This is a genomic window from Colwellia sp. Bg11-12 (genome assembly GCF_014076955.1).
Taxonomy (GTDB): Bacteria; Pseudomonadota; Gammaproteobacteria; order Enterobacterales; family Alteromonadaceae; genus Colwellia_A.
Genome location: NZ_JACGUZ010000051.1, coordinates 1 through 49,825, shown reverse-complemented (window position 1 = coordinate 49,825; position 49,825 = coordinate 1). Strand labels below are relative to the sequence as shown.

Sequence of the window (49,825 nt, the reverse complement as noted above, 5' to 3'; positions counted from 1 at the left end):
CCATTCCGAACTCAGAAGTGAAACGCAGTAGCGCCGATGGTAGTGTGGGAGTTCCCATGTGAGAGTAGGACATTGCTAGGCGCCTATTAAGAGAAGCCCGATTCGTAAGAGTCGGGCTTTTTGCTGTCTGTAATTTCTGTAAATTTCTTTATTTTAAACTTGTCAGTAATAAAGATAGCAGGGGGATAGCTTGTAATATCACATTTATTTTCAATGTAACGTGTGTATCAATCAGTAACTTGCTAAAATCTACACATTAATAAATTACTTAGTGTTGTTATGGCTATTAATTGGTTCCCTGGGCATATGCATAAAGCCCAAAAAGAAATAAAAGAAATTCTTCCACAAATAGATGTTGTGATAGAAGTGTGTGATGCACGATTACCCTTTAGTAGTGAGAATCCGATGATCACTGAGATCAGAGGTGACATTCCACTCATTAAGATACTCAATAAATCTGATCTTGCTGATCCAGCTAAAACAAAACTTTGGTTGGAATATTTAGAGTCTCAGAAAAACGTAAAAGCAATCGCGTTAACAACAGATAATCCCTCAGTGGCTAAAACACTCCCTAGTCTTATTCGTAAACTTGTTCCAAGTAAAAATGAAACAGGTAAGCAAATAAATGTTGTGATTATGGGGATCCCTAATGTAGGTAAGTCTACTTTGTTAAACACCCTTGTCGGTAAAGCAAAAGCTAAAGTAGGTAATGAACCGGCAGTAACTAAAGGTCAACAACGCATTCGTCTGGATGAAGGGCTTTATTTATATGACACTCCAGGTATGTTGTGGCCCAAAATTATCAACGAAAATAGTGGCTATCGCCTTGCTATAACGAGTGCAGTTAAAGACACTGCCTTTGATCATGAAGATATTGCTGCTTTTGCCGGTGAATACTTATTAGCAAATTACCCTGAGCGATTACAGGAACGCTACCAACTTAAAGAGGTCCCTGAAACAGAAGTTGAGTTGCTTGAAGAAATAGGTCGACGACGCGGATGTGTTAGATCTGGCGGACGTATTGATTTGCATAAAGCGGCAGCAATCCTAATTAATGAAATAAGGGATAAAACCCTCGGGGAAATTACTTTTGAAACCCCCGATATGATAGAAGTTGAAACACTTTATTTTATCGAGCTTGAAGCTAAAAAAGTGGCAGCGAGAGAAGCAAAGAAAACGGCCCGCGGTCGTGGTCGTAAAAATAAACGTTAGGGAGCCTACATGTCTGATAAATTTCAACTTCACGCGCTATTAAAGAGAGACGCGATTGAATTACTCGAGCTGCCACTGTCGACACTATTACTGATGAATGATAGTAATTACCCGTGGTTCGTCCTAGTGCCTAGAGTCGATAATATTCAAGATATCTATCAACTTGATTGGCAGCAGCAGCAGCAGCTTTTAAATGAATCGAGTTTGTTAAGTGAAATCTTAATGCAGTTATTTAAAGGTACAAAGATGAACGTTGCTGCATTAGGTAATGTTTGTCCACAACTGCATGTCCATCATATTGTTCGTTTTGCTGAAGATATAACTTGGCCAAAACCAGTATGGGGGGCGTTTCCTATGAAAGCTTATAGTGACGAGGAATTAAGCTTGTTGAAAGGGAAGGTACTTCCTGCGCTAGAAAAGATATTAACGCAGGAATAAAGCTTTACGGGTTGACAATATAGCCGCTGAGTTAAGCAACTTGCTCTTGGCGGTTTTCTATTTGATCTAAAGATTGTTTTAAATCTTCAAGTAAATCACTTACGTGTTCTAGACCAACAGAGATACGAATTAAACTATCACTGATACCTGCAGCTACTCTTTCTTCTGGTGTATAAGGAGAATGGGTCATTGAAGCTGGGTGCTGAATAAGGGATTCTGCATCACCTAGACTTACTGCGATTGAAAATAAACTCATCCGATTAATGAAGTCTTCACCACCTTTTAGATCTGCATTTAATTCAAAAGCGATAACACCACCGGCAGCTTTCATTTGTGTGCCAATAAATTTATAGCCATCATGAGATTTTAGTCCAGGGTAATACACTTTAGCTATCATTGGATGACTCTCCAAAAACTCAGCTATTAATTGTGCATTTGAACAGTGGCGTTCCATACGCAATGGTAAAGTTTTTAATCCTCTCATAATTAACCAGGCATCATGAGGGCTCATTGTTGCGCCAATATCTTTAAGTGCCGTTAATTTGATGTGTTCTATCATTTCGGCATTACTGCATATAATACCGGCTACGACATCACCGTGACCATTTAGATATTTTGTCGCGCTATGAACAACTATGTCTGCACCAAATTTACCGGGTTGCTGTAAAACAGGGGTAAGAAAAGTATTGTCCACAATTGAGAGAATATTATGATGTTTTGATATCGCTAAAATGCTCGCTAAATCTAGAACAACTAAGTTGGGATTTATAGGTGTTTCTAAGAATATAACCTTTGTATTAGGTTTTATCGCTTTTTCTACATTTTCAGGCTCTTGCATATCAACAAATGAAACTTCAATACCAAATTTTGTTAACATATGGCTAATTAGCGCATATGAGCAACCATATAACGCACTAGATGAAATAATATGATCACCACACTGCAAATTAGCTAATAAAGCGCCAGATACTGCAGCCATTCCGGTTGCTGTTGCTGCGGCATCTTCCATTTCTTCCATTGCAGCAACACGCATCTCTAATTGCCTTACAGTGGGGTTGCCTAATCTACCGTAGATATAACCTTCAGCCTCTCCGGCAAACCGATCGGCTCCTTGTTTAGCGTTTTCAAAAATAAAGGTAGAAGTTTGGTATAGAGGAGTCGCCAAAGAGCCAAACTGTTCATCGTTAATGCGGCCTGAATGGATCGCTTGTGTTTCAATATGTTTACTATTTTTCATAATATGGCTCTACTTTTAAGTTGTTGCGATGAGACAAATTAAAGACGCATTTGTTATTAATTGTAGGTGCGCCGTTAATCAGTCTTCTACTGATCATATATAGTCTTGTAGTAGATATAGCAAAATTAGCGCCATTATATTTTATTGTAATATTTTCAGTTGCTTATGGTTTTTTATAAGTGTTTATTTAATCACTTGTAATTTAAATATTACAAAAGCTCTGCTTATCAGCTATTCTGTAATATAATTAAGACATTGTAATGTTAATATTACACATCTTGCCAAAACATTGAGATTAGCCAGTGAGAATTGAAATAAAAGTAAAAGATCGTATTGGTATAAGCCAAGAAGTTCTGGCCATCTTTGCCGAAAATCGTTGGAATATATGTTCTTTGGAAGTCGTGAGTCATTTTATCTACGTGGACTTTATGTCGAATAATATAGCATTATCTGAAGTCCAATATTCCCTCTCGCATCGGGATGATATTGTGCATTGTTTATCTGTTGACTTGCTACCGACACAAAGGCGAGAAGCCCATTTAAAAACCTTATTAGATACTATTCCTGACCCAATACTCGATATAGATCAAAATGGCATTATTGTTATCATTAATACTGCGGCTCAGTCGCTAATAAAAGAATTAGATTTGAAAATTGAAGGCCAGCATATTGATCAATATATTGATCAATCTTTTCAGGAAATGCTCAGTTCATCATTGAGTAATTTTTCACTCGCTTTTCTTGAACATTCCTATTTAGCTGATATTACGCCTATATTTTCAGAACATAGTGTATCAGGTGTTATTCTAACATTACGCTCGATGAACCGTGTTGGTCAGCATATCGCGTTAATACAGAGTAAAGAACAAGCCGAGTTTGATAATATTATTGGTGAAAATGCAGCTATTTGTTTGTTGAAATCTCAAACACTTCGTTTCTCAGAACTAGAGTTACCAGTGCTTATTAGCGGCGAAACAGGTACAGGAAAAGAGCTTTTAGCTCGAGCCTTACATAATGCGAGCCGAAGAGCTGATGCACCTTTCTTAGCACTAAACTGTGCGGCATTACCAGAAAACCTACTGGAAAGTGAATTGTTTGGCTATGCACCGGGTGCTTTTACAGGCGCTCAAAAAGGAGGCAAGCCAGGCTTGTTTGAATTAGCAGAAACAGGCACTATCTTCCTAGATGAAATAGCAGAAATGTCTGTTTATCTGCAAGCTAAGTTATTAAGATTTTTACAAGACTATAAGTATAGACGACTCGGTGGAACAAAAGAGTTAACCGCTAATGTCCGCATTATTAGCGCCAGCCATCAAAACCTACCTCAACAAATTGAAAGACAATTATTTAGAGAAGACTTGTTCTATCGTCTAAATGTCTTGAGTTTGTCGATACCACCACTACGTGATCGCCCTGATGATATTATATTATTGGCTTCACACTTTATTGAAATGGCAGCGCTACAAGTGGCACGAAAGGTTCCTACTTTAACGGAACAAGCGTTAGTTGCGCTAAAAAACTGTCAATGGCCGGGTAATATTCGCCAGTTACAAAATATTCTTTTTAGGGCGGTAGCACTTAATGATACGGGAATTATTGAAAAATCAGATATTGATGGTGCTTTATCTCAGTTTACCGTTACTGACTTACCGATAAGTCAGGAGACTGAGTTGTCAGTAAAGGAGGCTAAAAGTTTAGCAGATCCGTATAAATGCTCCGATTGGCGTAGTGCTCAAGAAGCCTTTGAACATAATTTGCTTAAAGCGCTATATCCACTATACCCAACAACAAGGAAACTGGCAGAGCGTTTAAACGTATCACACAATAAAATAGCAATTAAATTGCGGAAGTACGATATAAATTAGCAAGCTATAGGTTTAGTTATTACCCGCCAATAAACTTTACTTTATAACCATTGCTTTCAAGTACTTGTTTTATTTGCTCTCTTTTATCTCCTTGTACTTCGATGACGTCACCAACAACGCTCCCACCGGAGCCACAGGTTTTTTTTAATTTTTTAGCGAGCTCTTTAAGCGCTTTAGCATCTATGCCTAAACCGGTAATGGTAACAACGCCTTTACCTTTTCTGCCTTTAGTTTCACGTCTAACTTTAGCATAACCATCACTGGCTGTTATTGCTTGAGTGGCACTTTCTTGTTTAATACGACCACTGTCTGTTGAGTAAACTAATGAAGTGTCGGAAGGTTGTTGCTTTGCTGAATTATCAGGTGTAGTTGCCTCTCTACCAAACGCACTGGCAAGATCGCTGAGGCTAGAAAGTTTATTTTTCATTATATTTATTCATTATATTGATACCCAAGTTTAATTAAAGCACTTGCTAAATTTTAGACAAAAATAAAGCCACTATTGAAGTGGCTTTATTATACCTAGAATGCTCTAGAAAATAAGTCTGATAACGTATAGTTTACAGTTTACCTTCAAGCTCAGGTAATACATCAAATAAATCACCAACAATACCGTAATCAGCAACTTGGAAAATAGGTGCTTCGGCATCTTTGTTGATAGCAACAATGATTTTTGAGTCTTTCATACCCGCTAGATGTTGAATGGCACCACTAATACCTACAGCAATATATAAATCAGGGGCAACAATTTTACCTGTTTGGCCTACTTGCATATCGTTAGGTACAAAGCCAGCATCAACAGCAGCACGTGAAGCACCGATAGCAGCGCCAAGTTTGTCTGCAATACCTTCAAGTAATTTGAAGTTATCGCCATTTTGCATACCACGACCACCTGAAATTACGATACTCGCTGCGCCTAAATCTGGACGTTCTGATACTGATAACTGGTCACTTACATGCGATGAAATTCCGGCATCAGTTACTGAGTCTATGGCAACAACTTCAGCGCTACCGTCTGTAGCTACTGGGTCAAAACCCGTAGGACGAACCGTAATCACTTTTTTGCTATCTAAGCTTTGCACTGTTGCTATAGCATTACCTGCGTAAATAGGACGAACAAAAGTGTCGCTACTTTCTACAGCAATAATATCTGAAATTTGTGCAACATCTAATAAAGCGGCAACGCGAGGCATGAAGTTCTTACCTGTCGTTAATGCTGTCGCTAAGATATGTTCGTAGTCAGCTGCAAGTTCTGTTACCAACAAGCTAATATTCTCAGCTAGTTGATGCTCATAAGCTGGGCTATCTGCAACAATTACCTTACTTACACCGTTAACTTTTGCCGCTTCTTGAGCAACACTTTGACAATCGCTACCAGCAACCAATATATGAATGTCGCCACCAATTGCTTGCGCTGCAGCAACTGTTTTAAGGGTGTCTGCTTTTAATGTACTGTTATCATGTTCAGCAAATACTAAAATACTCATGAAATCACCTTCGCTTCATTTTTCAATTTCTCAATTAATGTATCAACACTATCAACAATAATGCCGGCTTTACGTGTCGCAGGAGGCGTTACTTTTATTAATTTTGAACGTGGGCTTAAATCAATACCAAAATCAGCGGCAGGCATAACAACTAAAGGCTTGCGCTTTGCTTTCATAATATTAGGTAATGAAGCATAACGTGGTTCATTTAAGCGTAAATCAGTGGTAACAATCGCGGGTAAGTTAAGTGCGATAGTTTGTAAGCCACTATCAACTTCACGCGTTACATTAACTTTATCACCTTCAACTTTTACTTCTGATGCGAATGTACCCTGCGCCATACCCGTTAATGCTGCAAGCATTTGCCCTGTTTGATTATTATCGCTGTCGATAGACTGCTTGCCTAAGATAACTAATTGAGGCTTCTCTTCGTCAACAATTTTTTGTAAAAGCTTAGCAATATTTAGTGCGTCTAATTTCTCATCAGTTTCGATTTGAATGGCGCGATCTGCACCTAAAGCTAACGCTGTTCTTAGTTGCTCTTGGCAAGACTTATCGCCAACAGATACCGCAATAACTTCAGTGGCGATACCCGCTTCTTTTAAACGAACCGCTTCTTCTACAGCAATTTCACAAAAAGGGTTAATTGCCATTTTTACATTAGCAAGATCAACATTTGAATTGTCTGCTTTTACGCGAACTTTGACGTTATAGTCAATAACACGTTTGATAGGTACTAATACTTTCATCGTTGCCTCTGATTGCGTTTGTTGTGTTTATATTTATAGTGTAAAGCTAACGTTTGTTTTATTAAACTAACATTAACAAGTATTTCTAATTATTGCTCGACAGACTAATACTAGACTACGTGAACGTCAACGTAATACCGCAGTTGTCTCGATAAATTGAGCTTAAATAGCTTTTGTCGTAATATCTTTCAATAGAAGATAGTATTTATCAACAAAATATCTATAATAAGTGATATTATCAAACAGGTGTTTGAAAATCAAACGAGTGTTTGATTTTATTTGAATGAATATTTTTTGGGGAAATTTATGGAACGCGAATCGATGGATTTTGACGTTGTTATAGTGGGTGCTGGACCGTCTGGCTTAGCTACAGCTTGTCGTTTGATGCAGTTAGCAAAAGAAAAAGATCAAGAACTTCTGGTCTGCGTTGTTGAAAAAGGCTCAGAAGTTGGAGCACATATTCTATCTGGAGCGGTTTTTGAGCCTAGAGCGCTCAATGAATTATTCCCAGATTGGCAAGATAAAGGCGCACCACTAAAGACAAAAGTGACCGGTGATGACATTTATTTGCTCAATAGTGAAAGTAACGCTATAAAATTACCTAACTTCTCTGTACCGAAAACGATGCACAATGAAGGGAATTACATTGCTAGTATGGGCAATGTTTGTCGTTGGTTAGCTGAGCAAGCTGAAGAGTTAGGTGTTGAAATTTTCCCTGGCTTCCCTGCACATGAAGTACTTTATAACGATGACGGTAGTGTTGCGGGTATTCTTACCGGAGACATGGGCTTAGACGTTAATGGTAAGGAAAAAGATTCGTTCGTACCAGGTATGGAGCTTCGTGCTAAATACACGGTATTTGCTGAAGGCTGTCGTGGCCATTTAGGAAAAGAGTTAATCAGTAAATTTAGCCTAGATGAAGGTAAGTCTCCACAACACTATGGTTTAGGCTTTAAAGAAATTTGGGACATTGACCCAGCTAAGCACCAAGAAGGTCTTGTTGTTCATACGGCAGGTTGGCCATTAGACCAAGGCGCGACAGGTGGCGGTTATCTCTACCATGCAGAAAATAATCAAGTATTTGTAGGGCTAATTGTTGACTTAAATTATAGCAATCCGCACTTAAGTCCGTTTGATGAATTTCAACGCTATAAACATCACCCAAAAATTAGTCAGTACCTTGAAGGTGGAAAACGTGTTTCTTATGGAGCACGAGCGATGGCAAAAGGTGGTTTCAATTCATTACCTAAAATGACAATGCCCGGTGGTATTATCGTCGGTTGTGATGCAGGAACGATTAACTTTGCCAAAATCAAAGGTAATCACACCGCAATGAAATCTGGTATGTTAGCGGCTGAAAGTATTTTTCATGCAATAGCATCAGGTGATGAGGGCGGTAAAGACCTAGCTGATTATACAGAAAGGTTTAAAGACTCTTGGTTATACGAAGAATTATACAGTTCTCGTAACTTTGGTCCTGCTATGCATAAGTTTGGTATGACATTAGGCGGAGCCTATAACACCTTAGATCAGAACTTCTTTAATGGTAAGTTACCGTTCAACTTTAAAGACGATACGCTCGATCACGACCAACTTGAATTGGCATCAGAAGTAGCGGTTATTAATTATCCAAAACCTGATAATAAGTTAAGTTTTGATAAGTTAACTTCAGTGTTTTTGTCTAATACTAATCATGAAGAAGAGCAACCTTGTCACTTGAAACTTGCAGATGTAGTTATTCCCATTTCGGTTAACTTAGCTAAATACGCTGAACCCGCTCAGCGTTATTGTCCCGCAGGTGTTTACGAAATAGAATCGACAGAGCAAGGTGATAAATTAGTGATTAATGCGCAAAACTGTATTCATTGCAAAACCTGTGATATTAAAGACCCAAGTCAGAATATTACTTGGGTGACACCTGAAGGTACGGGTGGACCGAATTACCCTAATATGTAATTCACGCTTTGTTTGATTATAAAAAAACCTGCTGATGCAGGTTTTTTATGTTCAGGATGAAGGGTACAGTGATTATTTTGTTTGAATTAAATCAAATTCACCCAGTGCTGTAATACTTTGCTGTAACTTAGACTCAAGTTGGTCTAACTTCTTTAAGCTTTTACAAAACTGGGCCGCTTTTAATTGCACTTCTTGGGCACGAGGTTCAATTTCAAGCTGTAGATCTTTTTCCATACCTTTTATACGCTGGTCAAATGCTTCTACCCGTTGTTCACTACTACTTTCCTCATTGGTTGCCATTGCTTCACCAACAGCCATCAAAATAGTACCAATTGATTCAGTAACAATACTTTCAATTTCTTGTTCGAAGGCACCAGCAAAAATTTCATCAAAATCAGCAAAATCTTGTGACGCAATATAATAGTTAGTATCGCTGTGGTTAAAACGCTCTCTTAAACGATATTGCATTTCATCAAAGCGCTCTTGTATCTTTTGATGTGAAGCGCTATTTTCGCCTGTTAAGCCAGCGATAACTTTATTTACCGCTTTTAAATCTATATCAACCCCTTCAATTGCTATGGCAACTATTTCAGGGATCTGTTTACGAATACCTTGGCTGTATTGCGTTAATAATTGCCTTTGCTCTTCATTGAGGTTGATTTCTCGTCCGCGAATAAATAACTGTTGGTCGTTATTGATTTGTACATAGGTTTGACTTTCTTTTAAAATACGTACATGAGAAGGGTTGATCACTACGCCGTGGTTAAAATTAATATCGCATTGCTGAGCTGAAACACTGCTAATAAGCATGCTCATAGCAAGTAAAGGAAGAGTAAAAGAGTTCATCGCTTATCCAAGGTAACGAAAAGGGTGTTTAGTGATAGTGAATTACAAAGTAATTCACTAGGTATTAACGATAGGGTTAAAATGAATTTTTCTTTCTTTATAATTCACTTTAGTCGGGCCATATTCACGGCGCGTTTTGTCCTGGAAATCGCCAACAATTACTTGCACACCATGATATAGTTTTTCTGTTGCTTCAACAAAAACACTTGTCATATATGCTTGAAGCTTCTCTTCAAACACCTCTTTCTCATTTAGAATTTCACCCATACGATTAGTGTGATACTTATAAGTAGATATCAGTTTGCTAAGCATTTCAGGATTTACTTTATCGGTTGGTAATTTTTTCAATTTATTAACAGCTACTTGTAATTCAGTAGACTTATCAGAATCAATTTTTAATCTTGCTTCAATATCTTCCAAGTGTTCTTTAATTAAATTAACTTTTTTAGAAAAGTTAATTATTGTTGTACTTCCTGCGGTAGCGCCTACTATTCCAGCATGAACAGATTTCCCTGCTTTTATGTAACCTGCAATAAGTTTACCGTTGGCTTTTTCATCTGAGCCCAGCCAGAGTATTTCTTCAACATCAATAATACTGTGCATCATTTGATTTTCAATACGTAAAGAATGACAAGTAATTTCAGCATATTGACAGTATTTTGCGAATACTTTACCTTCAGCACGAATACAAACACTCATTTTTATGTCATCAATAGAGAGTTCTTCAGTATCTTGTTTTCTGCCAATAATACCACTACCAATGGTTATGTCTCCACCCGCTTCTAAGGTTGCAGACTCGACAAAACCGCCAATTGTTATATCACCTGTAGCTGTTACTTTCATGCCTTCACAAATATCCCCATCAATAATCACACTGCCTTCAAATTTAATGTGGCCGGTACTAATATCAACATTTTTTATGCGATAGACACCGTCGACTTCCATGCCGTTATCAATGATCCTTGGCAAGCCTACTAGTGTTGAAATTAATATTTGATCATTTTTAGGGCTGAGAGTTGTGCCTTCACCTGCTTGCAGCGTAATGTCTTCTCCAGGAACAGGTTCTAAAGGAGATCCTGTTACTGTAAAGCCTTTAGTACCTTCGGTTAGCATAATTTTTTTTGCGAGTGGGTCGCCGATTTTCACACAAATTATATCGCCTAAATCACGCATGTCGACACTACCATCTTCGCGTGCTTTAGGACGTAAAATTCTGTCTTGAGCGCTCTGTACTAACCATTTTATTTTTGAATCTTTACCATTGATGGCATCTTTACCGTGAGCAATTTCACCATTGACAATAGAGCCAGCAGGTTCTTTAGCCGCTTGATGAGCGAGTTTCAATAACTGCTCTTTGGTAAAACCTTTAGTAACACCCGATTGTTGGGCCGAATTTAAAATAGCTTTAGCGGTTAAATGTTTACCACCAAGTGCCGTTGAAATCTCTGCACTTGCAGACATTTCATCTTTATCAATAGAAATTGAAATAGTCGCGTCTCGACGCTCAAGTATTTGATAACTTATTTCTCGGCCAGATTTATTGGCCTGAAGGGGTTTGAGAACACTGTTGAGTTCGGCAATAGCATTTTTGATATTGCCGTTATCAACATATAAGTCTTTATATTCAGAATTCTCTATAATTTCATGAATACTCGCTTCTGTAATTTGTGAGTCATCTTTAACCGGTTGCAAAACAAGGTCAATATTGTTTTTTTTATTTGCTACTAAACTTGCTTGAGTCACGCGAGATTTACTCCACTATTACCACTTAAAATAAAAGATTAAATATAGTTTTCTTGATGAATTTTAATGAAAGAACCGGTGTTTATTTTTGAGTAATCTATTTTATATTCTTTATTATCAAGTGCCTGTACAAATATTAGCGTTTTAGATTCACCAAATACATCGGTAGCACTTACATCAACTACATCTTGATATGCCTTTTTAGCATCAGCCTTTTTATTGGGCACTTCACCTTTATAAATACCTATGCCACGGTTACTAACAATAACAACAGGGTGACCGCCATTTACAATCAATAAATCAAATTTTCTCATCTTATGAATAATGGTATTGCGACCACTCGTGATGAAGTTTTTTTCTATCAAAATATGCTCCTATATTTTACTAATATGTACGGTGATATTAATCACATTAATAACTAATACACTACAATACTATTATTCTAGTTTATTATCCCTGTAAATATATAAAGTTTTGATTTATGGCGCAATAAAAATGACGTTTCTTTTAATATAATTGAAATTAATACGTCACGTTAACATGCATACAACATTTTAAAGCTATATATCAGAAATAAAGTGGTGTTTGAGTACTTTCAATTAATAAACGTCGGATCATATCGAGCGACCGAGCTGCGACCATTTGCTGAAAGTAGACCCTATTTGCTTTTATACAAAAATATTTACTGTTTATTTTGTCTTTATTCCCCCAAGCAACCCAAACTGATCCCACCGGTTTATCTTCTGTGCCACCATCAGGGCCAGCGATGCCTGAAACAGCAATAACTAAATCTGCACCTGCGATAGCTAATGCTCCTTTGGCCATCGCTCTCACCGTTTCCTCACTCACTGCGCCGTGTTGCTTTATTATATTTTCATCAACATTAAGTAATTTACTTTTCATGCGATTTGAATAAGTTACAAAGCCTGCTTCAAATGAAGCCGATGATCCTGATACTTTTGTTAACTCACTCGCGATTAAACCCCCAGTACAAGATTCTGCTGTGGTTATCTTAATATTTTTTTGTTGGCATAATTGCAAGACTAATTCTGCTAAGGTATGAGGATTTTCTTGAATCTCCTCAATAATGTGATCATTTAATAACGTTTTTATTTTCTCAATAAGATTAATTTTTACGGGTAAATATTCGCTTTTTTCAACGGTTAATTTTAATTCTATTAATGGAGAACTCGCGCGAAAACCTAATTCAACTTCTTTAGGCCAATAAGGGAACTCTTTAATTAGCATTGATTGTAATGTTGACTCGCCAATACCAAATAATTGTAAACGGGTAATGTCCATTTCTGCGGTGAATTTTGATTGTAACGCTAGTACTGGAATAATCTCTTCATTAAGCATTATTTTTAGTTCACTGGGGACACCCGGAGTGCAGAAAACTTGGCAGTCATTTAATATCATTGAAAACCCAACAGCGCTGCCCACTCGGTTGATAATAATATCGCAATCTTTTGGCAATATCGCTTGTTTTAAATTTGCGGCGCCTAAGTGCGCATTACGTTGTTCACACCATGCTTGTAAATGTGCCAACGCAATAGGGTGTTGCTCTAAAGGAAGGTTACTCGCACTTGCTAATGCTTGTGCGGTTAAATCATCGGTTGTTGGGCCTAGCCCCCCATTGATAATTAATACGTCTGCGTCTTTTGTTAACGTTATTATTTCCTTAGAAAGTAACTTTAGGTCGTCAGCTAAAGTGACTTTACGGCTAATCTTTATGCCAATGGCTTTGCATTGTTGGGCGATCATTGCTGAGTTACTGTCAACAATATCTCCGGTCATTAACTCATTACCGGTAAGGAGAAGGTGTACTTTAGCGATAGTCATTTTTGCAGCTCAAAAACCAAATAAAATAATAGCGTTAGATTACTTTATAAGTTGAATTATTGTTAGTAACTATCAGTAAATAAAAATTTGTTATACCAATTAAAATAAATTTAAACCTTTTTTATAAGATGGGTGACTAATGATTATTAAAACAAAAAACTCTTAATGAAATTTAAAGGAACGTTCATGAAAAATGCATTGAAAAAACAACTTACGTTAGCCACTATTTTATCACTTTCAACGATCACATCGGTATACGCTGAGGTTAAAGAGACTATTGAAAAATCATTTTCTGTTAGTTCATCAGCAACTTTACGTTTAGCTAATGTTAATGGTGGCGTTGAGATTAAAGGCTGGGATAAAAGTGAAATAAAAATAACGGCAATTATCACTGCAGATAATCAAGAAGATAGAGAGCGTATTAATATTGAGTTTTCTGAACGCTCAAGTGACGTGAGTGTTGAAACACAGTACACCAAAAAATCATCTTGGGGGCGCAATAGCAACTCAGGAAAAGTTGACTATACCGTAATGGTACCCTTTGGCGCTGCGTTAACGAATATTGAGTTAGTTAACGGTTCTTTGGTTATTGAGCAAGTAAAAGGTGAAATAAAAGCTAACACAGTAAATGGGTCTATTAATGTGCAAGACTCAGCTGATGATCTTGAGCTAAATTCTGTCAATGGCAGTATTAAAGCGTCATACCAACGCATAGATAAAAACATAGATAATATCGAATTAACAACAGTAAATGGTAGCATTAAACTTTATATGCCAAGTGATTTGAGTGCTGTAATTAATGCTGAAACCATGCATGGCAGTATTGCTACTGAGTTTGGACTTTCAAGTGATAAAAAAATGTTTAGCGGTCGTCATTTATCAGGAACTGTTGGCAGCGGTGATATTAATATTAATTTAGAAAGTGTTAATGGCAGCATCACTGTGATGAAAAATTAATTTGTAACAATGGTTTACAAAAATATACTTTACCACAACATTTCTGTTGTGGTTTTTTTATTTGGTTGTTGGTAAAAATAAGGCACAATAGCGCACATATTTGACAGAGTTATTAAGGCGTATTTTAAGTGAGTGAGCAATATAACCGAGCATTATTAGCGGGGCGTTGGTATCGTATGGAAATGAATGACACAGGTCACCAACTTGTTGAGTATGCTGAGCTTTGCCTTGATGGTAGCTTTGAGTTTTCTTTTGTCGAACAAACCTCTCAAGGCGAAATTATTAGCCAAAATGTTGAGCTAGGCGATTGGGGATTAGTGGGTGATATACACTTTACTATTACGCAAGAAGAAGTTGTAGACAATGAGCATTATTGTGCAGATTTACATGATGAAAATAACTATCAGGCCTACAAAATTTTAGCATTAGACAGCCAAGTTTTTAAATACCAGCATATTGTGAGTAATGAAGTGTTTATCCTGCGCCGAGTTGTTGATAAAATCGGACACTGTTAAATTAAGTTATTCTTCACAAATAATAAAATTCCCCATTTACTTAATAAGTAGTAGAGAAAAAATGAAAAATATAAATGCAGCAAGTTTAATTACTGCGATAAAAACCCCTTATAACGCACAGGGTGAAATTGACCTTGTTACTTATGACCAACTTGTTGCAAAGCAAATTGCTGCTGGCGTTGACGGTATTGTTGTCGGTGGAACTACCGGTGAAGGACACTTATTAAGTTGGGAAGAGCACTTAATGTTAATCGCCCATACCGTTCATCAATATAGCGACAAACTGATTATTGTTGGTAATACCGGTAGTAATAATACCCGTGAAGCGATTAAAGCGACACAAAATGGTTTTGCTATGGGAATGGATGCAGCATTGCAAATTAATCCTTATTACGGTCGAACGTCAATGGCGGGTGTTGCGGCACATTTTAATAAAGTATTAGATATTGGACCTGCGTTTATTTATAACGTGCCGGGTCGAACGGGTCAGGATCTTACCCCTGATTTGATCGAGCCGTTGTCAAAGCATAAAAACTTTATTGGTGTGAAAGAATGTGGTGGTAACGAGCGTATCGCGTATTATGAAAAACAAGGGATTGCTTGTTGGTCAGGCAACGACGATGAAAGTTATGTCGGTCGCCATCAATTTGGCTCTCATGGTGTTATTTCAGTAACATCAAATGTTATTCCAGGCTTAATGAGAACCTTAATGGATACTCAAGACAGCGAGCTAAATGAACGCTTACAAGGCCTCATGAAATGGTTGTTTTGTGAACCAAATCCTATTGCAGTAAATACGACCTTGATGATGACAGGTGCAGTTGAAGCTAACTTTAGATTGCCTTATCTAGCATTAACACTAGAGCAACGTCAGGTCGGTTTTGACCTTTTAGCGAAAATTGAAACGGCAGAACTTGTTGGTGACAAATTAGCACTTCTTAAAGATAGCGACTTTAATTACTGCTCATAAATGCGTTCACGCCAGAGCATTTAATGATGGCATTAAATGCTCTGGTAGTTTAAATGATCTTTGCTCGTCGCTAAGCGGGCAAATAAAATTAAGTGCAACGGCGCAAAGTTGTAAGTTAATACTTTCTTCATTACTACCCTCAACAACTTTCCCGTGTAACCTATCGCCAACCACTGGCATATTAATACTTGCTGCATGGCTTCTTATTTGATGTTTTCTACCGGTATCTATTTTTACTTGTACTAAGGATGTATTATTTTTTTCATCGTACGCAAGATGAGTAAAATGACTACTCGCTTTTTTACCGTCAACATCATTTGTTAAGGTGTCAGGTTGCGGGCGCAAACGATGATCACCATGAATGATAATATGATATGTTTTTTCTAAATTATGCTTTTCAAACATAGCACTTAATGCTTGAACTGCTTTTTTACTATGCGCAATTAAAATTAACCCCGTTGCAGCTCTATCTAAGCGATGAACGATGAATGCTGCGCGCTCAGGTTTTAGGTGTGTTTGTGCCCAACGAGCGATAGTACAATGATCACTCCACTTCGAACCTTGAGATAACATGCCATAAGGCTTATACCAAACACTGTAATCAACACAGTCAGCAACTAACAAGGCTTCATTAGGCTGCTGGTTTAATACTTGTTCGTCATAATAAAAGTGCAAGGTATCGGTTATTTTTAATGGTTTTTTAATCCGTCGCAAGCGTTGTGTGCTTTTACCGCGCGTTAACCATAACGCTCCTTGCTGAATAGCTTGTTTTAATTGCGCATTACTTAATGCGCACTGCTTGTTAAGCTCAGTGATAATGGTGCTGTTTTCTGTATTGATATCAAGGTGAAGCTCAAATTTATTCAAGGCTATACTCAAGGTTAAAGACCGTTGTTGTCATTAATTACGTTAGTTTACCAAAAATAATGCCGAACAAAATTGGTATTCTGTTTTTCATCAGATAAAATAGCGAAATAATTTAGTTAACAATAAGATGAATAATAATGAACCGTGATTTAGCCCTATTTCCAGAAGATAATGTTGGCAACGCCTTGTGGCAAATGATGATTGATGGCGATGATTTAAGTCAAGCCCGTGAAATTGAGTTTTCAGTTATTTTTCCTAACGAAGAAGCTGCTTTGAAGTTTGGTCAGTTACTTTTAGAAAACAACCAAAAATTATCATTTTGTCCCTATGAAGGTAATGATGACTTTCCTTGGGAAATTACGGCTTATCCCTTTGTTGGTGCCAGTTATGAAAACATTAGTTCGTATCAAAATTTATTGATTTCAAGCGCAGAGCCACTAGGTGGACAGTATGATGGGTTTTATTGCGCTGCAGTTTAAGTATATTCTAATACTTATAAAGGGGTTAGGTTCATCTATAATGTAAATAACATATGATGGCTAACCTTTACTATTATTCTTATGCTGAAGTATTTCAGCATCATTAAGAGAGTTTTATGCTTGATATAAGCCAATTTGACCAGTTAAAAAAAACCAGTGCCAAGTCATTTAATGATCAAAAAGCCTTGATTAAAAAAGTAATGGCTGGTCGTCAAATAAAATGTGAAACTTGTGGCACTATTCTGCGCTTAGTTGTACCAGAAGACAAAAGCACCCCCGGTGTTTATTGCGGTAAAGGCTGTACCGATATTTGTTTAGATTTTACGTAAACATCAACAGTGATTTAACTGACACGGACTGAGCGACAAACTTCTTTTACCGCGCTAATAATTAATGAATTCTCTTTATTACGGTTAAATGCCAATCCAATGTCTTTTATTAACCTATTATCTTCGACTGGCATTAATGCTAACGCTTCAGCCTCTAGAATTTCTTGCCAATCAGGCAGTAAAGCCGCGCCAATCCCTGCGCAGACTAATTGCCAAGCATATTCGATGGTTTTAATATTAGCGCGGGGTTGAAACCTAATAGAAGCATCAGCCATGACCACTTTTAAGGTGTCGAGGGCGTCACAAGGTGCTCTATTGATAAAAGGCATATCTTGCAATTGAATAATGTTAATAGATGACTGTTGAGCAATAGGCCAGCTTTTTGGCACCGCTATTTGATAGTTGTCTTGCCAAATAGGAATAAAGCTTTCGTTATAGGCAACAGAGTTAGCAGACACAACGCGCGCATCGCAAGGTTCTTGAGGGTCAACTAACGTTAATTCTAAATGATCAATTTTTTCTGTTATTTTCTTCAATAAATGACTCATTCGTTGCGCCCCCAATGAGCGCATAATACCTAGCCTGAGTAATACGGGTTTTGGGTTTTCAGAAAAAAGATGACTGATAGACTTTGCATTGTCAGCCATTTCTTTTGCTTTAGGGTAGAGTTTATCTGCCGCATCTGTGGGCAATACACCGCGTGCATGACGAAAAAACAAAGTGATATTTAAATCTGATTCTAGCTGCTGAATCGCCGTGGTGATTGAAGGCTGAGAAACAAAGCAAACGCGAGCAGCGCCACTAATACTGCCTTGCTCATAGACAGATTGAAAATACTTTAGTGATCGAAGTTCCATCGTTATTTCCAATCGTTGTTGATAAAATGAAGTTTGTTCCCATTACTATAACCTTTATTAATGATTAGCAGAATTAATTATAGTTTTTATCTATACCTTTGATAAAAAATGATATTTTTCAAGTTTATAGGCACCCGTAAGGTTGGTTGTTCTTTAAATAATGAACAAGCACTTGAAATCGTCATGCTGAATTTTTCTAGATGAATATAGGTATAGAGCTTTGTTATGAGCCAAAAACTGTGTTTTAGTCTCATAACATGCACCGAAAAATTATCGCCAAGTGTATGCTAACGAAAATGGAACAGAAGGTATTACTGAGACATTTATTTGAACAAGGGCTGATGATGATCAATATTTGTTCGGTAATGTTATCATCGGTGATAACAGAAAAAAATTATGATTTTAGTAACGCATTTAACTCAGGCTTTGAAACAGTTATTGAGTAATATCCCTGACTAAAACGAAGTTAACGCTAAGTTCAAACAAACTCAAAAGAGAATATATGCATGAGTGCTTTTTCAACTAAAACTGAAAGTACCGGACAAAATAGAAGTCTTGAACAAAATGAAGTTTTCATTTGTGATGCTATTAGAACACCTATTGGCCGTTATGCTGGCTCGCTAGCGACCATTCGTGCTGATGACCTAGCCGCATTACCCTTAGCAGCACTAATGGCACGAAACCCAACACTCGATTTTAGCCAAGTAGACGATGTTATTTTAGGTTGTGCTAACCAAGCAGGAGAAGATAACCGTAATATTGCTCGTGTAGCCACGTTATTAGCGGGCTTACCTTACCAAGTCCCCGCAACAACCTTGAACCGTTTATGTGGCTCTGGCTTAAATGCTGTCGGTATTGCTATGCAGGCGATTAAGTCAGGTGAAGCTGAAATGATTATTGCTGGCGGTGTTGAAAGCATGACTCGCGCACCTTTTGTGATGGGCAAAGCAGAAAGTAATTTTTCGCGTACTCAAGAAATTTTCGATACAACGACAGGCTGGCGTTTTATTAACAAAGCACTCGATAGTGCGTACGGCACTGAAAGCATGCCACAAACAGCAGAAAATCTTGCACAAGAGTTTAACATTAGCCGGGCAGACCAAGACAAGTTTGCTTTTGCTAGCCAGCAAAAAGCAGCTAAAGCCCAACAAGCAGGATTTTTTGCAGAAGAAATACTACCCGTTAGTATTTCACAAGGTAAAAACGACCCTATTATTTTCTCTCAAGATGAGCATATTCGTCTAACAAGTTTAGATAAAATGACGGCACTCAAGCCTTTTGTTCATGCCAAAGGTACTCTTACCGCCGGTAATGCATCGGGAATTAATGATGGCGCTGCGGCAATATTATTGGCGTCAAGTCAATCGGTGCAAAAAAACAACTTAGCACCTATTGCTAAGGTACTAGGTATGGCAGTTGCTGGTGTACCACCACGTATTATGGGGATTGGTCCGGTTCCAGCAACAAAAAAATTGCTAAAACGTTTGAATTTATCACTTGAAGATATCGACATTATTGAACTGAACGAAGCTTTTGCTGCACAAGCTTTAGCTTGTATTCGCGAGTTAGGTTTGCAAGATGACGATCCTCGTATTAACCCGCAAGGTGGCGCTATCGCATTAGGACATCCTTTGGGAATGAGTGGTGCGCGCTTAATAACGTCAGCAGCTCGCCAATTGCAACGTACCAACAAGCGTTATGCGTTGTGTACTATGTGCATTGGTGTTGGGCAGGGAATAGCTTTAATTATTGAAAGAGTTTAAGGCATTTTAAAACCGGATAAGTAAGAGAGTGAGTGATGTGTTACTCCCTTTCTTATGCTTAATGGTAAATAGCGAATACTCAATTGACTCTGTATATTGTAAACCTATAGGGTGACTTTTAACTTGTTATTCAGTAGATTAGTATCTTGTGCTAAGGCTTACAGCAAAGAGATGACAGCAATGACCCGATCCCATTTACTTTTATTTTTACTCTGTGTTTGTGGCTTTATGGTCAGTCTTTTTTTTAAGCCCTATCCGCTGAGCTGGGCAATAAAAATTTTACCAATATTCGTTTTACTGCATTTTTCTTGGCAAAGAAGCTTTGAAACTAAAGAACGCGCGCATAAGTTATTTATGTTCGGCTTAGTTTTCTCAGCTTTTGGCGATTTCTTTTTAGATTATGACAGGGTTAATTGGTTTGTATTCGGTTTAGGGGCTTTCTTAGTCGCTCATCTATTTTACATTTTTAGTCTAAAACCACTCGTACCCAAAAAAATCGTGAGCAAACGTTTACCGATTATTACGCTCTATTTTGGCTATGGCGTTGGCATATTTTCGTTAATATATGCCGGCTTAGGCGAGTTATTTATACCTGTATTGGTTTATATGACAATATTACTGTTAATGGGGATAACTACCTTACTTTCACAAAAAGCGAATGCTTGGTTAATTATTGGCGGGCTCAGCTTTATTCTTTCAGACTCATTAATAGGGCTTAATCAGTTTTATCATCAAATACCTTATGACAGTGTTTGGATCATGAGTAGCTATTATTTCGCTCAACTGGCATTAGTGAAAGGTATGTTTACCCAAGACAATAAGCTGGCGTAGTGGTCAACCTTCATCTAACTATCACCTAGCTTATCGACAATAAAGTCGATAAAGCACTTTACCTTCGCCGGCATGTTTTTTCGGCTAGGATAAACCAGGTAAACACCAATACTTATTGGTATAAAATCTTCAAACAGTGGCACTAATTTCCCCGTAGTCACTTCATCCCGCAAATTAAATAACGGCATACGTATAATACCTTGTCCTGCTAAACATAACGAAACCATCATTTCTGAGTTATTGCATGATACTCGACTGATAACATGTGTTTGAGTTTTTTGCCCATTTTTAGCGGTGTAATACCAAGTTTCAGGGGTTTTTAGATTACGGTAACTGATCATCTGATGATCAATCAATTCATCGGGATGTTTAGGTATACCATACTCTTGTAAGTATTGGGGAGACGCGAGCGTTAAACTGGTCGAGTTCATAAAACGTCGGCTAATTAGGCTTGAGTCTTCAAGCTGAGCCGCTGCTCTGATGACAATATCAAAGCCATCGGAAATTAAATCTACTTTATGATCGTTTAATTCGATGTCTAAAGTGATTTTCGGATACTTAGCCATAAATTCAGCGAGGATCGGCCTAATACGAGAAACACCTATACCAATAGGACAGCTTAACTTTAAACGACCTTGTGGTATTTGCTGGCGTCCCAAAAGGCTATTTTCAACGTGTAAAGCATCTTCAATGATCTGTTGGCATTGTTGATAATAGACTTCGCCTTCGGATGTTAAGTGTAAGGTTCGGGTCGTTCGATGCAATAAGCGGACCCCTAAACGAGTTTCTAGCTTACTGACTTCTTTGCTGATATAAGAGGTAGAGTGCTTCATTTTTTCAGCAGCATTGACAAAACTTTTACTTTGCACCACTTGTACAAAAACAGCGATACCATCAAGTAAGTTACTTTTACTTTGTGAAGAAGAAAATAGTGTATTAGCTTTCATATGGAAATAATGTATCTGTAATTAGGTTATTAATCTTATATAGGAAATAAATTACACTATTTTCATTGCAATACCTATTGTTACCTCATACTTATCGTTATAACTTTGGAGTTTATATGAAAATTATCGCTTTTGCCGCCAGTAGTAGTCGTCAATCAATTAATAAACAGTTAGTGAGCTATGCCGCTAGCCTTGTTGAAAACGCTCAAGTTGAAGTACTTGATATTAACGATTATGAAATGCCCTTATATAGTGCTGATAGAGAAGCAGAGCTGGGTAAACCACAATTAGCACAAGACTTTCTCGATAAAATAGCCGGTGCAGACGCTTTGGTTATTGGTTTTGCTGAGCACAATGGCTCTTATACGGCTGCTTATAAAAACTTATTTGATTGGAGTTCTCGTGCTTTACAAAAAGTGTATCAGCATAAGCCGCTTGTTTTACTGGCAACATCACCAGGCCCAGGTGGAGCAGCAACCGTACTTGCCGCAGCTGTAGGCTCGGCACCTTTTTTTGATGGCGAGGTAAAAGCTCATTTATCAATTCCAAGCTTTTATGATAATTTTGATGTCGAAAAAGGACAGTTAACTAATGCCGAGTTAGCTGAAAAGCTCGCTTTAGCTATGGCAATGCTCAGCCAGTAACCTTTCTAATCTTTGGTATTGTGCTTGATCAGGTATACCAAAACGTAAAGCATTATTTTCGTCGCACAAACGCACGTAGAGCCCTTGGTGACAGAGTTTTTGATAAAGTTCTGTTGCTTGAGGATAAACGATTGTTTTAAATAAACCACACCCCTTAATCGTTATGCTTGGGCCATCGCTTTTAGTAGGGTGATGTAAAAACGTTTTTGTTAATAGTTGTTCGAGTTTTATTGATAAGTCGGTTAATTTTTGTCGCTGTGCCAATTGCCAAGCATGATCGTTTAACGCCTGCTCAGCAATAAATTGGGCTGGGCCATTAACTTCCCATGGTGAAGATAACTGGTTAAGTTTATTTATCCAAAATGGATGAGCACTTAAAAAACCTATTCTAATACCCGCTAAGCCAAAAAATTTACCGACTGAACGCAATACAAAAAGATGTTTATTTAGCGTTAAGTGAATAAGCGATTGACTCGGTGCAATAACATCCATAAAAGCCTCGTCAATAATTAACCAACCCGAGAGTGATTCAAGGGTTGTTAATAGTGCTGTTAATTTTTGCTGTTGCTGTAATTCACCTGTTGGATTATTAGGGTTAATTACCACAACAATCGCGTTTAATGTTAGGTCTTCATACGTTGGTAAATGCTGATAATGTTTAACAGTAAAACCTGCATCATGCCAAGCTCTTTCGTGCTCTTTATAACCAACTTCAGGTAACCACACCTCTATATGGCTTGATGGCTTTTTTATATGATTGAGATATAGCGCGGGTAAACGTGCAATAACTGCCTGGCTACCACTGGTTACACTTATACTTTGCGTACCATAATAATGCTTAGCTGCAGCGAGTAACCCTTCACTTTTTTGCGGTAATTGCTGCCAAATATATTGAGGAATAGCAGGAATAGGGTAACTGTTCGGGCTGATGCCCGTTGATAAGTCTAGCCACTGTTCTAAAGGGATTTTGTAGCGCTCAACCATTTTGTTGAGCTGCCCACCGTGAACGAGTGCTGTCGTGTTTTTATTATCATGCTGACTCATCATAAGTTCCCCTTCTATAAATAATGAAAAAATTCATAGAAAAAACAAGTAAAGATAAAAATAACCACCGAGTTGTTCACAAGGTTTATGCTACGAATAATATCACTTTGGGTGACAAGCTTACCGCAACCTAATTTAACAGAAGTCACAGCTTTACCATGATATATCGCCGAACCGCCCAGGGTGAAATTAAGTACACTGGCACCTGTCGCCATTACCCAGCCACCATTCAAGCTTTTGTAATGCTGACTTTGCTGATAACCATTTTTTAGGGCATTAATCGTTTTTGAGAAAGAGAGCTTCGTTTGGCAAGCATAAAGCAGGGCGGTAATCTTGGCACTAGGCCAGCCAAGTAAATCGTCCATACGTGCAGCACACCATCCAAAATTAATGAATTGTGGATTTTTATAGCCCCACATTGCATCCAATGTATTGGCAAGTCGGTGCAATATAACAAGTGGAATACCGCCGACTATAAACCAAAAGAAGCTGGCGACTGCGGCGTCATGACCATTTTCAAGTACAGATTCTACAGTGGCACGTGAAATCTCTTGCGCTGATAAATGGTCAGTATTACGACTAACTAAATAACCACAGAAATGTCGAGCAGTTGCTAAGTCATCTTTCTCTAGAGGTTTACGTATTTGTAAAGCATGCAATTTTAGGCTTTTTAAACCGATAGCAAAATAAAGTACTATGGTATCTAAACACCAGAACCACACATTGCTCTGATGAAAATAATAATAAATAACAGGTAAGGGTAAACAGAGTATTAACCAAGAGAATATGCCCAGTATTCGAGGTAACCATTGTTTTACTTTTTTATCATTGTTTTGATAAGAATTAACCTTTTTTTCTATTGTTGAGGTTAACCAGCCAAAGCCAACTAATGGATGAAAGCGCTTAACTTCACCGAGCCAATAATCAAGCAAGTAAGCGGTTATCATGATGAGTGAAGTCATCATGTAGTGGATATCGCTACGGCGGGGAGTTGAGTAATATCGAGTGTAGAAACAAGTGTAAAAACTTGCTTTTTACTCTGGTAAGTTATCTGAAAAATACAACCATTATCAAACGCTTTTTTATGTGTGTTTATCGCGTGTTCATCAGAAAAATTATCAACCATTAAGGATAAAAAACAACGTAATATATCACCATGGCTAACGATTAAAATATTATCAATAGCTGTGCTAGCTAGGTTTTTTATTCCAATTTTTTGAAAATCATTGTCAGCTTGAACCGTATTTGAAATATCAATTAAAGCTTGCTGAAATCGTACCGCGCAGTCGATACCTGATTCACCATTAGGGGGCGCAACAGTGTTTACTTGATGAAAGATAGCTTGGAAATTTTTGTCTGGTTTTACTTCGCTAATATGCTTGCCTTGCCAATCACCAAAGTTACGCTCTATTAATGCGGATGTTCGCGTAAGTGATGTGTTCAGTATGGCTTGACAAATTTCAGCGGTTTTCTCTGCTCTTGGCAATGTAGAGCTGACAATATGTCCTACATTATGAGTATTGAGTTGTGCAGCTATAGCACGCGCTTGCCGATAGCCTTTTTCTGTTAATGGGCTATCAAATTGTCCTTGAAACTTACCTACTTTATTCCACTGTGTTTCGCCGTGGCGCGTAAGAAAAAAATTTATGACCGTCATTTATACTAAAATTACTTATACCCGTTCCACTCGATGATCCTCGTTTAAGGGAAATTGAGCGAATCATAATCAAGACTCACTTTTTTGTTAAGGGTTATTCCCTTAACAAAATGTAACGACGAGTATGTTTTGTTCAGTTCCCCCCAAGGGGCTGGTTTACAAACGCTTTATACCACGTTATTGATTTCGACAATAGAATAACTATTATCTTCAAGTTGAATGGGTATATACATCGATAATAATATTGAATGTTTTAGTATCGCTTGATGACAGAATAAGAGACTTTAGTTAATGATTAAAAGAAGCAAGCTCTAAAGTAACTTGGTCTATTCCGCTCTTCTGGATTCGTTGACTAATTTCAGCTTCCTTACTACTTAGCAGCGAAATACCTTCGATGATCATGTCATATGCTTTCCATTGGCTGGTGTTCCTATCTTGGCGCATTTGGAAAGTAATGTTAATTTCAGGCGCATTAGTATCGCTAATAATTGAATTAACGCCGACAATTCTCGCACCATTTGTTGGTTTATGTGACTCGAAAGAAACTTCCTGATCTTTATATTGTTTCAACGCTATAGCATAAGTTCTTACTAAATAACTGCGCATAGAAACGACAAATTTTTCACGCTGATCACTTGTCATCTTTCTTAAATTTTTTCCTAAAACTTTAAAGGCTGCGTATTTGTAGTCTATTGATGGCATTAATTCTTCTTCAACAATATTACGCATGAGTTCAGGGAATTTTTTAAGCGACTCTTGATCTTTCTCAATACGTGAAAATAATCGTTGTCCTGTTTCAGCAATGACGGTGTATGGGGAGTTTTCAATACTGTATGCATTGCTAGAAAAGCTCATTAGCGAAGTAGTAAATAATATAGTGATAAATACAAATATGTGTTTCATTTTTCTGTCCGTTTAAGAGAGTGTTTAGTAATTGCTGAGGTCATTCTTTATTTATGTTGGTATTATACATACCGACCATGCGGTATGTAAATAATCAATTGATATTTTTTATTACTATTTGCTATATCTATAGAAAGTAGTCATAAAAAAATGAAATAAGTAACTTAGTGTTTGCGAAGGTTTTTGATATAGCTGCAGAGTTCTTTTATCACTTTCTCAAAGAGATCTTTATTTTTGGAACTTTTACTTAAGCTAGAAGAACCATGAAAAGTTGAAACAATGAAATAAGCGACTTGGCTAAAATCAATATCGTCACGAAGCTGGCTAGCGACACGCTGTAAGTTAATCGCAATAAGCTGATTAAGCTGTTGCTGCATATTTAAAATACGTAAACGAAACCCTTCATCTACAGCAGACATTTCTTGGCAAAGGTTATTTAAAGGGCACCCACAAACGATTTCGTCGCAGCTTGACTCTTTATACATCGCGGTAAAAAAGTCGCATAACCCTTCAATAGGGTCATCTACTTCTACGGATGGTTGCCATAACTCTAAAAACATTGGGGTATAAATTTCTTCAAAAACAGCGTAACCCAACTCCATTTTATTTTTAAAATGATGGTATAAAGCACCTTTTGAAACCTCACAGCGTACTAAAATACAAGACAAGCTGGTTGCGATGAAACCTTTCTTATGAATTTCATCTGCACTTATCTCAAGTATTTTCTGACGAGTTAGTTCGGCGTCTCTCATATTAATGCTTTTAATTAATTATTAGGTGTTACATATTCTAACCGACCGATGGGTAGGTTGTAAACTAAGCTTTTTAGGGGGAGGTTATTACTGATTATTCCCAGGCAATATGACATCGCTTTGAATGAAGTTGAAGCGTTCTTACTCAGGCCGTTAAGATGAACGCTGAGGGTATTTCTTATTTAACTGTGATCGCTTAATTTTGGGGGAGGTATTGAATATGTTCCAACGACATGGGCAACAGCTTTGTCATCGCCTTCAGAATATAAAGAAACTTCACCAACAACGAGTGACTTCCCTATTTTTAGCAAAGTGCACTTACCAATAATGTCTTTAGTTGATGAAGGCTTCCTCATAAAATTTATCGTCAGACTTGTTGTTACTGCCAATGAAACTATGCCTATTTCACCTAGAATTGCGACATATAAAGCACAGTCAGCAACGGTCATTAAAACGGGGCCAGATACTGTTCCACCAGGTCTTAATTCATCAAACCCTATTGTATGTCTTACTATTGCTGTTTGTTTTCCAACGGCTTCGACAATACACTTAGCCTGTGGGAATTCACTTCTCATGAAATTTTCAATTTCGTTCTTCGTTGCCAAAATAGTTCTCCAAAAAAGCAAAGGTATTATTGGGTTTTCTCTGTAATGACAGTGCAATAATACTTAATCTAGTTGAGATTAAGTATTACATAATTTAATCGATTAGAAACGATAGAAGGTGAATTACTCTGTACTTCATCATTCAATACTTTATTTTTTAGGTACTTTGGCATTTGTGTCTATAATTAATGAAAATAGGGACATCAAATATAATTTTAGGACTTGTATGCATAGCAAGATAAAGCCAACTCTGTTGTTATTTTTGGTATTCAACTTACTTATTTTAAATTCATCACAAGCAAAAGAAATAACGAACGATGAACCCATCATTATCGTTTTAAACGATTGGACAAGCCAGTTAGTTTTATCTCATATAACCGCTGAGATATTTAAAAATATTGGGTATTCTGTTGTGTTCACTGATAAAAGCACGGGTGATCAATGGGGCGCGCTTCAACGTGGTTTAGGACATGTGCAAATGGAAGTCTGGCAAGGCACAATGGAGAAAATGTATAATCGAATGATTCATGAAGGTGGCATTATTGATGCTGGGACTCATGATGCCATAACGCGTGAAGAATGGTGGTTCCCTGATTATGTGTTAGACCTTTGCCCTGGTTTACCTGATTGGCGGGCACTTAATGATTGTGCTCATTTATTTGAAACAAAAGAAACGTCACCAAGAGGACGTTACCTTGGAGGGCCTTGGGAAAAACCCGACGGGGCAAAAATCAGAGCATTAAAACTTAATTTTAAAGTGGTTTCCGCTAAAAGTAGCGATGTCTTATGGCAAGAACTCGATAAAGCCATACTTAATAAACAAGCGATAGTTTTGTTTAATTGGACACCTAATTGGGTTGAGGCAAAGTATAAAGGTCAATTTGTAGACTTTCCAGATTATCACCCTGACTGTGAAACAAAACCAGAGTGGGGGGAAAACAAGAGATTTTTACACGACTGTGGTAACGCTAAAAAAGGCTGGTTAAAAAAAATAGCTTGGCATCAAATGCCAGTGAAATGGCCATGCGCCTTTAAAACGCTTACTAAAATTAACTTTAGTAATACAATGCTAGCTAACTTAGCGTATGACGTAGATATAAATAAATTGAGCTACCAACAAGCAGCAAAAAAATGGCTGGCAGACAATGAGCAGAAATGGAAATCTTGGATTTCACCATCGTGCCAAATTAAAATAATGAAATAGGTTAAACACAGTGATAAATAATAAAATTTCAACTAAGCATTCTATTGGTTTTACTTTACTACGTGGTGTTTTTGTATTTATATTATTGTTACTTTGGCGCACATGGTAACGGAATACTTTAATGTATAGCAGGGCTGTCTTGTCTGTTAATTTAAGGCTATTTAAGAGATAGACCATAAAAACTATAATAGGAGAGTTAACGAGGTTCAACTATTGGTGATGTCGTTAGCTAAAGGCTGATGCGTAAGTAATATAAACGGTACTATAAGGTCTTTATGATCATCCATGCAGCTAAGGAATATACATGGATGATACTATTTTTCTATATCGGTAATGCTTATTTACTGAGTAGCTCATTCAAAGAGAACACTTGTCGTTCTTAAGCACTTTTTAACGTTTCTAATAAAGCATGAATTTCATCTTTTAGTTCTTTATCTGCTATTTTATTACAGCTGATTTTAGCTTTCTCTAAATGTTCAATAGCATTTTCTTCTTCACCTAATTCGACTTGCAGTGATGCTACTGAAAAACCGATAGAGGAACGAAAGTCCTTTGAATTAATCTCTTCAGCTTTAGCTAATGCTTTTTCGTAAATAGAAATGGCTAAGGTGTAATCGTCCGTAAAGTCAGCGAGAGTTTCCCATTGCACGGGATGGTCTTTATCGGTATTTTCATTATCATCACAAACTTGCTTTAATTCACTATATAAATTATCGAAGCGAGTTTGATCTTTTCGCTGAGCGGCATGCATTAAATCTCCAGCCAATATAAGTACGCGTTTGTATATTTTTGTATTCATGGGTTAGTACTCTTTAGTTGTCTGGAATTTATATGTTAGCGTTTGATTTACAGTTTTTGTTGTTGAATTGTGCTTTTTGATGTCAATGCCTTTATTTGTCGCGGTTCAAAGCTGAACTTGCTATTCGGCATTTTAACACCAGTTATGACTTTAGACTAGTTTAGGAGCGAAAATTGAAAATTTTTATGGAATGATGAACAAACAGCTATTAATTGTAATTTTACACTTACTAATACCAAGGTTTTTCTTTAATATATTGTTTAAGTAACGCTAAAGTTTTTGTTGTTCTCAATGATCGTGAACGTTAGTTTGATCCTCATAAGTCGACAATATTAGCTATAGTCATTTACGGTTATAAAAGGTGCATTGAGTTTAACAACTACCTCCATTTTCTATATGGAAAGGAATTAATACAGAATCAGTTGCTCTATTTATAAAAAGTTCTGCTGCTTTGATACCCTTTTTTTCACTATTTTGATGCACAGTTGTTAATGGCGGGGTAGAACGTAAAGCCTCATCGATACCGTCGAAACCAACCACTCTTATATCTGCAGGTATATTAAGTCCCATAGCGTTAATTTCCTTTATTGCAGCTAAAGCAATAAGGTCACTCATACAAAGTAAAACATTTGGACGAGGCGTTGATGTTAACGCTTCTCTAGCAGCAATTAAGGCAGAATGATGCTTACTTTCAGGTATATTCCACACTCTATCAGCTCTGAGATTAACATCTAACTCTTTGATTGCTCTTTGATAACCACTTAAGCGTTGATGAGCAATTGAACATGTAAAGTCTGAACTTGGTAAGTCGTATACACGACAAGTTACATTAGAATCGAGTAATCTCAAGCCAAGAATAGCAATAGCATCATCTTTTGATTTTATTGCAAGCTTCGCTATTTCATAAGCGGCTTGTTCATTGTCAATACCTACAGATGCTTTACGGTCGATGTCAAAATCTGCAGTGACAACTTTTTTTGCTGTCGTTCTTAATTGATCAATCAACTGAGTATTACGTGGACTACCATAGCAAATAAAGCCGTCAACAAAATCAGACACCGCGTTGATGTTCTCAGATGTGCCGGAAAATAATAATAAGTTGACTTTACTTTTTTCTAAAACCGATGATACACCCTTGACAAAATTACTCGCGACCGGGTCTGTTATCATGTATTCGACACTGTCGGGCAGCACCAAAGCAACGATGTTAAAGCGACCATTTCTTAAAGATTGAGCCGCTTTGTTAGGTCCAGAATAACCCATTTTTTCACATGACTCGAGAATATCATCTCTACGCTTTTTAGAAAGTTGATCAGGCCTGTTAAATGCATTAGAGACTGTTGCATTTGAAACACCGAGCTCTTTTGCAACACTTTTAAGCGTCCAAACTTTTTTATCTGTCATGTTTACCTTTATTTTATTTACTCTAAAAATGTCAGCAATTTATAGCCATGCCTTAATATGCGTTGTGCTATATAAGCTTTTTGTTAATTAACGAAATTTTAGTCTGTATTTAACAGTAAATTCAGGCTGATAACACGCGTATTATTCTTTTCTGTTATTTCAATTTGTGCATGTTTATCAATTAAATCAACTGTTAGCGTTATACTGTCATCATTTTTTTGCCACTTCATTTCTAACACTGAAATATTACTACTAACGGTAAATTCACCATTAAAAGCTTCAGTGTTATTACGTAATTGAATGAGACGAATTATAGCTTTGGTAAATGGTTTTTTAATTGCATTTTCAATGCGTTTACTATCAAGATAGGGACGATTTATGTCCCGACCAACATTAGTTTCTGATAGCAATGCTATGTCATTTGTTTCAGCCAGTAAACCCGCATAATAAACTTGTGGTATGCCCGGAGAGAAAAATTGAATTGCTCTAGCAACCAAATAATCAAAGTCATTTTGCCCAAGTGCATCATAGTACGTACAATTTACTTGATATAAATCTACATTACTTGCCGCAGCTCCGGTTGCTTTTTTACTTTCGCCCGCACTATTGAGATGAATTTTTTCAACCAGATTATCGATTTCAATATCATTCAATAAACCAGCCTTACCATTCATTGGACCAACATCAATAATACCAATGCCATCATGAGTATCCAACACCGTAATACAATTTCCGGGTGATATGTGTAGCCACTTTGCTAATGCGGTAAAATTTTGACTAAAAATACTGTGTAAAACCAGAGGAGGTAATGCAAAATCATAAACTCGGTCAACGCGTTTAGCTATTTCTATTTGAGTTTGATAATAAGAATGAATTTCTACCAGTGTTTCAATACCCAGTTTATTGGCAATTCTACTCAGTTCATCAATAAATTCAAAGGTTTCGTCAAGCATGAAACAACTTGTACCCGCTTTTTTAAGTGCATAACCTGCGGCATCTAAACGGATCATTTTAATATTATTTTCAGCAAAAGTTGTTAAAATACGTGCTAAATAGGCTTTGCCTAGTTCAGATGCCACATCTATATCGATTTGATTGTCTGTAAAGGTAGTCCAAAAATCTGCGCTTTCATTATTAGGTAATGAAAAATGAGTAAAACAACTACCAGGTCTAGGACGATATATTTTTTCTTGTTGTGCAGTGCTTAAACCGTTCGGGAAAACTTTTTCTTTGGTTAAAAATAGCTCCCAAAAGGGGGATTTTCTACCGTTTTTTAATACATCTTTAAACTCTTCTGATTGGGCAGACATATGGTTTACGATAAGATCAGCCATCAACTCATGCTTTTTACCCAGCTCTTTTATATCATTCCAATCGCCAAGCCTGCTATCGACTTGGGTATGATCTATAGGGTCGAAACCAGCATCACTACCATCTATGGGATAATAAAAAGGTAACAAATGAACACCGGAAAACAAATCTGAAAGTTGCTCATTTAACAAGTTGGTTAATGACTGGGTATCTGCCCCAGTGAGTCTATCAATATAGGTGATTAGCTGAACATTATTTTTCATAAGTTTACCATTTAATTTTAAGTTGCATCTTAATCGATTAAGTTCTATCTTTATATACAATATAGTATTAATCAAGAATAATTTAATTTTTCTTTAAGATGCTAAGACAAAATAATTAAATAGCGATAAATTTTTTAGCTATCATTAACATAAAAAGTTTTATTAACTGGGGAAGAATAATGAACAAAACGAGTAACTTAACACTAAGCCCACCACTATCTGAAGATGCGTCGGTAAATAGAATTAAACTTTTGACATATATGATGTTTTTTGTCTTTGCTATGACCTCTGATGCCGTTGGGGTCATCATCCCGCAATTAATAGAAACTTATCAATTAAACTTAACACAAGCGAGTGCATTTCATTATGTTCCTATGATTTTTATTGCATTGAGTGGTTTGTTTTTAGGGTACTTAGCTGATAAATGGGGTAGGAAATCAACAATTTTTATTGGATTATTAATTTTTTCTCTCGCATGCTTTTTATTTTCCTTCGGTAGTTCTTTCCTGTATTTTTTATCACTACTCGCTTTAATTGGCATTGCTATTGGTTTATTTAAAACAGGTGCGTTAGCGCTTATTGGTGATATCTCTTCGTCAAATAAAGAGCATACGTCGACGATGAACAAGGTAGAAGGATTTTTTGGTATAGGTGCTATGGTAGGTCCAGCGATTGTAAGTTACTTACTTGTTACTGGTATATCTTGGAAGTACTTATACATAAGTGCTGGTGTGTTATGCGCATTACTATGCTTGGCCGCAATGAAAACTAAATACCCGGTTAGTAAACCAAGTACGGAAGGGAAAATAAATTTAAAAAGCTCACTTAAAGTAATGAAAGACCCTTATGCTATGGGATTTTCATTGGCAATAGCGTTATATGTTGCCACAGAAGTTGCCATCTACGTTTGGATGCCAACACTTTTGGCTGATTATACCGGCTCTCTTGTTTGGCTGGCTACATACTCACTTACTATCTTCTTTGCTTTAAGAGCGGGAGGTCGATTTTTAGGAGTATGGATGCTAAAACATTTTAACTGGCAAACAGTGATGTGTTGGTTCTCGTTAGCCGTATTTCTGTGTTATTTAGGCACAGCAATAATAGGCGTTGAAGCTGCAGTTGTACTATTGCCACTTTCAGGTTTATTTATGTCCATGATATATCCGACCCTTAATTCTAAAGGGATCAGTTGTTTCCATCCATCAAAACATGGTGCTGTTGCTGGAGTTATTCTGTTTTTTACCGCTGTTTCTGCAGCAGTATCTCCGCTTCTTATGGGCATTATCAGTGATCTATTTGGTCACGTCTCTTATGGGTTTTACTTAGCAACATTCTTTTCAGCTATTCTAGCGTTAGCGGCCATTTATAACCTGATAGCTGATCCGATTCAGCATAATCATCAAAACTAAATCTTATTATTTATCAGTAGATTAATAAAAAAATAAAATTGAATATAAAAAACAACTTGCAAAATGACTACATTTTACTCAATAATCATCTTAATCGATTAAGTTTGTCGTTTGAACGGAAGTTTTTACATTATAAAATATACTATAAAGAAACTTGGGGAAGTAAATGAAACATACAACGTATAAAAAATTAATATTAAGTACATTAGCCATGGCTATATGCTCGAGCTTAAATGCAGCGGAAACAACCAAAACGAAAGTAGAAAATAAAAAAGGCATCGACTTTGAGCGAATCGTAGTAACAGGTGCTACGGGTAAAGGCACAACAGTGATGGCATCAAGTGTTTCAGTAAGTACTATCTCTGCTGATCAAATAGAAGTAGCAGCACCAAGAAGTAGTGCAGAGGCATTTAGGAATATCCCCGGTGTTCGTGCTGAAGCATCAGGTGGCGACGGTAACGCTAACCTTGCGGTTCGTGGTCTTCCTGTAGCAGCAGGTGGCGCTAAATTCATGCAAATTCAAGAAGATGGTTTACCTATTCTACAATTTGGTGATATCGCTTTTGGTAATACAGATATTTTCTTACGCATAGATTCTACAATGGCATCTATTGATGCTATTCGTGGTGGCTCTGCATCTACACTTGCTACAAATGCTCCTGGCGGCATAATCAACATTGTCAGCAAAAATGGTAAAAGTGAAGGAGGTAGTGTAGCTACAACAATCGGTTTAGATTACGACTCTACTCGCACAGATTTTGAATTTGGTGGCGACATTAACGACTCTACTTATTTCCACTTTGGTGGGTTCTACCGTCAAGGTGAAGGTGTACGTGATACTGGTTATACGGGGAATAAAGGCGGCCAAATTAAAGCTAATATAACTAAAGAGTTCAATGCTGGTTACGTTAGACTTTATTTCAAACACTTGGATGATACAACTACCGCTTATTTACCTATGCCTGTTTATGCTGATGGTTCTTCAGTTGAAGGGTTTGATGCTTCAACTGGAACTCCTCATACTCCATATCACACCTCTATGATTACAACGGATGGTGCTGGAAATGGACGTCTTGCTGATATGCGTAATGGCATGAGCCCTAAAGTTGATTCGCTTGGTTTTGAAGCTGCATTTGATTTAGGTAATGACTGGTCTGTTGAAAACAGAATGAGAATTTCTCGCACTAAAGGTAGCTTTACGGGTCCATTTCCTGAAAGTATTCAAGGAAGCCAAGGCTTAGCTGACAGTATAGCGGGTGCTGGTGCAACATTAACTTACGCAAATGGTCCACAAGCAGGGAATGCTTATACGGCTGATAACCTCATGCGTATTCACTCGTTTGATGTTGAAATGACTAACCTTGATTTTATGGTTAATGATTTTAAATTAACAAAGACGATGAATGATACGAGTTTTATCTTTGGTTTATATAATTCGTCTCAAACCATTCAACAGTCGTGGTTATGGAATGCTTACTTATATGAAGTGAAAGGCCAAGATGCAGCGCTTGTTGATGTAACTGCCGCTGACGGTACTGAATTTTCTGACAATGGTGTTATTGCGTACGGTGTTCCTGCATGGGGTAACTGTTGTACGCGTAATTACGATCTACAATATGAAGTTTCTGCTCCATACGCAGCGTTTAGCACAAGTTTTGATAACATCAATGTAGACGGTAGTGTTCGATTTGACAGTGGAACAGCAACGGGGACTTTCGCAGGTGCTGCTCAATCGTCAGTTGACATGAACGGTGACGGCAGTATTCATCAAATCGAAACGAGTATTTCAAATGTAAACAACGCCGATGCTAACAATGTAAATTATGATTGGAGCTATGTGTCTTACTCTTTAGGCGCTAATATTCAAATTAATGACGATTTAGCTGCATTTGGTCGTATCAGCAAGGGGGCTACCGCTAACGCAGACCGCTTGGCTTTTGGTAAAATAGATGCTGCTGGTGTTGCAAAAGATGAAGATATTTATGATGAAGTAGAACAATTGGAATTGGGTGTTAAATTCCGTCAAGATAATTTATCTGTCTTTGCGACAGCGTTCTTTGCACAAACGCAAGAGCAAAACTTTGAAGCAACTAGTCAACGATTTTTTGACCGTGAATATGAATCAAAGGGTATCGAAATAGAGTCGACTTACTATGTTGGTAATTTTGATGTACGTGCTAACTTAACGTGGACTGATTCTGAAATAACTAAAGATGTTGTTAACCCAAGCGTTGTTGGTAATACGCCAAGAAGACAAGCCGATGTTGTTTACTCTATAACAGGTCGTTATAACTTCAATGAAGGTTCAGCGGGTGTTAACGTTATCGGTACTACAGATTCATTTGCTCAAGATAACTTTGACCAAACTGATCCTAACGCACTTATTTTAGACGGTTATGTTCAAGTTAATGCCTTTGCTCAATACCGTCTTTCTGACGCGTTTAGTGTTTCTTTAAATATTAACAACGTTTTTGAAACTGTGGGCATTACCGAAGCAGAAGATGCTACAGCTGCTTCGGCCAAAACTATTATCCGTGCAAGATCAATACAAGGTCGTTCAACGACTCTTTCGCTTAAATACGACTTTTAATCCTAAATTATAATAATACAAGTATTAACTAGCCCATTTAATATGGGCTTTTTTTTCAAGGTGAATCTATGTTTTCTTTACTCAGTTATGGCGAAGTGTTGGTCGATTTTCTGCCAACGTCAGTCAATAACCCAAGTTACATTCCCTTAGCTGGAGGTGCGCCAGCCAATGTCGCAGTAGCCTATGCTAAGTTAGGTGGACCAGGATACTTTGCTGGAGGTGTTAGTGAAGACAGTTTTGGTAACATGCTCATGCAAGCGCTAGAAAATGAGGGCGTTAATACCGATTTCGTTAAACGAATAGCAGGCGCAAATACCGCATTAGTATTAGTTAGCTTAGACTCTTGTGGTGAGAGAACATTTAATTTCTATCGACATAATACTGCCGACATGCAATATGGTATCTCTCAAGTTGATAAAATTAACTGGAAAAATATGGGGTTTTTTCACTTTTGCTCAAACACCTTAACTAGCCAGCCAATGTATAGCAACACGCTTTACGCGATAAAAAATGCGAAAAAAAATAACGTATTAATTAGCTTTGATGTAAATTTACGCCAACAACTTTGGCAAGATTTATCCCTATTGATATCCCGAGTTGAAGCCTGTATCGAAGAAAGCGATATAGTCAAATTGAGTAAAGACGAAGCCGAATACTTAGCAAAAATAAAGCAGGTTGATGTCGATATTTATGTACAATATTTACTATTACTTGGCGCTAAACTTATTGTCATCACTGATGGTCCAAACCCTGTTCAAGTAACTTGCGCTAGTTTTTCAATAATACTTAAAGTACCTAAAGTATCTCCCGTTGATACTACTGGCGCCGGTGATAGCTTTATTTCAGGTTTTCTATTTTCACTCGCCAAATCTGTGGAAGATGATGAAAGTATAGATACATTATTTGAAATTATTGAGCAACGTGAACACGTTTCTGCTGCGGTGCTATTTGGCGCTAATTGTGGTGCTTTTACCTGTCAGAAAAAAGGGGCCTTCACGGCATTACCACACTTAACTGATATTTAATACTCGACATAACTTACTCTTACTTACCTAGGATCGACATGCAATCTAGAGAAAATCTTAATAGTTGGCAGCAATTAACAAAACATGCACAACTAATGAAAAATCAACATATGAAGGACTTATTCGCAAAAGATAGTCAGCGATTTAGTAAATTTTCAATAAAACTGCCTTCTATACTGTTAGATTATTCTAAAAATGCGATCACAGAAGAAACTATTACGCTATTAACCGACCTAGCCAAAGAGTGTGAAGTAGAAAAATGGCGTGAAAAAATGTTCAGCGGAGAACGTATTAATAAAACTGAAGATCGTGCTGTTTTGCATACAGCATTAAGGGATCGTTCTAAAAAACCACTTTGGGTCGATGGAAAAAACATTTCAGAAGACATTGAAAATACACTAGAACAAGTTAAAAAATTTAGTGATGATATTCGTCAAGGTTTATGGCGAGGATATTCGGGCGAGCGTATCACTGATATAGTAAATATTGGCGTTGGTGGTTCTAATTTGGGACCTCAAATGGTGACTGAGGCATTAAAAAGGTTTAGTGATAACTGCGTTAACGTCCATTATGTGTCGAATGTTGATGGTACTCAAATAGCTGAAGTACTACGGCCATTAAACCCAGAAAAAGTGTTATTTATTGTGTCGAGTAAAACATTTACCACGACAGAAACCATGTTAAACGCTAAAACAGCGATAAAGTGGCTAACGGCGTCTTCATTTGATCATTCCGTGATTGAAAAACATTTTATCGCCGTTACTGCCAATAAAGAAAACGCCATGAAATATGGCATCTCAGCAGCAAACATCTTTAATATGTGGGATTGGGTTGGTGGACGATTTTCGTTATGGTCTGCTATCGGGCTTCCTATCGCTATTAATCTTGGTTTTGATTGTTTTAGGGAGTTACTTGATGGTGCTTATGAAATGGATTGCCACTTTTGTGATACACCAATAGAACATAATATTCCGGTAATATTAGCATTATTAAGTATATGGAATTGCACTTTTTTAGGCGCGCAATCTCAAGCCATTTTACCTTATGATCAATCCTTACATATGTTGTCGGCTTATCTGCAACAAGCAGAGATGGAAAGTAATGGTAAATCGGTGAACTGGGATGGTGAAACGATCACTTATCCAACCGTTCCGTCAATATGGGGAGAATTAGGCATTAATGGGCAACATGCTTTTTATCAATATTTACATCAAAGTAATAATATTGTTCCGGCCGACTTTATTGGTTCTGTAGAAAGTGTCACGCCTATTGAAGGGCACCATGAAGCCCTCATGTCTAATTTTTTCGCGCAAACTCAAGCTTTAATGCAAGGTGTTAATGAACAACAAGTTAGGGACGATTTAATAGCTAAAGGACGTACATCTAGCTACATCGATAAAGTCGCACCCCATAAAGTTCACAAGGGTAACCGGCCAACCAATACTTTATTAATGAATAAGATTTCGCCCTTTACGCTCGGTAGTTTAATTGCGATTTACGAACATAAAATATTTGTTCAAGGCATTATTTTGCAAATATGCTCTTTTGACCAATGGGGAGTTGAGCTAGGTAAAGGTTTAGCCAGTAGAATAGAAAGTGAGCTCCACAATAACTTGATTGATCTCGCTCATGATAGCTCTACCTGGAATCTTATGATGCATTACGAGGAAGTAAAGAATCGCAGTAAATAGAATTATAGCTGACGATACAGAAAATAATTATTATGAATAAACATCCTTACTATTCGATAGACATAGAAAATGGTGCGCGAATTATTTTAACACCATGCCCTGGAACTCAGGGAGTTGAACTCGAAGTATCAATAAAAAACTTAAAGCAAGCTGGTGCAATGGTCTTATTGACTCTGATGTTTGATGAAGAGATGACAAGAAACCATATAGAGTTACTGCCAGATTTATGCAAACAATATGATATTACTTGGATACAATTACCTATAGTCGATGATGAGGTGCCAAATAAAGCATTTGAAGATAAATGGAAGCAATATCAAGCACTCATATTAGCCACCATTGATAATGGTGGCTGTGTAACAATTCACTGTAAAGGTGGTAAGGGAAGGACCGGATTAGTCGCGGCAATGATGTTAACTTGCCACGGCTGGCCAATTGAAAAGGTCATTAGCGCTATTCAAAAGGTTCGGCCTGAGGCCTTAAAAATCAAAGAACAATTAGCTTATTTAACTACTTTCGAACACAACAACAGCCGGTTGTGCCTTTTTCTATAACTCTTTTGCTTTTGACAGCTAATGGCTTTACTGCTAACTAATTCACTATGTTTGTTATTTTGGCAAACTTGAATCATATTATTCGTTAAATCAATTTCAAAGATAGTAGATTTCAACATAATATGTTCTCCTTAATCGTTACTGTAATTCTAGGCCAGTTGCTAGAGTTGTGGAGCCCATTCATCGCCTACAAGTAAAAGAGCATGTCAGCTTTAATATCTGAAAGTTTACGCTTATATGTTATCTTTAGAAGCAGATGAATTTATTATAATATAATAAATTCATCTGCATTGGGCATTGTTCATACTTACCTTGACTCGCCCTTCATTTTGCCATTCATTGTTAAGAGGTTTGCCTTTGAAAAATTTATTTTGTTTGACTCGTCATTACCTGATTTGTCTTATACTCCTGTTCCCCCTATCGGCGCAAGCTTTTCAAATATCATTCTGGAACGGCAATAAAACGCCCTCAAGACAACTTTACGAACAACAAGTACTACAAGCTGCCCTAAGCGCTGCAGGGGTGAATACAAGTATTGATATAGATGAACGTAATCTGTCAATTAGTGAAGAAGCAAGCGTTTTTAGTAAGCAATTATTTGATGTTTTTGCAACGGTACAAGGCAACCCTAAACTCAATGCAGAAAACAAGATTTTAATAGCTAACCCCATAATGCAGGGCTTGCTTGGTCAGCGATTATTGATCATACGCAAAACAGATTTAGCACGTTTTAGTGCAATAAAGCAGACCGATGAGATGAAAAAAATACGTTCAGGTATTCCTACTGGCTGGGCAGATGTTGCTTTATTTAAAGCAAATCAATATAACACTATTGAGATCGGTAATTTTGAAACTATTTTTCAATATTTAGTGAATAATGACTTTGACTATTTAGCTCTAGGAGCTAATGAAATTCAACAAGTATATCAACAAGCTAATTTGGAAGAATTGGATTTAACTATAGCGCCGACATTAATGCTTCGTTATCATTTTCCTGTGGTTTTTTATGTTAATCCCAACAATCCTGAACTCGCGAAACACCTAAATTCAGGACTAGAACTGATCATTAAAAATGGCACCTTAAAGGTCATGTTTGACCAACACTTCGGTCATTTATATAGCCGTCTACATCTATCTGACAGAACAAGTTTTGAACTCATAAATCCACTGATTAAAAGTAAAATTAATTAGATACTGGTTTGGTGTTAGGCATGTTTAAGGGGCATTGAATTTATCAATGATTATGACCTTATCTTTCCATTTTCTACAAAACATGAAATCAATACTGTTGTCAGTTTTAGAGATCACTTTGATATGAAAGCGGAGAATTTAAACTGCCCGTTACGAAACGTAATTATCTAACTTGTATCATCAGCTATCTTGATTTATGAACGGTAACTGTTGACCGTTCAGTGTCATAATATCTTTAGCTAAAAAAACTCTTTTAAATTTAATTGATAACCTCTAATTTTTCAGCCGCCACTTTCAGTGCAAAGTGACGTAATGCTGTTAATTGTGGGCTTTCTGTTTGCCAGTAGTGCCAATACAACGGCGTATCAATATGATAACCCGGAACTAAATTAACTAATTCAGAAGACCTTAACGAAGTGCCTAATTGCAATGTGGGCAGGAGTCCGTAACCTAAGCCTGCGATCATTGCCTGTTTAAATCCTTCTGGCGAAGGTAAAACATGAGTATATTTCGGTACTGAACTATTAAATTCAGCAAGAAATTGATGTTGTAATTTGTCATGCTCATCAAAGACCAAGCAAGGTAACTCTGCTAATTGACTAGGTGAAGTCACTTTGTAGCGCTTAACAAAAGTAGGGCTGGCAATAACTTGATAGCGAAGCGCCCCTAATGAACTCACTAATCCTCCATTTACTGGCTCAGCGGTTGAGCAAATACAAACCATTACTTCACCCCTTTTCATTCGTTTAAGACCTATAGACTGATCTTCTGTAATGATTTCAAACCTAAAATTACAACCTGACTCTGTTTTTGAAATCGATAAAGCCTCAGGTAACCATGTGGCCAGTGAATCAGCGTTGGCCGCCAGCTTAACCGTTAATGGTATATCGCGAAGTATACTTTCATCTGACGAGCTGACACTTAACGCGACTTCTAATTGTAAAACTTGTTGTAAATGATTTAACAATCGCTCACCAAGAGCCGTTGGTTTTGGCGGCTTTGTCCTAACTAAAACTGGCTGGCCAAGGGTTGATTCTAATTGGTGTATTCGTCTACTTACCGCAGATTGGGTAATAAACAGTTTTTTTGCCGCTTTTTCAAAACCACCTTCGGCAACAACAAACGAAAGTGCGTGGAGTAATTGATAGTCAATCATGAGTTTTATGCATGTACCAATAAATATATTCATTAGATTTATATCTAAGCAGAGTTTAAGCTTCAAGTCATTAAATATAACTTGCTTAATCAACATTTGGCAAAATAACAAATAGGGCTAGTAACTATGTCTTTTTTATCCGGTATTATGCTTGGTATAAGTTTAATTATTGCTATTGGTGCACAAAATATTTGGGTGCTAAGTCAAAGCATGGCAGGTGCAAATCGGCTGGTTATAGCACTGGTGTGTATACTATGTGATTCAGCATTGATCATTATAGGCGTTTACTCAGCTAGCGAATTAAAGCAATGGTTGCCTGAACTATTACCTTGGCTTACTTGGGGAGGAATTTTAATGTTGCTTTATTTGGCATCCGGCTCAATAGTACGAGCAATAAAAGGAACCTCAGGTCTTAAATTGACTGAAACGGTAAAAGTCAATTGGTGGCATACCGCTATTACCGCGTTAGCAATTAGTCTTTTAAATCCTCATGTTTATTTAGATACTGTATTACTACTCGGCAGTATAGGTGCATTACAACCTAGTCCTGCACAATTTGCCGCTGGTGCTTGTTTAGGCTCTATCATTTGGTTTAGCAGTTTAGTGATGTTTTCGCCTAAACTTAGAGTGTTGTTGAGTTCACCTCTAAGATGGAGAATTTTTGATTCAGGTATTGCCGTTATTTTATGTTTTGTTGCAATTCAACTTTATACCGTTAATTAGCGAAACAACTAAAGCCTACGACAGTGATGTCGAATCAGAGGTCATAAGAGAATCATTAATATTACCGACCGCTTTAAGTTTTAGAGTTGGCGTTAGCAAAGCAATCATTTTTTTTGACTAAATATTCATACTTAGTTCAACATTGATAAGTTCCTCTACAACTTTTGGCATATCAATTTTTGACACAGGATGCCCATAGGCTTCTATAACCTCAGATATAGGAACTGTTCCGTAAGGTCCCACAAAGGTAATTTTGCTTATCCCTAAAGTTGTTGTTCTTCCATTTCTTTGGAATCGATGCTCAGTCCATACCCAGTCGTCATCCCAATATATGATTTTTGATTTTAATGTGTATTGCTGAAAAAGCTTAAGAGGGTACTTATAACGTATAATCGCCACCCTAGAAACTGGGACCCACTTTTTTTTTATGAATTTTTTAAGAAGTCCAGCTTGAAGAATAATGTTAATTCGACCAAGGTCCATAATCGGTAGATATCGATCACTGCTCATCCTTTTAATATCAACATCATTAAATAAAACACGAAAATCCAAAGTGCTCTCATCCATGACTCCAATAAATTTTTTGAACAAATGGATGAACAATAAAAATAAAAAGCGAATTCTTAAAACCATTGTAATCCCTTAAGCTTTATTGATAATACTGAGTACGTCATACTGAGTAATTTATTGTCATTTATCAAGGCGTGTTATATATACCATTTAAAATAAATGGTGACGAAGTCAACCTTAAGCTATTACTAAAGCCAAATTCATATGCTAAGTGCAACACCTAATTTAATAAAAACGATGAACTACCCTTATTACTTTGCTAATCCACATCACTCTTGGGAGCGCTGAACGAATAAAAATAGGAACGGTTTCACAAGACACTACTTGGTTAAAGGAATGTCAATGAAAAGGTTAACTTAGCAGCGATGCAATATCATCGCCGCTAAATTAAATGCAAGACCAAGAAAGCGACTTGGCTATAAAACACTAGATGAATGTTTTAATGAATAATGACTTTGGTCGCACTTCAAACTAATGAGTTAAACGCGAATTAATTGATGATTGATTCGCGTAAATATTAACGCGTGAGTGAATAGAATGTTGTTTAAATTAGCTCCATTCATCATAGTAATTTAGATCGAGTTTTCTCAGTTGGCGATCTTCATGCAACTGTTCAATCTTTCTTCTTGCAATAAAATTCAATTTTTTACTGTTTTTTGATTTTTTAACATCGTTAGTGCTGGCATGTCGCTCAAATTCAGCAATGTCATTATCGAATTCGTTTGAAGGCTGGTCATCGTCAAAACTAACGTCATCAGAAGCAGATAATTCATAATTAGTATTGATAGTCATCGTTATATTACCCAAAAATAATGAAATAAAAAATGATAATCTATGTTTTTGACTGCCAATAAAAGTAAAAAATTTTTATGTTAATGATAAATTATTTTTACTTATCACTATTTGAATTTACTACGTTAATTTTATGCTTGCAGTAACCTTTTATACTACTTTAGGCTTCATGATTGCTGGCGCTTCAGGCGCCTCTTTTCTCAGCAAATTTTTAATGTCGATAATGCGCTCTTCATTTTCATTTTCTTTATGGAATGCGATAAATAATTCACGCTCAAAAATCGGCAGGTTGTTTATGTTAAATAACTTACCTTGTTCTATAAAGGGTTTTGCTAGCATATCGGGGAGGTAGGCACTGCCGCCACATTGCAGCATGAGATCAAGTGCAATGCGGGCAGTACTGGTTCTAATAACAGGAACTGTTATGCCAGAGACTTCTTTTGCATGCCAATGAATAAAGCTCGTACCCCAGTCAATCATAATATAACGTTGAACTTCTGAGGGGGTTGTTATTTTATTTTGAAAAGTCGTTACGGGAACTAAATTAAACATATGTAGAGACTCTATTTTTAACTCATCCACTTTGGGGGGATCAAATAAAATAGCGACATCTAAATTGCGCTCAAGGAGTTGCCGGGTAAGTTGTTCTCGCGATAATATTTCTGCGACCAAACTAATATGAGGTTGACTCATATATATTTTTGAAATGGCATCATGTATATAAACATCCCAAGTGTTTGGTGTACCGGCAATAGAAATATGCGCCACTTTTTCAGTGGTTAAAGTCACATCTTGTTTTGCCATTCTTAAGGTGTTGAGCAGACTTTCAGCGTATGGAACAAGCTTTTCTCCTGCGGGTGTTAATTGAATATTATTTCTAGTGCGGTGAAACAAAGTAACGTTGAAGTATCTTTCTAATTGCCGAACTCGGGTACTAACCGCTGCTTGAGTAAGGTATAGATTCTCAGCCGCTTTACCAAAGTGCCGACAATCTTTAACCTCTAAAAATGTTTTAATTAACTCAATATCCATACTGCAATCTCTTATCTTTACGATAATTATTATTTGTTTTACAGCCTCGTTCTTTAGCCGCATAATCCGCTAAAACCTATACCCTGTCAATAGAGGCTCAAATGACTTTAATACACGGATTTACTGCTGCAGCACACTTTTACGACGACTTACACTTTCCACGTGGTTTCAGAAAATCTGGAGATTTCAATATTGCCGAAGCTGAATTATTAACGCAGGTAGGAAAACGTTTATTAATGCTAGAGCAAGCTATTTGTTCACCAGAAAATCAAGTAGAAAAGCAATTTGTTAAAATGTGTACAACCCAACTTGAAGGACAAACTAAAGTTGAACTCCTGTGGAAAAAATACATAAAATTAACCCGACATAAATCATTTCATTGCGTCAATGGTAGTATATTCGTGCAAAGTGCCGTTATTTAGCCTGTAAATTAATGAATTTGACTTGAACGTAAGCATTAGTCTATTGCGAGTTTATGCTTTACGTTCATATTTACATGACGCAACTTTACCTTTACTGATTAAAGCGTAAAACATAATGCGAGTATCTTCATTCCCACCCAGCTCAATCGAGTAAAAATAAGTACTGATATAACCAGTAAAATCCATTAATGGTTATTGTTTTCAGGGAATAACACTTGCTTATCTTTGCGCTGAAATGTTAGCCAGTTTATCCAGCCGAACGCCATACATATAATCCATATAAAGTAATCAATGAGCAGTAATTCATTTCTTTCTATACCGACATTACGTATAAGTTTCGACCATTTAAAAAAGCCATAACTTTCTTTAAATTTAAATACTTTATCATCTTGCTTAGCCCACAAGTAACCATACTCAAAGCAAAAATCGTGCAAAATAACAGGGATTAATAATAATCCTGTGGGCGAGAAAAAAAGCCAGACTATTGCAGGGTACGAACTTCCATCAAAAATAAACCCCTTAGGAATAATAACGATTCTTTTGTTAGGTAAGGTATAATGCCAATCTTCTATAAGCTGCCATTGGCGCTTTTTAAACAGTAATCGCCATAATTTGGAATAAAATGAAAACTTTTGCGTCTTTATAGCAAAAGGCTGTAATTTTGGCATTTTCATTAGTTTTCTAGTTTAATGATTAGAGAATAATGCGATTCTATAGTTAAGTAACCCATAAAATAAAACGCAAAATTTTACTTGGTTTAATTCAAAAAATTTGTTGATGTTTTTATTTGGAGATAAAATGTCGCTAGAACTACTACCTATTTATATTGAAAAAATTGAAGCACTATTAGCGGATGAACTACGCTTAAATGAATTAGCTGTCGAAATTGAAAGCACATTAATGCCAGAGCATGTCGCTATTCTTCTAGAAGCTTTCCCCATTAAACCTCGATTAAGTCTTTGGGAGCTTTTTAGCGCTGACTACCAGCAAAACATTTTTCTAGAAATGAAAAATGAGTCTCGTCAAATGATACTGAATGTTATGGACGACGATGCTTGTTTTCCGCTCTTTGATAAATTAGATGCCAATAGTTTATTAGAACTTACTGAAGACTTAAGCGACCGTTTTATTGAATACGCTGTTACAAAAATGACAGCTAAACAAAGAGAGTACTTAAAAAAGGCTCAAGATTATTCTGAAGATGAAGTCGGACGCTGGCAAAGTTTTGATGAAAAAAGAATTTCACAAAAATTAAAAGTAGCTGCAGCAAAAAAAGTGTGCGCAAAAAACCTGTTACCGTTAACTGATGTTATTTACGTTGTTGATAATAATGCGAAGTTATTGGGTGAAATTCCTATTAATAAACTGCTATTTTTAGATGATGAACTGCCATTGTCAGATGTTCTCTATCAAGACGTTCAATATTTAGAAGCCAGTAAAGATGTAGACGAATCGATAGATGAAGTTATTCTATCAGGGAAGTCGGCACTTCCTATTGTTGACGAAAATGGCTGCTTAACAGGACGTTTAGACTTACATTCTGCTTATAAATACAAAGATCAGCAAAAAGATAATCAGTTAATGCAATCTGCAGGTTTGAGTGATGAAGAAGATTTATTTGCCAGTGTCTGGTTAAGTAGTAAAAACAGAGCAATTTGGCTAGGTATTAACTTGGTTACTGCCTTTTTAGCTTCTTGGTTTATTGGGCTGTTTGAAGCGACTTTACAGCAAGTAGTTGCACTTGCTGTGCTTATGCCTGTTGTTGCATCAATGGGAGGGATTTCTGGAAGTCAGACATTAACGCTGATAATAAGAGGACTTGCATTAGGCCAGATCAGTGATGCTAATAGACAAGCTATTGTCAAAAAAGAACTTAAGGTTGGAGCCATTAATGGTATGTTATGGGCCACTGTAATAGGTATTATTACCTTTTACTGGTTTGATAATCCAATGTTATCGGTCACTATTTGTATCGCTATTTTAGGCAATATTCTGGTTGCTTCGTTATCTGGGGTATGGATCCCTTGGATATTAAATAAATTTAATATCGACCCTGCATTATCTGGCGCTGTAATTTTAACAACAGTAACAGATATTTTTGGTTTCATAGCCTTTCTTGGTTGCGGTACGTTATTACTGCTGTAAAAATTTATGTGCTTTAACAAAGCAACCTTTACACTATTTTTTAGATATAAATATAGATATTTCCCCCAGTGCTAAGAAGAATAATGTTTGTACTTATTGTCTTATCATTTTAATTTTTTGCAGTTGCTGGGGATTGCCGAGCTATTTGATATAAAAAATCAAATAGCTCCTTGTAAAGTTATCAACATGTTTTTAAAGACTTTATTTTGTTATGATTCACTCTTACTTCATTTTTTCCTCTTTATTCCTTTCAGTGTTTATTTAAAGTTTTTGCTACCCTCATTTTTTGATAAAAAAAATTGATTAGTAAAACGAAAATATTTTGCTTTTCAAATTTTAAATTGTGGAACATTATCCAACCAGAATCTAATTATGATTTTTTTGAAGGTAAAAAATGAATATTGATATATGTGAAAATACGGGCATAGGTAGCAACTCGAATTTCAATGTTAGCATCACAGGTTTTGAAATATCTAATGGCTCTGCCAACAAGAAAGAAATAAGTAACATAGCGAAACAAAAATATTTAATTAAAGAAAGATTAGATATCTTAAATGAAAAAAGGTTTCTTGACCGTCAGCTTAATTCATTAAGTGACTATTGGGATATGTAAGTAATTTTAATGTAATGAGAACATTTATGAAAAAAATAATTTTAGCCATCGCTTTATTAACCTTAACGTCAAGTTTATCAGCGCACAGCGAAGAAACTGAAACGGCTTTAATGGACGCGCCTAATGACTATGTAGCGAGTCTTTTAATCCAATGTAAAGAATATGCCGTTGAAGATGAAATCGCTGAAGGCGATATGAAAACGTATCTATTAGATTGCGTGAATGACGAACTAAAAGAAGGGTACTACAAGCCAATTAAAGTACTACCTAAAGGCGAATAAGAGTAAATTTATTATATGTTTGCCTAAGTAACTCAAATTATTTAGCCCCTTTTATAAGGGATTTTTAATTTGAGTTACTCATTTTATTTAACGACTCCCTAGAAATAAAATGATCTGACTTTAAAAGGTTCAAATATTATTTTGCAACCAAAGACTTTATTTTATAAACCAGCCTAAATACTCAGGTTTATTAAACATCCATCTTTTTTATCTTTAAATACTGCCTAACATGGTTAAATAACCCGGCAATAAATCAAGCTTACCATCACTTCCTACCCGGCCTTTACATTTATCAAACCATAAAACTGCTCTAACTAACTCACAAAAAAACAAAATAAAATGTAACGTCTTTGTTAACTTAAAAAATATTTTTAGCCATTCTTTATTCAAATAATGTCCTAAAATATTATATAATAAAAATTTTAAAAATAGACTAATCACTTTTTTTGATTGAATGCATCGAAATATAGCGCTTTATTATTCAATAAGCGGGCTATACACTTGATTTTACTTATTAACTCACTTTTCAATACTAAATAAAGTGAACATTAAAGGACTTATTATGAAAGTTGCTATCTTATCTAGAAACAAAAACCTTTACTCGACACGCCGCTTAAAAGAAGCGGGCGAAGCGATGGGGCATCAAGTTGATATTATTGACACGCTACATTGCTACATGGATATTACGAGTACGCACTCTACGGTTCGTTATAAAGGCAAAGAGCTGCCTAAATATGATGCAATAATCCCGCGTATTGGCGCTTCGGTGACCTTTTACGGTACGGCTGTGGCAAGACAATTTGAAATGATGGGCACGTTCAATATTAACGAGTCAGTGGCGATAAGTCGTTCACGCGACAAATTACGTTCATTACAATTATTGTCACGCAAAGGTTTGGGTCTGCCGCGCACGGGTTTTGCGAGTAAGCCTGATAACGCAAAAGATTTGATTAAAAATGTAGGGGGCGCCCCTGTTGTTATTAAGTTACTTGAAGGCACTCAAGGCATTGGCGTGGTTTTGGCCGATACAGCTAAATCAGCAGAAGCGATTATTGAAGCGTTCATGGGCTTAAATGCAAACATTTTGGTTCAAGAGTTTATTAAAGAAGCGGGCGGTGCAGACATTCGTTGTTTAGTGATTGGCGGCAAAGTGGT

At 36.8% G+C, this 49,825-nt stretch carries 52 protein-coding genes and 1 pseudogene; 27 read left to right on the top strand and 26 right to left on the bottom strand.

The genetic code is table 11. The annotated features are described in order from the left end of the window. Positions 1-279 precede the first annotated feature (279 nt). Positions 280-1,212 carry a ribosome biogenesis GTPase YlqF gene (gene ylqF / locus H4J39_RS02975; RefSeq protein ID WP_182225926.1) on the top strand — a complete coding sequence of 311 codons (933 nt, stop codon included), beginning with the start codon at positions 280-282 and terminating at the stop codon, positions 1,210-1,212. Between the two features lie 9 nt (positions 1,213-1,221). Further along, positions 1,222-1,650, top strand: a complete 429-nt coding sequence (locus H4J39_RS02970; protein WP_182225925.1) for an HIT domain-containing protein — start codon at positions 1,222-1,224, stop codon at positions 1,648-1,650. A 31-nt stretch (positions 1,651-1,681) separates the two neighbouring features. On the opposite strand, the gene megL is transcribed toward H4J39_RS02970, so the two are convergent. Continuing rightward, positions 1,682-2,887, bottom strand: a complete 1,206-nt coding sequence (megL, locus tag H4J39_RS02965; RefSeq protein ID WP_182225924.1) for a methionine gamma-lyase — start codon at positions 2,885-2,887, stop codon at positions 1,682-1,684. A 302-nt stretch (positions 2,888-3,189) separates the two neighbouring features. On the opposite strand from megL, the gene H4J39_RS02960 reads away from it, so the two are divergent. Next, positions 3,190-4,752, top strand: coding sequence for a sigma 54-interacting transcriptional regulator (locus tag H4J39_RS02960; protein ID WP_182225923.1), 1,563 nt, complete (start codon positions 3,190-3,192; stop codon positions 4,750-4,752). Between the two features lie 19 nt (positions 4,753-4,771). Here the strand turns inward: H4J39_RS02960 and H4J39_RS02955 are convergent, their stop codons facing one another. The 3 genes from H4J39_RS02955 to H4J39_RS02945 all read right to left on the bottom strand — a co-directional run bounded on the left by H4J39_RS02955 (position 4,772) and on the right by H4J39_RS02945 (position 6,988). After that, on the bottom strand, positions 4,772-5,179 hold the full coding sequence (locus tag H4J39_RS02955) for a stress response translation initiation inhibitor YciH (protein ID WP_182225922.1): 408 nt from the start codon (positions 5,177-5,179) through the stop codon (positions 4,772-4,774). Positions 5,180-5,312: 133 nt separating this feature from the next. Further along, positions 5,313-6,239, bottom strand: coding sequence for an electron transfer flavoprotein subunit alpha/FixB family protein (locus tag H4J39_RS02950; protein WP_182178322.1), 927 nt, complete (start codon positions 6,237-6,239; stop codon positions 5,313-5,315). Continuing rightward, on the bottom strand, positions 6,236-6,988 hold the full coding sequence (locus tag H4J39_RS02945) for an electron transfer flavoprotein subunit beta/FixA family protein (RefSeq protein WP_182225921.1): 753 nt from the start codon (positions 6,986-6,988) through the stop codon (positions 6,236-6,238). Before H4J39_RS02945 ends, H4J39_RS02950 begins: the two co-directional genes overlap by 4 nt. A gap of 306 nt (positions 6,989-7,294) precedes the next feature. Between H4J39_RS02945 and H4J39_RS02940 the strand changes: the two genes are divergently transcribed. Continuing rightward, positions 7,295-8,944 (top strand): electron transfer flavoprotein-ubiquinone oxidoreductase, encoded by a 1,650-nt coding sequence (locus tag H4J39_RS02940; RefSeq protein ID WP_182224120.1) that lies wholly within the window; start codon positions 7,295-7,297, stop codon positions 8,942-8,944. 72 nt (positions 8,945-9,016) lie between these two features. Here the strand turns inward: H4J39_RS02940 and H4J39_RS02935 are convergent, their stop codons facing one another. The 4 genes from H4J39_RS02935 to H4J39_RS02920 form a co-directional block, all read right to left on the bottom strand. Further along, positions 9,017-9,790: a DUF2884 family protein gene (locus H4J39_RS02935; protein WP_182225920.1), complete on the bottom strand. Its 774-nt coding sequence runs from the start codon at positions 9,788-9,790 to the stop codon at positions 9,017-9,019. Between the two features lie 57 nt (positions 9,791-9,847). Then, positions 9,848-11,533 carry a DUF342 domain-containing protein gene (locus tag H4J39_RS02930; RefSeq protein WP_182225919.1) on the bottom strand — a complete coding sequence of 562 codons (1,686 nt, stop codon included), beginning with the start codon at positions 11,531-11,533 and terminating at the stop codon, positions 9,848-9,850. Positions 11,534-11,571: 38 nt separating this feature from the next. Continuing rightward, entirely contained in the window at positions 11,572-11,898 is a 327-nt protein-coding gene (locus tag H4J39_RS02925; protein WP_182225918.1) for a hypothetical protein, read from the bottom strand. A gap of 202 nt (positions 11,899-12,100) precedes the next feature. Continuing rightward, positions 12,101-13,375 (bottom strand): CinA family nicotinamide mononucleotide deamidase-related protein, encoded by a 1,275-nt coding sequence (locus tag H4J39_RS02920; protein ID WP_182225917.1) that lies wholly within the window; start codon positions 13,373-13,375, stop codon positions 12,101-12,103. Between the two features lie 186 nt (positions 13,376-13,561). Between H4J39_RS02920 and H4J39_RS02915 the strand changes: the two genes are divergently transcribed. The 3 genes from H4J39_RS02915 to dapA all read left to right on the top strand — a co-directional run bounded on the left by H4J39_RS02915 (position 13,562) and on the right by dapA (position 15,817). After that, complete coding sequence (locus H4J39_RS02915; protein WP_182225916.1) at positions 13,562-14,332, top strand: DUF4097 family beta strand repeat-containing protein; 771 nt, start codon at positions 13,562-13,564, stop codon at positions 14,330-14,332. 128 nt (positions 14,333-14,460) lie between these two features. Beyond that, a complete protein-coding gene (locus tag H4J39_RS02910; protein WP_182225915.1) occupies positions 14,461-14,847 on the top strand; it encodes a hypothetical protein in 387 nt (128 codons plus the stop codon). A gap of 61 nt (positions 14,848-14,908) precedes the next feature. Continuing rightward, positions 14,909-15,817 (top strand): 4-hydroxy-tetrahydrodipicolinate synthase, encoded by a 909-nt coding sequence (gene dapA, locus H4J39_RS02905; RefSeq protein ID WP_182225914.1) that lies wholly within the window; start codon positions 14,909-14,911, stop codon positions 15,815-15,817. Between the two features lie 6 nt (positions 15,818-15,823). On the opposite strand, the gene H4J39_RS02900 is transcribed toward dapA, so the two are convergent. Continuing rightward, positions 15,824-16,684: an RluA family pseudouridine synthase gene (locus H4J39_RS02900; RefSeq protein ID WP_259368737.1), complete on the bottom strand. Its 861-nt coding sequence runs from the start codon at positions 16,682-16,684 to the stop codon at positions 15,824-15,826. Positions 16,685-16,821: 137 nt separating this feature from the next. On the opposite strand from H4J39_RS02900, the gene H4J39_RS02895 reads away from it, so the two are divergent. Together H4J39_RS02895 and H4J39_RS02890 are read left to right on the top strand one after the other, a co-directional pair. Beyond that, entirely contained in the window at positions 16,822-17,163 is a 342-nt protein-coding gene (locus H4J39_RS02895; protein ID WP_182178295.1) for a ribonuclease E inhibitor RraB, read from the top strand. A 116-nt stretch (positions 17,164-17,279) separates the two neighbouring features. Continuing rightward, positions 17,280-17,492: a hypothetical protein gene (locus H4J39_RS02890; protein WP_182224123.1), complete on the top strand. Its 213-nt coding sequence runs from the start codon at positions 17,280-17,282 to the stop codon at positions 17,490-17,492. Between the two features lie 14 nt (positions 17,493-17,506). Here H4J39_RS02890 and H4J39_RS02885 read toward each other — a convergent pair whose 3' ends face one another. Further along, on the bottom strand, positions 17,507-18,349 hold the full coding sequence (locus H4J39_RS02885; RefSeq protein ID WP_182225912.1) for a LysR family transcriptional regulator: 843 nt from the start codon (positions 18,347-18,349) through the stop codon (positions 17,507-17,509). Between the two features lie 296 nt (positions 18,350-18,645). Between H4J39_RS02885 and H4J39_RS02880 the strand changes: the two genes are divergently transcribed. The 3 genes from H4J39_RS02880 to H4J39_RS02870 all read left to right on the top strand — a co-directional run bounded on the left by H4J39_RS02880 (position 18,646) and on the right by H4J39_RS02870 (position 20,943). Further along, positions 18,646-18,795 carry a hypothetical protein gene (locus tag H4J39_RS02880; RefSeq protein WP_182225911.1) on the top strand — a complete coding sequence of 50 codons (150 nt, stop codon included), beginning with the start codon at positions 18,646-18,648 and terminating at the stop codon, positions 18,793-18,795. Between the two features lie 60 nt (positions 18,796-18,855). Further along, positions 18,856-20,112 (top strand): 3-oxoadipyl-CoA thiolase, encoded by a 1,257-nt coding sequence (pcaF, locus tag H4J39_RS02875; RefSeq protein WP_182225910.1) that lies wholly within the window; start codon positions 18,856-18,858, stop codon positions 20,110-20,112. 180 nt (positions 20,113-20,292) lie between these two features. Further along, complete coding sequence (locus tag H4J39_RS02870) at positions 20,293-20,943, top strand: lysoplasmalogenase (RefSeq protein WP_182225909.1); 651 nt, start codon at positions 20,293-20,295, stop codon at positions 20,941-20,943. Between the two features lie 14 nt (positions 20,944-20,957). On the opposite strand, the gene H4J39_RS02865 is transcribed toward H4J39_RS02870, so the two are convergent. Continuing rightward, positions 20,958-21,890 (bottom strand): LysR family transcriptional regulator, encoded by a 933-nt coding sequence (locus H4J39_RS02865; RefSeq protein WP_182225908.1) that lies wholly within the window; start codon positions 21,888-21,890, stop codon positions 20,958-20,960. 116 nt (positions 21,891-22,006) lie between these two features. On the opposite strand from H4J39_RS02865, the gene H4J39_RS02860 reads away from it, so the two are divergent. After that, positions 22,007-22,534, top strand: a complete 528-nt coding sequence (locus H4J39_RS02860) for an NADPH-dependent FMN reductase (protein WP_182178285.1) — start codon at positions 22,007-22,009, stop codon at positions 22,532-22,534. On the opposite strand, the gene cobD is transcribed toward H4J39_RS02860, so the two are convergent. From cobD to H4J39_RS02830, 6 genes are all read right to left on the bottom strand, one after another. Next, a complete protein-coding gene (cobD, locus tag H4J39_RS02855) occupies positions 22,508-23,581 on the bottom strand; it encodes a threonine-phosphate decarboxylase CobD (protein WP_182225907.1) in 1,074 nt (357 codons plus the stop codon). The two genes, H4J39_RS02860 and cobD, sit on opposite strands and share 27 nt — an antisense overlap. Before the next feature lie 11 nt (positions 23,582-23,592). Further along, positions 23,593-24,543, bottom strand: a complete 951-nt coding sequence (cbiB, locus tag H4J39_RS02850) for an adenosylcobinamide-phosphate synthase CbiB (RefSeq protein WP_182225906.1) — start codon at positions 24,541-24,543, stop codon at positions 23,593-23,595. Further along, positions 24,540-25,235 (bottom strand): histidine phosphatase family protein, encoded by a 696-nt coding sequence (locus H4J39_RS02845; protein ID WP_182225905.1) that lies wholly within the window; start codon positions 25,233-25,235, stop codon positions 24,540-24,542. The genes cbiB and H4J39_RS02845 overlap by 4 nt, the downstream gene beginning before the upstream one ends. 288 nt (positions 25,236-25,523) lie before the next feature. Further along, positions 25,524-26,138, bottom strand: a complete 615-nt coding sequence (locus H4J39_RS02840) for a phospholipid-binding protein MlaC (RefSeq protein WP_182225904.1) — start codon at positions 26,136-26,138, stop codon at positions 25,524-25,526. Positions 26,139-26,302: 164 nt separating this feature from the next. Further along, the gene (locus H4J39_RS02835; protein WP_182225903.1) at positions 26,303-26,890 is read right to left on the bottom strand and encodes a TetR/AcrR family transcriptional regulator; all 588 of its coding nucleotides are present in this window, start codon (positions 26,888-26,890) and stop codon (positions 26,303-26,305) included. 182 nt (positions 26,891-27,072) lie between these two features. Next, positions 27,073-27,495 carry a PaaI family thioesterase gene (locus H4J39_RS02830; protein WP_220462107.1) on the bottom strand — a complete coding sequence of 141 codons (423 nt, stop codon included), beginning with the start codon at positions 27,493-27,495 and terminating at the stop codon, positions 27,073-27,075. 226 nt (positions 27,496-27,721) lie between these two features. Here H4J39_RS02830 and H4J39_RS02825 point away from each other — a divergent pair, with 226 nt between their 5' ends. Then, positions 27,722-28,699 (top strand): ABC transporter substrate-binding protein, encoded by a 978-nt coding sequence (locus H4J39_RS02825; protein WP_182225902.1) that lies wholly within the window; start codon positions 27,722-27,724, stop codon positions 28,697-28,699. A gap of 379 nt (positions 28,700-29,078) precedes the next feature. Here the strand turns inward: H4J39_RS02825 and H4J39_RS02820 are convergent, their stop codons facing one another. The 3 genes from H4J39_RS02820 to gtfA all read right to left on the bottom strand — a co-directional run bounded on the left by H4J39_RS02820 (position 29,079) and on the right by gtfA (position 32,476). Then, the gene (locus H4J39_RS02820; RefSeq protein ID WP_182225901.1) at positions 29,079-29,498 is read right to left on the bottom strand and encodes a tetratricopeptide repeat protein; all 420 of its coding nucleotides are present in this window, start codon (positions 29,496-29,498) and stop codon (positions 29,079-29,081) included. Positions 29,499-29,870: 372 nt separating this feature from the next. After that, positions 29,871-30,902, bottom strand: coding sequence for a LacI family DNA-binding transcriptional regulator (locus tag H4J39_RS02815; RefSeq protein WP_182225900.1), 1,032 nt, complete (start codon positions 30,900-30,902; stop codon positions 29,871-29,873). 98 nt (positions 30,903-31,000) lie between these two features. After that, positions 31,001-32,476, bottom strand: a complete 1,476-nt coding sequence (gtfA, locus tag H4J39_RS02810) for a sucrose phosphorylase (RefSeq protein WP_182225899.1) — start codon at positions 32,474-32,476, stop codon at positions 31,001-31,003. Between the two features lie 179 nt (positions 32,477-32,655). On the opposite strand from gtfA, the gene H4J39_RS02805 reads away from it, so the two are divergent. The 6 genes from H4J39_RS02805 to H4J39_RS02780 all read left to right on the top strand — a co-directional run bounded on the left by H4J39_RS02805 (position 32,656) and on the right by H4J39_RS02780 (position 40,936). Then, complete coding sequence (locus tag H4J39_RS02805) at positions 32,656-33,885, top strand: sugar MFS transporter (RefSeq protein ID WP_182225898.1); 1,230 nt, start codon at positions 32,656-32,658, stop codon at positions 33,883-33,885. A gap of 166 nt (positions 33,886-34,051) precedes the next feature. Further along, on the top strand, positions 34,052-36,475 hold the full coding sequence (locus H4J39_RS02800) for a TonB-dependent receptor domain-containing protein (RefSeq protein WP_182225897.1): 2,424 nt from the start codon (positions 34,052-34,054) through the stop codon (positions 36,473-36,475). Positions 36,476-36,543: 68 nt separating this feature from the next. Then, complete coding sequence (locus H4J39_RS02795) at positions 36,544-37,500, top strand: carbohydrate kinase (RefSeq protein ID WP_182225896.1); 957 nt, start codon at positions 36,544-36,546, stop codon at positions 37,498-37,500. 38 nt (positions 37,501-37,538) lie between these two features. After that, positions 37,539-39,191 (top strand): glucose-6-phosphate isomerase, encoded by a 1,653-nt coding sequence (pgi, locus tag H4J39_RS02790; RefSeq protein WP_182225895.1) that lies wholly within the window; start codon positions 37,539-37,541, stop codon positions 39,189-39,191. 32 nt (positions 39,192-39,223) lie between these two features. Continuing rightward, positions 39,224-39,745, top strand: coding sequence for a tyrosine-protein phosphatase (locus H4J39_RS02785; RefSeq protein WP_182225894.1), 522 nt, complete (start codon positions 39,224-39,226; stop codon positions 39,743-39,745). A gap of 357 nt (positions 39,746-40,102) precedes the next feature. Further along, positions 40,103-40,936 (top strand): transporter substrate-binding domain-containing protein, encoded by an 834-nt coding sequence (locus H4J39_RS02780; RefSeq protein ID WP_182225893.1) that lies wholly within the window; start codon positions 40,103-40,105, stop codon positions 40,934-40,936. A gap of 259 nt (positions 40,937-41,195) precedes the next feature. Here the strand turns inward: H4J39_RS02780 and H4J39_RS02775 are convergent, their stop codons facing one another. Next, positions 41,196-42,125, bottom strand: a complete 930-nt coding sequence (locus H4J39_RS02775; RefSeq protein ID WP_259368736.1) for a LysR family transcriptional regulator ArgP — start codon at positions 42,123-42,125, stop codon at positions 41,196-41,198. 93 nt (positions 42,126-42,218) lie between these two features. Between H4J39_RS02775 and H4J39_RS02770 the strand changes: the two genes are divergently transcribed. Beyond that, positions 42,219-42,815, top strand: coding sequence for a LysE/ArgO family amino acid transporter (locus H4J39_RS02770; RefSeq protein ID WP_182225892.1), 597 nt, complete (start codon positions 42,219-42,221; stop codon positions 42,813-42,815). A 117-nt stretch (positions 42,816-42,932) separates the two neighbouring features. Here H4J39_RS02770 and H4J39_RS02765 read toward each other — a convergent pair whose 3' ends face one another. After that, the gene (locus H4J39_RS02765; RefSeq protein WP_182225891.1) at positions 42,933-43,448 is read right to left on the bottom strand and encodes a thioesterase family protein; all 516 of its coding nucleotides are present in this window, start codon (positions 43,446-43,448) and stop codon (positions 42,933-42,935) included. Positions 43,449-43,610: 162 nt separating this feature from the next. Here H4J39_RS02765 and H4J39_RS19060 point away from each other — a divergent pair. After that, positions 43,611-43,835, top strand: a pseudogene (locus H4J39_RS19060) (IS30 family transposase); the annotation flags it as partial. A gap of 99 nt (positions 43,836-43,934) precedes the next feature. Here H4J39_RS19060 and H4J39_RS02760 read toward each other — a convergent pair. After that, positions 43,935-44,177, bottom strand: coding sequence for a hypothetical protein (locus tag H4J39_RS02760; RefSeq protein WP_182225890.1), 243 nt, complete (start codon positions 44,175-44,177; stop codon positions 43,935-43,937). Positions 44,178-44,327: 150 nt separating this feature from the next. Then, the gene (locus H4J39_RS02755; RefSeq protein WP_182225889.1) at positions 44,328-45,209 is read right to left on the bottom strand and encodes a LysR family transcriptional regulator; all 882 of its coding nucleotides are present in this window, start codon (positions 45,207-45,209) and stop codon (positions 44,328-44,330) included. A 101-nt stretch (positions 45,210-45,310) separates the two neighbouring features. On the opposite strand from H4J39_RS02755, the gene maoP reads away from it, so the two are divergent. Then, the gene (gene maoP / locus H4J39_RS02750) at positions 45,311-45,631 is read left to right on the top strand and encodes a DUF413 domain-containing protein (RefSeq protein ID WP_182225888.1); all 321 of its coding nucleotides are present in this window, start codon (positions 45,311-45,313) and stop codon (positions 45,629-45,631) included. A 185-nt stretch (positions 45,632-45,816) separates the two neighbouring features. Here the strand turns inward: maoP and H4J39_RS02745 are convergent, their stop codons facing one another. Continuing rightward, positions 45,817-46,305, bottom strand: coding sequence for a DUF1353 domain-containing protein (locus H4J39_RS02745; RefSeq protein ID WP_182225887.1), 489 nt, complete (start codon positions 46,303-46,305; stop codon positions 45,817-45,819). Positions 46,306-46,429: 124 nt separating this feature from the next. Here H4J39_RS02745 and H4J39_RS02740 point away from each other — a divergent pair, with 124 nt between their 5' ends. The 3 genes from H4J39_RS02740 (at position 46,430) to H4J39_RS02730 (ending at position 48,670) form a co-directional block, all read left to right on the top strand. Beyond that, entirely contained in the window at positions 46,430-47,776 is a 1,347-nt protein-coding gene (locus H4J39_RS02740; RefSeq protein ID WP_182225886.1) for a magnesium transporter, read from the top strand. 394 nt (positions 47,777-48,170) lie between these two features. Further along, positions 48,171-48,389 carry a hypothetical protein gene (locus H4J39_RS02735; RefSeq protein ID WP_182225885.1) on the top strand — a complete coding sequence of 73 codons (219 nt, stop codon included), beginning with the start codon at positions 48,171-48,173 and terminating at the stop codon, positions 48,387-48,389. Between the two features lie 26 nt (positions 48,390-48,415). Continuing rightward, a complete protein-coding gene (locus H4J39_RS02730) occupies positions 48,416-48,670 on the top strand; it encodes a hypothetical protein (protein WP_182225884.1) in 255 nt (84 codons plus the stop codon). A gap of 213 nt (positions 48,671-48,883) precedes the next feature. Here the strand turns inward: H4J39_RS02730 and H4J39_RS02725 are convergent, their stop codons facing one another. After that, positions 48,884-49,060, bottom strand: coding sequence for a hypothetical protein (locus H4J39_RS02725; RefSeq protein ID WP_182225883.1), 177 nt, complete (start codon positions 49,058-49,060; stop codon positions 48,884-48,886). Positions 49,061-49,232: 172 nt separating this feature from the next. Here H4J39_RS02725 and H4J39_RS02720 point away from each other — a divergent pair. Beyond that, on the top strand, positions 49,233-49,825 hold a 593-nt coding region (locus H4J39_RS02720; protein WP_182225882.1), incomplete at its 3' end, for a RimK family alpha-L-glutamate ligase.

Bases quoted from the DNA above. Each gene is read 5' to 3' on its own strand.
- ylqF (WP_182225926.1), top strand. From the start codon at position 280: ATGGCTATTAATTGGTTCCCTGGGCATATGCATAAAGCCCAAAAAGAA.
- H4J39_RS02970 (WP_182225925.1), top strand. From the start codon at position 1,222: ATGTCTGATAAATTTCAACTTCACGCGCTATTAAAGAGAGACGCGATT.
- megL (WP_182225924.1), bottom strand. From the start codon at position 2,887: ATGAAAAATAGTAAACATATTGAAACACAAGCGATCCATTCAGGCCGC.
- H4J39_RS02955 (WP_182225922.1), bottom strand. From the start codon at position 5,179: ATGAAAAATAAACTTTCTAGCCTCAGCGATCTTGCCAGTGCGTTTGGT.
- H4J39_RS02950 (WP_182178322.1), bottom strand. From the start codon at position 6,239: ATGAGTATTTTAGTATTTGCTGAACATGATAACAGTACATTAAAAGCA.
- H4J39_RS02945 (WP_182225921.1), bottom strand. From the start codon at position 6,988: ATGAAAGTATTAGTACCTATCAAACGTGTTATTGACTATAACGTCAAA.
- H4J39_RS02940 (WP_182224120.1), top strand. From the start codon at position 7,295: ATGGAACGCGAATCGATGGATTTTGACGTTGTTATAGTGGGTGCTGGA.
- H4J39_RS02935 (WP_182225920.1), bottom strand. From the start codon at position 9,790: ATGAACTCTTTTACTCTTCCTTTACTTGCTATGAGCATGCTTATTAGC.
- H4J39_RS02920 (WP_182225917.1), bottom strand. From the start codon at position 13,375: ATGACTATCGCTAAAGTACACCTTCTCCTTACCGGTAATGAGTTAATG.
- H4J39_RS02915 (WP_182225916.1), top strand. From the start codon at position 13,562: ATGAAAAATGCATTGAAAAAACAACTTACGTTAGCCACTATTTTATCA.
- dapA (WP_182225914.1), top strand. From the start codon at position 14,909: ATGAAAAATATAAATGCAGCAAGTTTAATTACTGCGATAAAAACCCCT.
- H4J39_RS02895 (WP_182178295.1), top strand. From the start codon at position 16,822: ATGAACCGTGATTTAGCCCTATTTCCAGAAGATAATGTTGGCAACGCC.
- H4J39_RS02890 (WP_182224123.1), top strand. From the start codon at position 17,280: ATGCTTGATATAAGCCAATTTGACCAGTTAAAAAAAACCAGTGCCAAG.
- H4J39_RS02885 (WP_182225912.1), bottom strand. From the start codon at position 18,349: ATGGAACTTCGATCACTAAAGTATTTTCAATCTGTCTATGAGCAAGGC.
- H4J39_RS02880 (WP_182225911.1), top strand. From the start codon at position 18,646: ATGGAACAGAAGGTATTACTGAGACATTTATTTGAACAAGGGCTGATG.
- pcaF (WP_182225910.1), top strand. From the start codon at position 18,856: ATGAGTGCTTTTTCAACTAAAACTGAAAGTACCGGACAAAATAGAAGT.
- H4J39_RS02870 (WP_182225909.1), top strand. From the start codon at position 20,293: ATGACCCGATCCCATTTACTTTTATTTTTACTCTGTGTTTGTGGCTTT.
- H4J39_RS02865 (WP_182225908.1), bottom strand. From the start codon at position 21,890: ATGAAAGCTAATACACTATTTTCTTCTTCACAAAGTAAAAGTAACTTA.
- H4J39_RS02860 (WP_182178285.1), top strand. From the start codon at position 22,007: ATGAAAATTATCGCTTTTGCCGCCAGTAGTAGTCGTCAATCAATTAAT.
- cobD (WP_182225907.1), bottom strand. From the start codon at position 23,581: ATGATGAGTCAGCATGATAATAAAAACACGACAGCACTCGTTCACGGT.
- cbiB (WP_182225906.1), bottom strand. From the start codon at position 24,543: ATGATGACTTCACTCATCATGATAACCGCTTACTTGCTTGATTATTGG.
- H4J39_RS02845 (WP_182225905.1), bottom strand. From the start codon at position 25,235: ATGACGGTCATAAATTTTTTTCTTACGCGCCACGGCGAAACACAGTGG.
- H4J39_RS02840 (WP_182225904.1), bottom strand. From the start codon at position 26,138: ATGAAACACATATTTGTATTTATCACTATATTATTTACTACTTCGCTA.
- H4J39_RS02835 (WP_182225903.1), bottom strand. From the start codon at position 26,890: ATGAGAGACGCCGAACTAACTCGTCAGAAAATACTTGAGATAAGTGCA.
- H4J39_RS02825 (WP_182225902.1), top strand. From the start codon at position 27,722: ATGCATAGCAAGATAAAGCCAACTCTGTTGTTATTTTTGGTATTCAAC.
- H4J39_RS02820 (WP_182225901.1), bottom strand. From the start codon at position 29,498: ATGAATACAAAAATATACAAACGCGTACTTATATTGGCTGGAGATTTA.
- H4J39_RS02815 (WP_182225900.1), bottom strand. From the start codon at position 30,902: ATGACAGATAAAAAAGTTTGGACGCTTAAAAGTGTTGCAAAAGAGCTC.
- gtfA (WP_182225899.1), bottom strand. From the start codon at position 32,476: ATGAAAAATAATGTTCAGCTAATCACCTATATTGATAGACTCACTGGG.
- H4J39_RS02805 (WP_182225898.1), top strand. From the start codon at position 32,656: ATGAACAAAACGAGTAACTTAACACTAAGCCCACCACTATCTGAAGAT.
- H4J39_RS02800 (WP_182225897.1), top strand. From the start codon at position 34,052: ATGAAACATACAACGTATAAAAAATTAATATTAAGTACATTAGCCATG.
- H4J39_RS02795 (WP_182225896.1), top strand. From the start codon at position 36,544: ATGTTTTCTTTACTCAGTTATGGCGAAGTGTTGGTCGATTTTCTGCCA.
- pgi (WP_182225895.1), top strand. From the start codon at position 37,539: ATGCAATCTAGAGAAAATCTTAATAGTTGGCAGCAATTAACAAAACAT.
- H4J39_RS02785 (WP_182225894.1), top strand. From the start codon at position 39,224: ATGAATAAACATCCTTACTATTCGATAGACATAGAAAATGGTGCGCGA.
- H4J39_RS02775 (WP_259368736.1), bottom strand. From the start codon at position 42,125: ATGAATATATTTATTGGTACATGCATAAAACTCATGATTGACTATCAA.
- H4J39_RS02770 (WP_182225892.1), top strand. From the start codon at position 42,219: ATGTCTTTTTTATCCGGTATTATGCTTGGTATAAGTTTAATTATTGCT.
- H4J39_RS02765 (WP_182225891.1), bottom strand. From the start codon at position 43,448: ATGGTTTTAAGAATTCGCTTTTTATTTTTATTGTTCATCCATTTGTTC.
- H4J39_RS02760 (WP_182225890.1), bottom strand. From the start codon at position 44,177: ATGACTATCAATACTAATTATGAATTATCTGCTTCTGATGACGTTAGT.
- H4J39_RS02755 (WP_182225889.1), bottom strand. From the start codon at position 45,209: ATGGATATTGAGTTAATTAAAACATTTTTAGAGGTTAAAGATTGTCGG.
- maoP (WP_182225888.1), top strand. From the start codon at position 45,311: ATGACTTTAATACACGGATTTACTGCTGCAGCACACTTTTACGACGAC.
- H4J39_RS02745 (WP_182225887.1), bottom strand. From the start codon at position 46,305: ATGAAAATGCCAAAATTACAGCCTTTTGCTATAAAGACGCAAAAGTTT.
- H4J39_RS02740 (WP_182225886.1), top strand. From the start codon at position 46,430: ATGTCGCTAGAACTACTACCTATTTATATTGAAAAAATTGAAGCACTA.
- H4J39_RS02735 (WP_182225885.1), top strand. From the start codon at position 48,171: ATGAATATTGATATATGTGAAAATACGGGCATAGGTAGCAACTCGAAT.
- H4J39_RS02730 (WP_182225884.1), top strand. From the start codon at position 48,416: ATGAAAAAAATAATTTTAGCCATCGCTTTATTAACCTTAACGTCAAGT.